We start from the raw sequence: 49,695 nt of genomic DNA on the forward strand, positions 1-49,695 counted from the left end.
CTACAAGGAAGCGACCAAGGATGGCCACCCGCAGCCGGGCCCGAACAACGGCCTGCCCGCGAACGACATCTCGTACCTGCACTACGACAAGGTCGAGACCGTCGGCACCTCCAACGAGGTTCCGGTGCTGGTCCTGCCGTCCGGCAAGAACATCGAGTTCCAGCTGGCCGCCGCGGACGTCATCCACTCGTTCTGGGTGCCGGAGTTCCTGTTCAAGCGCGACGTGATGCCGAACCCGAAGCAGAACAACTCGGACAACGTCTTCCAGATCACCAAGATCGAGAAGGAAGGCGCGTTCGTCGGCCGGTGCGCCGAAATGTGCGGCACCTTCCACTCGATGATGAACTTCGAGATCCGCGTGGTGTCCCCGGCGGACTTCCAGAAGTACATGGACGCGCGGGCCAAGGACCACAAGACCAACGCCGAGGCGCTGGCCGGCATCGGTCAGTCGCCGGTGGCGACCTCCACCAAGCCGTTCAACACCGACCGCAAGGCGCGCGGTAACGAACTCGCCGACGCCAAGTGAGGATGAACTGACATGAAGGTCGAAGCTCGCATCTTCGAACTGATCACGGTGTTCTTCGTGATCGTGGCCGTCGTGTACGGCTACTTCACCGGCCGCTCGCGCACCGGCGTCGAGTGGGCGGGTACCACCGCCATCGTGCTGTCGGCGGGCCTGGCCCTGATCGTGGCCACCTACTTCCGCTTCGTCGCCCGTCGTCTGGACCTGCGTCCCGAGGACTACGAAGAGGCGGAGATCGTCGACGGCGCCGGCGACCTGGGCTTCTTCTCGCCCGGCTCGTTCTGGCCCATCCTGCTGGCCGGTGCGGGCTCCATCGCCGCCCTCGGCTTCGCGTTCTTCCAGTTCTGGCTGATCGGCCTCGGCGTGATCTGCATCCTGGTCGCCGCCGGCGGCCTGGTGTTCGAGTACCACCTCGGCCCGGAAAAGCACTGACGTAAGTCACGAAGCGCCCCACTCGGAATCCGGGTGGGGCGCTTTGCTGTTCGCGTATGGGTTGGGAATGTGGCCGGGGGAGAATGGGTTTCGGGCTCGCGGGGGTGTGAGTCCGAGAGACTTTCGGTCGAGCTCAGATACCCAGGGCGTGCTTGAGACGCGTGGTCCGCGGGGACATGGAGGTCAGGCCCAGGAGGGCTCGGGGGAAACGGGGCTGGATTTGCGGCGGGCGGGTGCGGATGGCGGTTTCGATCCAGCGGGCGGCCTCGGCGGGGTCCAGGGAGGGGTTCTCGGGGAGGTAGGCGGGGGATCTGGAGTCGAGTGTGAAGGCGGGGTACCGGACCGTGGTGACGTGGATGCCGCGCGGGGAGAGTTCAGCCTCGGCGCATTGGCCGAAGGTGGTCCAGGCGGCCTGGGCGCTGGCGTAGGAGGCGAAATTGGGGGCGGCGCCGGTGTCGGCACTCCAGGGGCCGACATTCACCACGTGGCCGGAGCCGCCTGCCAGCATGGCGGGCAGCAGGCCGAGGGTCAGGCGCAGGGGGCCGAAGTAGTAGGCGGCCATCATGCGCTGGTAGTCGCGGAAGCGGTCCAGGGATTGCAGCACCGGTCGGCGGGTGGGGCGGCCGGTGTTGTTGACCAGGACGTCGACGGTGTCGAACTCGGTGAGTAGCCACTCGACCAGCTGATCCACATCGCCGAGGGCGGAGATGTCGCAGCGGAACCAGTGGGCGCGGCCCCCGGCCTCGATGATGGTGGCGCATTCCTCGACCAGCTGAGAGCCGTTGCGCGCCACCAGGATTACCTCGGCACCGTGAAGACCCAGTAGTCGCACGGTCTCTCGGCCGATCTCGGAGCAGGCGTCGGTGACGACGATTCGTTTGCCCTCGATGGGGCGTTCCCCCGCAAGGGATCCGGCGGTGCGGGGACGGCGGGCAGCACGGAATTCGATCATGGGACAGGCAACCTTCATCTGAGGATTGAGCATGAACCATGCACCGACACCCCGCCGACAGTGCCGATACCGCCGCCCCGCCCGGCTGCTAACCGATAGCTGGCAGTGCGGCGGAACACATTCTATTCGGTCGGGTCATAACGCCGGGCGCGTTCGGCGAGACAGATCTCGTCGATTGCGGACACGATGTCCCGCAACAGTTCCGAGGGCAGCGCCGCCGGCCGCAACCGGCAGGTGAAGGTGATGAAGCCGTGGTCCTCGTCGTCGAGTTCGCGCAGGTAACGGGACCGTACGCCATAGGTCATGGCCGAGATGACGGTGAAGCAGCCGGTGCGTTCGCGGTGCCCGGCGAACAGGTCGTGCAGGCCGTGGAAGACCCGGGCGTAGGAGGACAGGGGCGCGAAAACCGAGACGCGGTACGCCGGTCCGCGCTCGGAGGAGCTGATGACGGTGTCGGCCAGGTACTCGGCGTCGCGCAGGGTCAGCACCTTCGGAGCGAACATGAGCGCGCCGGCGGCGGCATTGCGGACCGGCATACCGGCGCGGCCGCCCGCGGATGCGGCGATGGCGCCCAGCGACTTTCGGGCGCGCGCGCCGACCTCGCGGCGGGCGCGCAGCGAGAGGTTGGGGGTGGTGGGGTGCAGGCTCGACCACTGGCCGAAGCGCACGGTGCCCAGCTGCACGGTGCCGGTACCGACCGGTCGGGCAACTTTCAGGGGCGCGGTGTCCACCCACCGGCCCACCTGCAGCATGGCGTCACCCGGCGACTGGATCTCGCGATAGGAGTGCTCCACCCAGGTGTCGAAGTCCAGGAACCGGTGCGCGTCGGTGGTGAGCCAGGTGCGGTCCTTGTCCACACTGGTGACCGCGAGCGTCAGCGCGGTGATGATCCCGGTGCGTCCGCCGCCGCCCAGGATCCGGCGGAACCGCTCCGCGTGATGGGTGCGCCCGCAGGTGCCGAATCGCCCGTCCTGATCGACGTATTCGAGCTCGGCCACATTGTCGCTGAACATGCCGAAGCGATGCGACGCCGCCGACAGCCCGCCCACCGCCGCAAATCCGCCCGCCGTGATGTCCCGATGGTCGCCGACCACGGGCAGCCCGAGCCCGTGGGCGCCCAGCGTCCGGTCGATGTCGTAGAGGCGCGCCCCCGCCTGCACCCGCACCGTCCTGGCATCGGCGTCCACCACCTGGACCCGGTTCATCTTCCGCATGCTCAGCACGCTGCCCTGATCGGGCAGCGCGAGCTCGTCCTCCGGCCGTTCCCCACCCCGGATGATCAGCGGTTTCGTCGAACGACGTGAATCCCGAACGGTCCGAACCACATCCGCGGTATCGCGGGGCAGAAATTCGTCGGGGTGGGTGGAGACGGGCGTGCTCATGGCGCTACAGCTAACCATAGTCACGCGCATTGTGCTCGTCCTTGGACGGGCGTCCTAGTGAGCACTGCGCGGACACGCCGTGAACAGCGCGTTTCAGGTTGTGGGACGCAGGTTCCCTGCGGGTTTGCGGGCAGCGTTTGTCGCCCCTCGCGCGTAGAGTCCGGGCCATGAGTTTCCTGGGCGGGGTGTTCGGTTCGCCACGAAATCGGTTCGGCAAGAAGGTCTTGGAACAGGTGCTCGGCTACGAGGCCGTGGAGACCGCGCACTTCGACACCGAGGCGTTCGAGATCGGGTACCGGTTGAAGAACGGGTACGTCGCCAAGATGAACCTGGGCACGCTGTACCGCCGGTTCGACGGGAAGATCACCGCCGGGCTGTTCCAGGCCGTCGACAACCTCATCCTGCCGCCGGAGGCGCCGCAGGGCTGGGAGCAGGTGGCGCCCAGGCTGCGACCGGTGCTGCGGCGGACCGGATACGGGTCCGGGGCGATACGGGTCGGCGAGCTGGAGGGGCGGGACCTGGTGCTCTCGCGTCCGGCGCTGCCGTTCCTGACCGAGATGGTGGTCATCGATCTGCCCAGCACCGTGCAATTCGTGACGAAGCAGGAACTGTCGAGCTGGGGCGTGGACGCCGAGCACGTCTACACCGTCGCGCACGCCAATCTCACCGAGCTGGCCATGAACACGCTGGAGGCCCTCGAACCGCCGCAGGGGATGCGGGTGATGGACTTCGTCGACGACGACGGCGAGAGCTATGTCGGTTCGCTGCCGCTGGTGGCCGGGTGGCTCGAGGGCGTGCGGGCCCGAACCGCCACGCGCCCACTGCTTTTCCTACCCGGGCACCTAGGGATGCTGGTGGTGCTGGGAGTGACGCCCACCGCCCTGCCGCAACTGCTGGCGCTGGCGGCGGAGCGGCTCGAGGGGGCGTTGCGACCGCTGTCGGCGGTCCCGTACACCGTCGACGACAACGGCGACGTGGTCCCCTTCGAGGTGGACGCGGACCATCCGGCCCACGGGCTCATCCGCCGCGCGCAGGCGCAGCTCGCGGTGGGGGCGTATCACGCGCAGACCGAGCGGTTGCGCGCCGAGGCGGAGCGCGAGGGCGCGATCATGGAACTGCTGCACGTGCGGGCGCCCGACGGCAGCGAGTACACCATGACCTCCTGGACCGACGGGTGCACGAATCTGCTGCCCGCCGCCGATTTCATCTGCTTCGTCACCGGCGACGGCGATGTCTTCCGCGTCGCCTGGGAGGACGTGTCCGGGCTGGTGGCACTGGAACTCGCCGCCGAGTACGACCCGCCGCGCTATCGCGTGCACGACCATCCGCCCGCCGAGGTCATGAACCGCCTGCGCACGCTCGCCAGCTGACTCTGTGCGCTGCGACCAAGTGAGTGCGGCGGCGCGCCGTCGGTGTGGCGCGCTATCCCCGCGATTCTGTCACCTCGGTCGGCTAGGGTCGCGGCGTGGACAGGGCGCAGCTGACAGCGGACATGGCCGACGGGGCGAGACCGGAGTTCCTCTTCTTCTGGGGGCACACCCGCACCCCCGGCCACGAGGTCGGCAAGTGGGTGCTCAGCCAGTGGTGGCCGGTCGAATTCAGCGTCGACGGCCAGAACTACGGCAGCGCAGAGCATTTCATGATGGCCGAGAAGGCCCGCCTGTTCGGCGACGAGGACATGCGCACCCGCATCCTGTCCAGCGACACCCCCGCCGACGCCAAGCGCATGGGGCGCGCCATCTCCGGCTTCGACCAGGACACCTGGGAAGCCCACCGCTTCGACATCGTGCTGCGCGCCAGCATCGCCAAATTCGGCCAGCACGAACAGCTCCGCGACTTCCTGCTCGCCACCACCGGCAAGGTGCTCGTCGAAGCCGCTCCCCGCGACACCATCTGGGGCATCGGCCTGGGCGCCGACAACCCCTCCGCCGCCGACCCGGCGTGCTGGCGCGGCGAGAACCTGCTGGGCTTCGCCCTCATGGACGCCCGGGACGCCCTGGCCCCGGCCCGCCAGTCCTGACCCGCCCGGCGGTGGGGGAGGATCGGGGGATGGACACGCTGCGGAGTCGTGAGGTGTACGCGAATCGGTGGATCACGCTGCGAGAGGACGTGGTTCGGCAGGCCGACGGGGAGGAGGCGGTGTACGCCTACATCCGGAAGGCGGACTTCGCGATCGTGATTCCGTGGGATGGCGAGCGATTCCACCTGGTCGAGCAGTATCGGTATCCGCTGGGGCGCAGGTGCTGGGAGTTCCCGGGCGGGGCGGTGGCGGGGGAGAGCGATCCGATCGCGGTGGCTCGGCAGGAGCTGCGGGAGGAGACGGGGTTGCGGGCGGGCCGGCTGACGGCGCTGGGGAAGGTGGCGCCCGCCCCGGCCACCAGCACGCACTACGGGACCGTGGTGCTGGCCACCGAGCTGACGGTGGGGCCGCACGAGCGGGAGCCCTCCGAGATGGACATGGAGTCCGCCTGGTTCACCCGCGACGAGGTGGAGGCCATGATCCTGGCGGGCGCGATCGTGGATGCCCAGAGTGTGGCCGCGTATTCCCTGCTGTTGCTGCACGAAAGGCGCGGCGGGCTGGGCTAGCCCCGGCCGGCATGCTCGATGAGGCCGGCGACGACCTCGGGGAAGTCGGCGGTGATCTGGGGGCCGATCTCGGGGCCGAGGGTGGCGGCGGCGGGGCCGGTGATCTCGGTTCGGTAGACCACGCGGGTGGCGCCGGAGGGCAGGGCGTCGAGGCGGTGCTGGGTCAGCACCTCGAAGCCCTCGCCCAGGAAGACGTCGCTCCAGAGTTCGCCGTCGACGATCTCCACGAAGCGCAGCTCCACGGTGTCACCGTCCGCCGAGGTCATGCGGAAGGTGGTGCCGGGCGCGAAAGGCCCGTCCAGCTCGAAGGTTTCGATGCCGGGATTCCACTCGGGCCAGCGGCTCGGGTCGGACCAGCTGCGCCACAGCGCTTCCCGGGGCACGGTGGTCTCGGCGCTGTGTTCGTACTCCCACATGATCTCGTCCTCGATCGAAGTTCAGTCGGATAGACGGTTTATCACATTCGAAACCTGAAGATCCGCTGAAGGTGAACCGCGATCCCCCTTGCGCCGTGCCGGGAATGGCGTTTAATCGGCGTCGCGGTCCACGCATCGAAGGGCCGGGGGATTGATCATGGATCGTATTGGTGCACACAACGATACGAAGAGTGATCGATATGCGCGGAAATCTCCGACCGGCACTGATGGTGGTCGCCCTGCTCACGGCTCCCCTGGCGACCGGCCTGGCCACCGCTCACGCAGCACCCCTGGTGAGCGCCCACGCTGTGCCCGCGGCGGGGGTCACCGCGGCCCGCCACCACGATGGCGACCAGGATCAGGACGGGAACGGTGATCAGGGCGGCTCCGGCGGTGGCCAAGGCGGATTCGGCGATCAGAACGGACCCCGCGACCAGGGTGACTGGTGGTTCGTCCACCACTGCATCCAGCAGCACGAGTGGTGGCAGCAGCGGTGCCGGCGCGACGGCCCCGACATGTGGCACCGCGGTGACCCGCAGCCGAACGGCAGCTGGTAGGCCTCACCATTCGATACGGCCGTACTCCTCCTGTCCCCAGATGTGACCCCAGAACGTCCCGGTCGGGCCGTCGGCGGGCAGCGTCGCGAGGTGGACGCTGGGCTCGGCGCCCTGTTCGGCGGTGCGGAAACCGCTGTTGGCGTTGAGATCTGTCGCGGTGTAGCCGGGATTGGCGGCGTTCACCTTGATGGGGGTGTCCTTCAGTTCGAGCGCGTACAGGACCGTCACCATGTTCACGGCGGTCTTGGACGAGGTGTACGGGATGGCCGAAACCATTTGCGACATGGGGCTGTTCGGATCGGTGCGCCCGGCCAGCGAGCCGACCTCGCTGGACACGTTGACGATCCGGGCCGCCTCGGCGCGCCGCAGCAGCGGCAGCAGGGCATTGGTGACGGCGACCAGTCCGAAGACATTGGTCTCGTACACATGCCGCAGGGTGGCGAGTGTGCCCGACGACGGCTTGCCGTCACCATCGAGGCCGCCGCTGATGGCGGCGTTGTTGACGAGGATGTCGAGCCGGCCGAAGTCCGCTTCGATCTGGGCGGCGGCCGCGGCGATGGACTGCTCATCGGCGACGTCGATCCGGATGAAGTGGGCGTCCGCGCCCTCGGCCCGCAGTTTGGCGGCGGCGGCCTGCCCGAGCTCGGGATCCCGCGCGCCGAGCAGGACGGTCATGCCGCGCCCGGCCAGCTGTCGTGCGGTCTCGTAGCCGATGCCCTTGTTGGCGCCGGTGATGAATGCTGCTTTGGTCATGTGAAAAGCATCGCCGCACTGGGGTTTCGGTGGGAGGCCCAAGTTGTACCAGGTTGGAGTGGTGGTCAATTGCTTGACTTCCTGTTTCCTTCGATGCATTTCACGCGGGGGCGTGTCCTGGCATCGGGGCGACCTCCTCCTGTTGCGACCTTGAAGGGTCGCAACAGGCCCGCCTCGCCCGATACACCGTTGGCCCAGGAGAAGGCGTCCGGCCTACATTTGCGCGCGATCTGACATGCGCCGTTGACATCGGCGTTGAGGATCTGGCCGGTGGCAAGGACTTTCACACGTCCCCGGCTGATCCGCCGTGCCGCGTAATCGGATTGTTTCCTCGGCTGCTCACCGGCGAGCACGCTGGTCTTGGATGTGTAGGAGTGGTGATCCGGTGGGCGCGACAGTAGTCCACGACCCTCTTGGAGGCGGTGTGCAGTTCGGCATTCACCACCGCGTTGCGGTGCCGCCACAGGGCCTTCAACCGCGCTGATTCGCGTTGTTGGCGGGTTCCTCCTTCCAGATCCGCCCCCGCCACTCGTGACCAATCCGGCGACTCCACCGGTTCGGTCACGGTCTTGACCCACACGATCTCCACGTCGAATTCCCTCTCCAACGGCTGAATTCGGACCTCTCTGATCCGGTCCCAGCCCACCGGTAGGGGGGCACAAATCCACCCGAATCCCGGCCGCGCCCAGCATCCCCCGCTTCGCCGGGCGTGCCCGCAGGGCGTCGCCGGCGAACCGCAACTGGTATCGAGACTGCCCGCGCAGATACTTCGGCGGCCGGGCCAGGCGACCCTTGGTCTTGCGCAGTGCGGCGAAACTGCGCCAGTCCGCGTCCAAACCCCGCGACACCTCACGGGCGACTTTGACGGGCAACGCCTTCCACTCCGCGGTGGTCTTGCGGTCCTTACGGTCGGTGTTCTCGTCGAACTCGAGGTCCGCGAAGAACATCTGACGCCGGTCGTAGTTGATCGCGTTACGCAACCGCCGCGCGGCCAACGCCATCCGATCCAGCTCCGGCCATGCCGGATGATCGACCCCCACCCGCACGGTGTGGACCCGATACTCGAGCATCCGAACCCCCTGTGCCGGGGACTGCTCGGTGGCAGTCACCGTCGTCGCGGCTTGGGCCGCTGCCCCGTACCGCCCCTCATCTGAGGTGGTCACCGAGATCGGCCCGAGTTTCGCTGTGTTACAGCAGTTCTGAAACGTGCACACGGATTACGGGGTGTGCGACTTCGAGTCGGTTGCGGATTAACTGCAAAGGGATCTCGTGACGGGTTGAGAGCACGAGGTGACGATAACGGTCATGTCGAACGTATGTTCTTTATTCACTGGACTCGCCCTGCTTGTCCGAATTGACCGTGTGGAGGTCGGCTCGCGGTGGGATGGTCCGGTGGCGGCCTCCAGGATCTCGTTCCCCCAAAATCGAGACGGCGGCCCACACTGGAGCCATGGCTGACAGGAGCGAACTCGCGGCTTTTCTGAAGGCTCGGCGTAATCGGCTGACACCCGGCGATGTCGGGCTGCCCAATGGGCTCAACCGCCGTGCCCTGGGATTGCGCCGTCAGGAGGTGGCGCAGCTGGCGGGGATTTCGGTGGATTACTACATCCGCATCGAGCAGGCTCGCGGTTCGAAGCCGTCGCGGCAGGTGCTGGCGGCGCTGGCCCGCGCGCTCATGCTCACCGTGGACGAGCGGGAATACCTGTTTCGGATGTCGGGGGAGTCGCCGCCGGTCACGGCTGGGCCGCACAAGACTGTGCCGCAGGCGGTCCGGTCCATCCTCGACAATCTGGCGGCCCCGGCGTATGTGGTGGACGCGACCTATGAGGTGCTCGCCTGGAACCGGGCTGCCACGCCGTTCGTCGGCGATCTCGACACCGTGCCCGAGCATGAGCGCAATATGATCCGCTGGATGTTCCGGGAGGCCGCCGACCATCCGCAGTGGGCCGACGCCGAGACCCGCGACTTCGCCCGCGCTCTGATCGCCGATCTGCGCGCGGCCTATGCCCGGTATCCGGGGCATCCGGCGCTGGCCGCGCTGGTCACCGAACTGCTGGGCACGTCGAAGCGGTTCGCGGACATGTGGGCCGCCCACGATGTGGAGGTGCGCCGGATCCACCGCAAGCGCATCCGTCATCCGGAGCTGGGGCCGCTGGACTTCCACTGCCAGGTGCTGCACATCTCCGACACCGATCAGCGGGTCATCGTCTACTGCGCGACGCCGCACACCCGGACCGCCGCCGTCTTCCAGTCGCTGGCCGCCGCCACCGACCGCTGAAGGTTTGCCAACATTCGTTGGCCAACAAGTGTTGACATGACTTCGACCGGGTCGTACCGTCTAAATCAACAGACGTTGGCCAACAAATGTTGGCAGAGCCTCAGGAGTCGTCATGAACACCGTCCCCGCCACCGCCTCGGTCGTCATCGTGGGTGCCGGTCCCGCCGGGCTGACCGCGGGCATCGCGCTCGCCGACGCGGGTGTGAACGTGGTGCTGCTCGACAGGCTGGCCGAGGGCGCCAACACCTCCCGCGCGGTCGTCGTGCACGCCCGCACCCTGGAGGTGCTCGAGCAGTTCGGTGTCACCGAGACCCTGCTCGAACGCGGAATCGTGGTGCCGCACTTCGTGATGCGCGACGGCGACCACGTGCTGGCCCGCATCTCGTTCGAGGGACTGCCCACCGCCTACCCCTACACCGTGATGATCGGTCAGGAATCGACCGAGGCAATCCTGCTGGCGCGCTTCGAGAAGGCGGGCGGGCAGGTGCACCGGCACACCGAGGTCACCGGCGTCGTCCAGGACGCCGACGGTGTCACCGTCTCCTTCACCGACGCCGACGGCGCCGCGAATTCCGTTCGCGCGGACTGGGTCATCGGTGCGGACGGCATGCACAGCCCGGTCCGCGAGGCCGCCGGGATCGGCTTCACCGGCGCTACCTACCCCGAGTCCTTCGTCCTCGCCGATGTCCGCATGACCTGGCCGGACCCGCGCGACGAGGTCTCGCTGCACCTGTCGCCCGAGGGTGTCACGGTCGTCGCGCCGCTGCCCGACCCGCAGCCCGACCGCTTCCGCATCGTCGCCACCGTGGCAGACGCTCCTGAACACCAGGATCTGGCCTATGTGCAGGCGCTGGTCGACGCCCGCCGGCCGGGCGCGCACGCGAAGATCGAGGAGATCGTCTGGAGCTCGCGCTTCCGCGTGCACCACCGGGTCGCCGACCACTACCGCGCCGGCCGCATCCTGCTCGCCGGGGACGCCGCGCACGTGCACAGCCCGGCGGGTGGCCAGGGTATGAACACCGGCATCCAGGACGCCGCCATGCTCGGCCGCCTGCTCGCCGCGGTGGTCGCGGGCGCCCCTGAGGCCACCCTCGACGAGTACGAGCAGACCCGTCGCCCGGTGGCGCTGGGCGTGGTCAGCTTCACCGATCGCATGACCCGCATGGCTACCTTGCGTCCGGTGCCCGCCCGGCTGGTCCGCAACCTCGTCATCAGCACCGCCGCCCGCATCCCGGCGTTCCGTCGCAACCTGGCCTACCAGCTCTCGGAACTGGCCAATCGCTGACTGCCGCAGCAAGATTCGGCGGCCCGCACCCTCGAGTGCGGGCCGCCTGCCGGGTGGGATTCGACGATTGCGCCGCGTCGATCAGTGGCCGTCGCAGTGATCAGTGGCCGTCCCGGGACGCGGATAACGGCTCAGCCGCGCAGCGACGTGGTGACGGTATCGGCCGCGGCGATGGTGGCGGTTGCCAGATCGTGCAGGCGGGCGGCGGGGAGATTGGTGTCGGGGCAGGAGACGATCGACGCGATGACCGAGCCGTCGGAGGCGAAGATCGGGGCGGCCACCGAGACGACCGCATTGTGGTCGCCGAGTTCGTCGGGGAGATAGTCGATGGTGATGAGGTCGGCGATCATGGCGCTGAGACGGTGCCGTAGCGGATCGGTGACAGGGGAATGGCGAAGTGCCCCGAGGGCTTCCAGCATGGGGGCGGACTCGTCGGCGAGGCGTTCGACGGAATAGCCGCGGGCGGCGATGACGTCGAGGACCGCGGTGAGGCGGGGGCGGTGGCGCGGGTCGGCGGCCTGCAGCCAGGTCTCCCGCTCGGATTCCGGTGCCCAGGCGATGAATTCGCGGCAGACCGGCGGCGCGAACGGCATGCGGCGGGCGGGGCGGATCCACGGTACCGACGGGGTGCCGAGCACCTCGGTGATGACGATGGCCTCCTGTTCCCGCTCGGCCAGGAAGATCGGGACGCCGTGCGCGGCTGCCAGCGCGTGCATGGGCTCCGCGGCCAGACGGCGCAACGGAAAGGCGGTGTCGGCCCGCCGCGCCACCGCCAGCAGTCCGAGACCGAGGCTGTAGTTCCCCTCGCTGTCGCGCACGGTCCAGCCGTCGCCGGTGAGCTGAGTGAGCACGGCGTGCGCGGTGGCCCGGGACATGCCGGTGGCGCGCACGATGCGGGCCAGCGAGAGGCGCTCGCCGGAATGCCGCGACAGCAGCTCGATCGCCTGCACGACCCGGTGGGTCGGCGGTGAGGCGGGCGCGGAACCTGCTCCGGCCGCCGTTCCCGGTTCGGAAGCCACAGGGGCGGTGGTGGATTCAGGCAACTCGATCCCTGCTGGTGTCGGTCCCGGCGCTGCGGGAGGTTCGCGCCCGATCGTATCGGCCGGGGTATCGGTCATCCGCACCGGAGTGGCCCGGATCCGGTGTGCCCGAGCTACTCCGATGCGCGGCGGCGACTACTCCGATGCGCGGCAATTCGGGCGCGGGTATTGACCGTCGCCCGGGTACCGACCTATCGTCGGTGTCACATTATCGAACAATAGCGTCGAATATTCGACACCGCAAGGTCGAATGACCGGACGGATCGGATGACGCGGCGAATGGGACGAGAGATGCGCACGGGATATGAGCTGTCGCACCTGAACGCCTTGGAGGCGGAATCGGTGCACATCATCCGGGAGGTGGCGGCCACCTTCGAGCGGCCGGTGCTGCTGTTCTCCGGTGGTAAGGACTCGGCGGTCATGCTGGAGCTGGCGCGGCGGGCGTTCTGGCCCGCGCCGCTGCCGTTCCCGTTGCTGCACATCGATACCGGGCGCAATTTCGACGAGGTCATCGACTTCCGGGATCGCACCGTGGCGCGGCTGGGCGCCCAGCTGCTGGTCGGCAGCGTGCAGGACGATATCGACGCGGGCCGGGTCACCGAACGGCCCGGTGAGACCCGAAACCGGCTGCAGACCACCACCCTGCTGCGCACCATTCGCGAGCACCGCTTCGACGCGGTATTCGGCGGGGCGCGCCGTGACGAGGAGAAGGCGCGCGCCAAGGAGCGGGTGTTCAGCTTCCGCGACGAGTACGGCGCGTGGGAACCGCGGGCCCAGCGCCCCGAGGTGTGGAACCTCTACAACGGCCGGCACCGCAAGGGCGAGCACATCCGGGTGTTCCCGCTGTCGAACTGGACCGAGCTCGACATCTGGGAGTACATCGACCAGGCCGAGGTGGAGTTGCCGTCGCTGTACTACGCGCATCGGCGCACCGTGGTGGCGCGCGACGGAATGCTGCTGGCGGACAACCGATTCCTGGAGTTCGGCCCGGAGGAGAAGCGCATCGAGGCCACCGTGCGCTTCCGGACCCTCGGCGATGCCGACTGCACCGGTTGCGTGGAATCCACCGCGGCCGACCCCGCCGAGGTGATCGCCGAAACCGCCGCCACCCGGCTGACCGAGCGCGGCGCCACCCGCGCCGACGACCGCATCTCGGAGTCCGGCATGGAAGATCGCAAGCGAGAGGGCTATTTCTGATGCGCCGCAACCTGTTACGACTGGCCACCGCGGGCAGCGTGGACGACGGTAAATCGACCCTCATCGGGCGGTTGCTGTTCGACTCCAAGAGCCTGTTCAGCGATCAGCTGGATGCCATCGAGCGCGCGAGCCTTTCGCGCGGCGGCGACGGGCCGGACCTGTCGCTGGTGACCGACGGCCTGCGCGCCGAGCGCGAGCAGGGCATCACCATCGATGTCGCGTACCGCTACTTCGCCACGCCGCGAAGGAAATTCATCATCGCCGACACCCCGGGGCACGTGCAGTACACCCGGAACATGGTGACCGGCGCGTCCACCGCCGACCTGGCGCTCATCCTCGTCGACGCGCGCAAGGGCGTCTCCGAGCAGACCCGCCGCCACGCCTTCCTGTCCTCGCTGCTGGGGGTCGGGCACCTGGTGCTGTGCGTGAACAAGATGGACCTGGTCGACTGGTCCGAGCAGCGGTTCGAGGAGATCCGGTCGGAATTCGCGGATTTCGCCACCAAGCTGGATGTCGGCGATCTGAGCTTCATCCCGGTGTCGGCGCTGCACGGCGACAATGTGGTGGATCCGTCCGCGCGCACGGCCGACTGGTACCCGGGCCCGCCGCTGCTGCGGCACCTGGAAGAGGTGCACGTGGCCTCCGACCGCAACCTCATCGACAACCGGCTGCCGGTGCAGTACGTCATCCGGCCGCACGGGGAGACCCAGCGCAGCTACGCGGGCACCGTCGCGGGCGGCATCTTCAAGCCGGGCGACGAGGTCGTGGTGCTGCCGTCGGGGCGGACCAGCCGGGTCAACCAGATCTGGGGGCCGGGCGGCGGGAAGGTCGACGAGGCCTTCACCGGTATGGCGGTGTCGCTGACCCTGGACGACGAAATCGATATCGGCCGTGGCGATATGCTCGCCCGGCCCGGCAACCAGCCGCACGCCGATCGTGAGCTCGACGCCATGGTGTGCTGGTTCTCCGACGACACCGAACTGCGGGCCGGCAACTCCTACGCCATCCGCACCGCCACCCAGACCTCCAAGGTCGAGGTGAGCGAACTGGACTACCGGCTGGACGTGAACACCCTGCACCGGCAGACGGACGCGGATCGGCTGGGGCTCAACGACATCGGACGCGTGACGATCAAGAGCCGGCAGTTGCTGCTGTTCGACCCGTACCGGGAGAACCGCGCCACCGGCAGCTTCATCCTCATCGACGAGACCACCGACCAGACGGTGGCCGCGGGCATGATCACCGGACGCTCCACGGGCGCACCGCGGGTCGGGCAGAAGGCCTCGAATGTGGTGTGGCACAGCTCCGCCGTGGAGCGCGGGCAGCGGCTCAGCACCGGCGCGACCGTGTGGCTGACCGGGCTGTCGGGCTCCGGGAAGTCCACCATCGCAGTCGAATTGGAGCGGCAGCTCATCGAATCCGGGCAGCCCGCCTACCTGCTCGACGGCGACAACCTGCGGCACGGGCTGAACAAGAACCTGGGCTTCACCGACGAGGACCGGCGGGAGAACATTCGCCGTGTCGCCGAGGTGGCGGCGTTGTTCGCGGATGCCGGCGTGGTCGCCATCGTCTCGCTCATCAGCCCGTTCCGTGCCGAACGGCGCGAGGCGCGCAAGCTGCACGACTCCAGGAATCTGTCGTTCCGGGAGATCTTCGTGGACACCCCGCTCGCGGAGTGCGAGCTGCGCGACTCGAAAGGCCTGTACAAGCGGGCCCGCGCCGGGGAGCTGCGCGAATTCACCGGCATCAGTTCGCCGTACGAGCGGCCGGAGTTCGCCGACCTGACCATCACCCCCTCGGCCGGGACGCCGGCCGAGATCGCCCATCGAATTCGAGAGATCCTAGGAATCGCTGATAGCTGATGACCGATATAGAAAAGGCCGAGCTGCCTCTCACCGAACCGTTCCTCGCGGCGGTCGCCGAGGCCGAGAAGCTCATCGCCGCCGCCGATTTCATCCGTGACCCGCACGATCTGGCGGAGGGCTACGACTACCTGCAGGGCAGCATTGCCGCCGTCCTGCAGCTGTCGCGGGCGCACGGCACCTCGCACCCGTACCTCGTGTCCGCTACCGGGCCCTACACCAAGATGGGCCTGGACAACCCGGACACGCTGTACTACAGCGCCAATATAGAGCCGAATGCGGAATACCTGCTCACCGGCGTGCGCGGCAGCACCGTCGACCTGAGTTTCCAGGTGCTCAAGGGCGATTACACCGCCACCGACGTGCCGAACGGTGACGACGCGTTCGACGACCGGCGGCTGCAGATCAATGAGGACGGCAGCTATCAGCTGCGCTTCGGCCCGCCCAAGGAGAATCCGGAGCCGAACTACTTCGTGCTCGGCGAGGGCGCGTCCATGCTGGCCGTGCGCGAGGTCTACGGCGACTGGAATGCCGAGCGCAAGGGCAGCATTCGCATCGAGCGGGTGGACACCATCGGGACCGCGCCGGTCGAGGCCGGGGTGGAACAGCTGCGCAAGCGGTACCGGGCGGCCGGTCGCATGCTGTTGACCCGGGTGCACACCTGGTTCAACTTCCCGAAGTGGTTCTACCTGAACCTGCCGGTCAATACGCTGACCGAACCTCGGCTCACGCCGGGCGGATTGAGCACGCAGTACTCCTCCGTCGGGCATTTCGAGCTGGAGGACGATCAGGCGCTCATCATCACCGTGCCGAAATCCGATGCGCCGTATCAGGGTTTCCAGCTGGGCAGCCGCTGGTACGTCTCGCTCGATTACGCCAACCACCAGACCTCGCTGAATCATCAGCAGGCGCAGGTAGATCCGGACGGGATGATCCGCATGGTGGTCTCCGCCCGGAACCCGGGGATCGCCAACTGGATCGAGACCACCGGCCGCAAGCTCGGCATTCTCCAGTTCCGCTGGCAGCGCGTGGATCGCGCGATCACGCCGGCGGACGGGCCGGCCATCGAGCTCGTTCCCTTGGACAAAGTGGCCGAACGGCTGCCCCATTACGAACACAATCGGATCGACGAGGCCGGATGGCGCGAGCGGATTGCCGCTCGCCAGCGCGCCTTCGCGGAAAGGATGCTGGGATGACCCGACTGAAGACGGGACTGCTGGCCGACAAGGTGGTCGTGGTCAGCGGCATCGGACCCGGTCTGGGCCGTTCCATCGCGCTGGAGGCCGCGGCGGCCGGGGCCAAGGTCGTGCTGGCGGCGCGCACCGAGTCGCGGCTGAAGGAGGTCGCCGACGAGATCGCGGCCGAGGGTGGCGCGGAAACGCTCTGCGTGCCCACCGATATCACCGATGAGGCCACGGTCCAGAACCTGGCGAAGCAGACCCTCGAGACCTTCGGCCGGGTCGACGCGCTGGTGAACAACGCCTTCAAGGTGCCGTCCATGAAGCCGCTGGCGCGCACCGACTTCGAGCAGATCCGCGAGAGCGTGGACCTGACCGTGCTCGGCAATCTCCGCATGACGCAGGCGTTCACCGACGGGCTGGCCGAGACCAAGGGCTCGGTCGTCATGGTCAACTCCATGGTGCTGCGGCATTCCGAACCCCGTTACGGCAGCTACAAGGTCGCCAAGGCGGCCCTGCTGGCCATGTCGCAGACCCTGGCGACCGAGCTGGGCGAGAAGGGGATTCGCGTCAACAGCGTGCTGCCCGGCTACATCTGGACCGACCAACTGAAGTGGTATTTCAGTGAGATCGCCAAGAAGTACGGCATCACCGAGGAACAGGTCTACCAGCAGACCGCGTCCAAGTCGGACCTGAAGCGGCTGCCGCTACCCGACGAGATCGCCCAGACCATCGTCTTCCTCATGTCGCCGTGGGCCAATGCCATCACCGGGCAGACCATCGACGTCAACTGCGGCGAATACCACGTCTGAGCAAGGAGTTTCACCACTATGAGCGGACGTACCAACGTCGGCACCGTCGAGGATCTGCACCACTCGGCGTCGAAAGTCAGCGGCCTCACCGACTTCGGGTCCGACGACTACCTGGAGGCGCTCGGCGTCCTGCTGGAGTCCTACCAGCGTGACGCCGGGCTCACCGAGCTCGGCTCCAAGATGAGCCGCTACTTCCTGCGCGGCGCGCTCGTCGCGCGTGCCCTGAGCGAAGCCTCCTGGCAGGCCAACCCGGCCTACACCGAAACCCAGGTCACCAGGCCGATTTTCGTGACCGGGCTGCCACGCACCGGCACCACCGCCCTGCACCGGCTGCTCGCCGCCGACCCGCAGCATCAGGCCCTGGAGATGTGGCTCGCCGACTTCCCGCAGCCGCGGCCGCCGCGGGAGACCTGGGCCGACAATCCGGTCTACCAGGCGGTCGACAAGGGGTTCGCCCAGCACCGGATCGAGAACCCGGAATTCATGGGCGTGCACTACATGACCGCCGCCGAGGTCGAGGAGTGCTGGCAGCTGCTGCGTCAGACGGTGAAATCCATCTCCTACGAGTCGCTGGCCTATCTGCCGAGCTACTCGCAGTGGCTGCGCAAGCAGGACTGGACGGATGCCTACACGCGGCACAAGGCGAACCTGCAGCTCATCGGCCTGGGTGACGACCGGCGCTGGGTGCTGAAGAACCCCAGCCACCTGTTCGCCCTCGACGCCCTGATGAAGGTGTACCCGGACGCGCTGATCATCCAGACCCACCGCGACCCGGTCACCATCGTCGGCTCCTCGTGCAGCCTGTCCGAGCAGGCCACCGCGGGCTGGTCCACCACCTTCGTCGGCGAGAAGATCGGTGAATCGCAGCTCGAACTGTGGTCCCGCGGCCTGCGCGAATTCAATACCGCGCGAGCCCGTTACAACCCGGACCAGTTCCTCGACATCGAATTCGACGAACTCCGCGCCGACCCCTTCGCCACGGTCGAGAAGATCTACTCGAAGTTCGGCCTGGACTACACGGATTCGGCCCGCACCGCCATGACCACCCTCGACCAGGAGAGCAAGTCCGGCGACCGCAAACCGGTCCACAAGTACTCCCTGGCCGACTACGGCCTCACCGAAGACCAGGTCCGAGCCGAATTCGAGCTCTGACCAACCCATCTCGGACGGCCGGGTGCACACCTCGCGCACCCGGCCGTCCGCGCTGTGACGGGTCTGTCGCCGCGGTCGATTCGACCGTGATCAACCTCTGCCTCTCACGTCGGGTGTGCGACCGGGGAGGTCACCGCGCTCAGTCCGGCGAACAGTACGGTCAAGCCGCGCTGCATGATCGCTTCGACCTCGGCGAAATCGGTCGACTCGGCCCTGACGATCCAGTGCGTGTAGGCCTGGCGGCTGGTCTGTACCACCAGTTGGGCGGGCAGTTCGCGCAGGAACGGATCGGTGCCGAGATCGATACGCGCGGCGAGGAATTCGGTGATGGGCTCGTAGAGCCATTCGCCCCACTCCAGCCATCGACGCCGGTATTCGGGCGTGTTGATCATCAGGGTCATGAAGGTCCGATCGAAGTCGAACGACTGCCGTTGATGGACCTCGGTGGTGAATGCGTGGGTCAGGACGTCGGCCGGATCGGTGTCGATGGGCGCCTTCGCGAGCACCTCGCGGACGAGCTGTTCACTGCGACGGAACAGGGGGAGCACCACATCCTCCTTCGTCGCGAAGTAGCGGTGGAAGGTGCGTGGCGCGATTCCGACCGTCTCGCAGATGCGTTCGACCGTCGCGGAGGTGTCGCCGTCGGCGACGAACAGAGTGTGGGCCGCGAGCGCGATGGTCAGGCGTAGGTCTTCGGCCCGCTTGTGGGCCAGCTTCGCCTTGGCCGGGTTGCTCACGACGAGTCCTCCTCATTGCTGGTCGCGCCTACCGTAACGCCGTACCGGCGGCCCCCGGGGCGACGGGCGGGAATCCGGAGAAACAGGTCGAGTGGTGCCTTTACCGGGCAATGTGGTCGTGCTCACGCTCTGTGTGTCATATTCTGCCACAAATGGCAGAATATGACATTGGTGTTCGAAGGTAGGTGGAACGTGGCAGCGACGACACGAACTCACGACGCCCCAGCGGCCATGATCGATCGGGTGGCATCACTGCTCGATGCCTTCGATGGGCCGAGATCGCTGACATTGGCGGAGATCGCGCAGCGGGCCGGGCTGCCACGGTCGTCGACGCATCGGATTCTGCGGCGTCTGGTGGAACTGGGCTGGGTGGAGCGTGAAGGTTTCGAGTACGGGCTCGGCTTGCGAATGTTCGAACTCGGTGCGCAGGTGGCCCCGCAGCGCCGGTTGCGCGAGACCGCCGCTCCGGTGCTGACCGCGCTACATCTACGCACGGGTTTGACCGCGCACCTGAGCATTCTGGCCGGCCCGGACGTGCTGCACCTCGAGCGATTGGGTCCACCGCCCGGGCCCGGAGCCGGATGGTCGGTCGGGGCACGCCAGGCCGCGGCCCTGACCGCGCCGGGGCGGGCGCTACTGGCCGGGCTCGACCCGCAGCGGTGGCCCGAACTGTCGTTCCGGCAGGCGCCGACCTGCTACAGCGTGTGCTCGTCGCGACAGCTGGCGCGGGAACTGGGCGCGGTTCACGATCGTGGCGGTGTCGCGGTCGACTCGCAGGGCTGTGTACTGGGGGTCACGGTCGTGGCCGCTGCCATCGGCGGGCTGTGCGAGAGCGCACCGGCCGCGGTATCGCTGTCGGGTCCGACCCGGTCGGTACCCATCGAAAACGCTACGGCCGCAGTGCGAAGCGCCGCGGTCGATATCCGGCGACGCCTGCTGGGGTTGCGGCCGAACGCCCGCACCGGGAAAGTCTCCGGTGCGGGCGTGCGCTCATGACACCGGCGCGGCGGCTGCGCTCATGACACCGGCGCGGCGGCTGCGCTCATGACACCGGCGCGGCGGCTGCGCGGGCCAGATTGGCTCGGACCTCGGCATGCCAGGCCTCGGCCGGGCGGGTGGTGTCGAGTTCGTATTCGAATCGATCGACCATCGCCGGTTCGATATCGGCCTGGTCGACGTAGAACTGCTGATACCAGCGGCGCAACTGATACACCGGGCCGTCTTCCTCACAGAGCAGCGGATTGTCGATGCGCGCCTTGCGTTTCCAGATCGCCACGTCCTGCTCGAAGCCGAGCTTGACCCAGTCGCCCATCGCACGGGCGCCGGCCATGGCTTCCTCGGCGTCGAGACCGGCGGGGATTTCGACCATGATGCCGTACTGCAGGACGAAGGAGTTCGCGTCGATCGGATAGTGGCAGTTGATCAAAACTGTTTTGTGGTCGCCGTTTTCATAGCGATAGAGCAGGTCGTCGATCATGAACGAGGGTCCGTAGTACGAGGCAACCGACTGTGTGCCGAGCAGCTTCGGCTCGCCGACCGGTCCCGGCAGATCCTCGCGCGCACCGCTGTCGAAGTACTGGGTCGCCACATGCCCCTCGAACACGTTGCGGAAGTAGGTGGGCAACGAGCCGTGCACGTAGAAGAAGTGCGCCATATCGACGATGTTGTCAACGATTTCACGGCAGTTGGTGCCGACGACGGTGGTGTACCAGTGCCAATCGGTCCACCCGTCGCTGCCGGCCGCCTCGATGCGGGGAATGGCGACCTCTGGTGGCGGCGGATTGCCCTCGGGGTCGTTCCACACGAACAGCATCCCGTCCTGCTGCAGCGTCTTCCACGCTCGGGTACGTGCCAGCGGCGGGACGCGGCGGCCGTAGGGAATCTGCTTGCAGCGGCCGTCCCCGCCCCAGCGCCAGTCGTGAAACGGGCACGCGATCTCGTCGCCTTTGACTTCGCCGTCGGACAGATCCCCGCCCATGTGCCGGCAGTAGGCGTCCAGCACCTTCAGCGTGCCGTCCGCCCCGGCGAAGACCACCAGCTTGGTCCCGAACGCCCGAATGGAATGCGGCTTGCCGTCGGCGAAATCGCGCACCAACCCCAGACAGTGCCAGCCTCGCGCGAAGCGGGCCGGTGCCGGTTCGGCTTCGACCCGGCGGAACTGGTCACGCATCGTTGTCATAGGTACCGTCCTCGCTCGGTGTGAATGCGGAACACCAACTCACGGCCCCGTCATCGGAGCCGATCCCGCACATTCCCGTTATAACGGTGGAAAAACCCATGCCGCGCAGACGATTTCACTGACTGGAAGAGTGGAGAAAACTCCTCCATGGGGTCTCGGTGACTGGAACGTGAAACGGTGGTCACCTCCGGGTTCGCCGCTTATCGTGCCGATCGCCAGGGAGCGAGGAGGAGTTCGCAAGCGCGGTGGACGTCGGCGAGGGCTTGGTCGATGGTCAGGCGGCCCGCGATGGTCCAGGTGAGAATGCCGTAGACGCACTGCTCCAGCAGACGTGCCAGGCGGTGGTCCTCGTCGGCCGGGTTCGTGATGCCCGCGGCGGCCAGGATGCGTTCGGGCATCACCTGATCCGTGACCAGAGCTGCCGCAGCGGAGGCCGTCTCGGGGGACGACGGATCGTGGGGCAGGGCGTGGCCTTCGGCGCGCACCGCGTTCATCGATACCATCATCGCCCGGGCCAGCAGGGGGTGGCGCAGCAGCTCGCCGATTGCACGGCTCAGGAACTCGGTCGCACCGGTGACCGGGTCGCCGGGAACCGCTGCGGGGTGCGGCAATTCGCGGACCGCCCCATCGAGGACCGCCGCGAACAGGTGGTTCTTGGACGGGTAGTACCGGTACAGCGTGCCCAGCGCGACCCCCGCGGACTGCGCGACCTCGCTCATCTGCACCCGCTCCAGGCCGTGCTCGGCGCCCAGTCGGGCGGCCGCGCGCAGGATCGCGCGCTGCCGCTCCAGTTGCCGGGCCGTCGAGACGCGGCCGGGGGCGCGGGAGTCCTGAATGCGCGGCATGAAATCACCTTCCGTCCGATAACTAGAATTCACTCTAGTTTTTCTGGGCAGAAGTTTGTAGAACTGGAAGGGACCGAGTTCGATCTCACAGGTGAGGAAGTAGCGATGAACGGTGTGGACCCGCAGCGTTATGGGCCGTGGGCGGTCATCACCGGGGGATCAGAAGGGGTCGGGCGGTCGTTCGCGTTGGAGCTCGCCGGGGCCGGGATCGCGCTGCTGCTGGTGGCGCGGCGGGTTGAACCGCTCGAGGCGACGGCCGCGGAATGCCGGGAGCTGGGGGTCGAGGTGCGCACGCTCGCAATCGATCTGACCGCCGCCTACGCGGTGGGCGAGATCGTCACCGCGGTTGCCGACGTGGAGGTCGGCCTGCTGGTTCTCAACGCCGGGGCCAATACCCACAGCGCGCCGTTCGTGGACGGGGATCTGGACGCGTTCGGGCAGGTCATCGATTTGAACATCACCGCGCCGCTCGGGCTGATCCACCACTTCGGGCGCGCCATGAAAACGCGTGGGCGAGGCGGGATTCTGATGGTCGGGTCACTGGCCGGGTATCTGGGCTCGCAGCATCACACCGTGTACGGCGGGGTCAAGGCGTTCGGGCGGATCTTCGCCGAGAGCCTGTGGCTGGAGCTCGGGGAGCACGGGGTGGATGTGCTCGAACTGGTGCTCGGCGTGACCCGGACACCGGCCATGGAACGCGTCGGACTCGACTTCACCGTGCCGGGGATGACGGTGTCCGAGCCCGATGACGTGGCGCGGGAAGGGCTTTCGCGGCTCGGGCACGGGCCAGTGCACATCATGTCCGGCAACGAGGCGGGAGCCGCCCAGCGCAATGACCCGGATCGGGCGGCCGCCGTGCTGCGCGCCGACAAGGGCATGCGGCGGCTCATGGGTCTGCCGGAACGGGCGGTGCGATGAGTATCCGGCTCGGTCTGTCCACGCCGATCGTGGTGCAGGTGCCCGGCGTCGCCTCGCCCTGGGAAGCCACCGCGGGCCCCGAGGATCTGACCCGGATCGCCATGGCCGCCGACGAACTCGGCTTCGACCACCTCACCTGCTCCGACCACGTCGGCGTGCCCGCGGCGGCCGCGGCGGTGCGCGGCGCGACCTATTGGGACCCGCTGGCCACACTGTCGTACCTGGCGGCGCGCACCACCCGGATCCGGCTCGCCACCTCGGTGCTCGTGCTGGGCTACCACCATCCGCTGGCGCTGGCCAAGAGCTACGGCACCCTCGACCGGCTCAGTGGCGGCCGGGTGGTGCTCGGGGTCGGAGTGGGCTCTCTCGCAGAGGAATTCGCCCTGCTCGGCGCGGCCTGGGAGGACCGGGGCGCGCGGGCCGATGCGGCACTGACCCGATTGCGCCGGGCCTGGGGTCGCCGCGATGCCGAAGGCTTCGTGCTGGAACCGCACGCCACCGCCACCACCGTGCCGATCTGGGTGGGCGGCCGCACTCGCCGATCGCTGCGCCGCGCGGTGTCGCTGGGCACCGGCTGGGTGCCGTTCGGCCTGCACGCCGACCAGATCGCGGACCTGGTCGCCACGGTGGCCGTGCCCGAGGGTTTCGATGTGGTGCTCTCGCCCGGCGTGCCGCTGGATCCGCAAGGGAACGCCGAGGATTCCCTGCGCCGGCTGGCAGCGCTGCGGGCGGCCGGGGCGACCCACCTCACCTGCACGGTCCGGGCCACCGATGCCGCCCACTACTGCGATCAGCTCGCCGCGCTGCGCGATCTGGTCGACCGTCATCTCCTGTAGCAGAAGGATTTCCATGATCGAAGAGCGTCTCGCCGTGCTCGAGGACCGGTTGCGCCGGGTCGAGGACGAGCTGGCCATCACCCGTCTGATCGCCTCCTACGGCCCGCTGGTCGATGCCGGGGCCGCCGAGGCGGTCGCCGAATTGTGGACCGAGGACGGCGAATACGACGTCGAGGGCTGGCACATGCGCGATCGCGGGCAGGTCCGCGACATGGTCGAATCGCAGGCGCACCAATCGCTCATCGCCGCCGGATCGGCGCACTTCCTGGGCCCGGTGTCGGTCACCGTGGACGGGGACACCGCGGCGGCGGTGTGCGAGTCGCTGCTGGTCCGGCGGCGGGACGGCGGATTCTTCGTGTGGCGGGCCGGGGCGAATCACTTCCGCCTGGTCCGCACTTCCGAGGGCTGGCGGATCGCGCAGCGGATCACCCGGGCTCTGGATGGTTCCGAGACCGCCCGAAAGCTGCTCATTGCCCCCTGGACCAGCGGAGATGTCGTTTCCGAATGGAAATGAGGGTCCCCTAACGACGGCGCCGATTCTTCCAGCTATGGTTAGCATCACCTAACGCCGCACCTGGGCGTTTTGCTGGAAGGACCTGAAATGAACGGACGCTCGAGCGGCATGCCGCCGGTGCGCAAGACCCTGCTGCGCGTGTCGGCACTGGGCGCAGCGCTGGTGGTCGCGGCGGCATGCAGCAATACGAAGTCGAACAACGACGACGTGAAGGCGCTCGACGGAAACCATTACGCCCAGGTCAATATCGCTTCCAACAAGGCGGACGACAAGGCGCAGTTCACCTTCCCGAACTTCATCAACGCCTGGGGCATCGCGGACCGTCCCAAGGGCGCCGGCGGGCACTTCTGGGTCGGCGCGGGCGGCTACTCCTTCCAGTTCGTCGGTGACGCCACCAAGGCGGCGGATGCCAAGTACCAGAAGATGTTCCAGGACCCGCTGAAGCTGGTCACCATCCCGGGCGCGGACTCCATCCCGGACGACGACGGCGACGACAGCGAAGGCAAGACCACCGGCGTCGTCTTCAACCCGGCCCCCATCACCTCCGACATCTTCGCGGTGAAGGACCAGCCGGTCAGCTACGACGGCAAGGACGAGAAGCTCACCGGCTCCGCGCGATTCATCTTCGCCACCGACTCCGGCAAGATCTCCGGCTGGACCGAGCAGGGCGCGGGCGGCGCCATCGTGCGCCACGACGGCCCGGCGGTGCTCGAATACGACGGCACCGCGGCGGGCATGAAGTTCAAGGGCATCGCCCTGGACCCGTCCGGCGCCAAGCTGCTGGCCGCCGACTTCGGCAAGGACCCGCAGGTCCGCACCTTCGACAAGGACTGGAAGCTGGTGCCCACCACCGGTTTCGCCAACCCCTTCGCCACCGGTGACGCCATCGACCCGGCCGACGCGGCCAAGGGCAAGAAGGTGAAGGTCGGCGACCCGGCCCCCTTCAATGTCGCCACCATCGGCGACCGCGTCTTCGTCACCTACGCCGTCACCCAGTCCGAGGGCGGCGACCCGAACAAGCTGAAGGCCGGCGAAGAGGACAAGCTCGACAAGGACCAGGAGAAGAACGCCGGCAACAAGGCCAAGAAGGGCCAGGTCGCCGAATTCGACAAGAACGGCAAGCTGGTTCGCACCCTCGACGCGGACGGTCGCCTCAACGCGCCGTGGGCCGTCACCATCGCCCCGCAGGGCTTCGGCCCGCTGTCGGGCAAGCTGCTGGTCGGCAACTTCGGCGGCGCGGGCCACATCCTGGCCCTCGACGACCAGTCCGGCAAGTTCGTCGACTACCTGCGCGACGCCGACGGCAAGCCCGCCGAGATCGAGGGCCTCTGGGGCCTCATGTTCGGCAACGGTGAGAGCCTCGGCGACGCCGACGCCCTCTACTTCACCGCGGGCCCCAACGACGAGAAGGACGGCCTCTTCGGCAGCCTCCGCCTGAAGTAGCCCGCGAAAGCCCTGGGCCCCGAGTCGATTCCGGCTCGGGGCTCACGCTTTTTCCGGGTCCGGCTCGTCGCCGGGGTCAGCTCGCGCCGACGCCGAGAGCGGTGAGCAGGACCAGCACCACGGTGACGACGGCGAAGACGCCGTGCCCGCCCACGACGATGACGGGGAAGTGGCGTTCGGCCGGTTCGGACTGCGGGACACCGGCTGCCTGGCCCCGATAGACCGGCAGCCAGCGCAGCAGCATGAAGAAGCCGAGCAGTGCCACCGGAATCAGCAGCGCGAAGGCGACCCAGGCAACAGCCTTGGTGCTGACCACCAGGTAGATGATCCACAGCACCAGCCCGGCCACGGCCAGCAGGAAGTGGCCGAAGATGACGGGTGGGGGCAGATGGCTGGAACTCGGGGGATCAGGCTCGGCCTGCTGCGGATCAGCCGTCACGACAACCTCCCAACCAGGCTTGAATTCAGGAAATAATTCTTGGCGTAATTACCCGGCCGGGTCAAGGAACACACGCTGGAGTGGTACCAAATACTTTTCGGCCATCACGATGGGCGCTATCGTGGTCACGTGACCAGTGCTTCTGCTATCGGTGCCGTCGCTGTCCTCGATGACGACCTCCGGCGCGGCATGTACTGGTACATCCGCCGCGCCCGCCGCCCCGTCACCCGCGACGAGGCCGCCGCCGAGGTCGGCATCTCCCGCAAACTCGCCGCCTTCCACCTGGACAAGCTCGTCGACGCGGGCCTGCTGCGCGCCCGCTACGAGGCGGTCGGCGCCCCCCGTCGTGTCGGCCGTACCCCCAAGGTCTACGAACCCGCCGAAACCGATGTGCGCGTGAGCATTCCGGAACGCCGCTACGAGGTTCTGGCCGAAATCCTGATGAGCGCGGTCCTCACCGAAGGCTCGGACGAGACCGCCCGGGACGTCGCCGTCCGCGTCGCCACCGAGCGCGGCACCGCCCTCGGCGCCGCCGAACGCGACCTCCGCAAACCCGGCCGCCTCGGCCCCGAACGCGCCCTCACCCTCCTCCAAGCCCTCCTGTCCGATCAGGGCTTCGAACCCGGCCGCCCGACCCCGTCCTGCATCCGCCTGCACAACTGCCCCTTCCACCCCCTCGCCGCCTCCGCCCCCGAACTCGTCTGCACCCTCAACCACGCCTACCTGTCAGGCATCCTCGACGGCCTGGGTGCGAACACCGTCGAAGCCGTCCTGGCTCCGGCCCCCGGTGAATGCTGCGTCGAACTGCGCCCGGCAGCCGACGGCCGCGACCGCCCGGATCACCCTTCGCCCGCCCCGGGCTCATCGGCAGCTTTCGCCTGAGGGAGATTGGCTATTCCATGGTCTTCCCGATCAGGAACAGTGTGAGGACGATGCCCATCACCACGACCAGTCCGTAGTGGCCGGCCGAACGGCCGTAGTCATAGGTGGAGGCGGCGACGACGATCGTCATGATCAGGAAAAGAAAGCGCTTCACCGCAGACTCCCACAGGCTCGTTCCCAACCGTACGAGCGGTGGATTCGGTTGTGCCACAGCGTAATGGGTGAAGGGCAGCGCAGTGGCAGCGGCCCGGCCGATGAATACGAGACGGTCGCCCCGTCCTACGGGTAACCGCGCGGCCCACCCCAACCCATTCGCAAGGAGCACACCGATGCGCAAGATCACCGCAGGACTGTTCATCTCCCTCGACGGCATCGTCGCCGACCCGCAGGACTGGCACTTCCCCTACTACAACGACGAGATGGGCGAGGCCGTCTCGGCCCTGGTGGCCACCGCCGACACCCTGCTGTTCGGCCGCGTCACCTACGACTCGTTCGCCGGCGCGTGGCCCGAACGCGAGGCCGCCGGAGCCGAGGACGCGGGCTTCGCGAAGGCGCTCGGCGATCTGCGCAAGATTGTGTTCTCCCATCGTGAACTCGACTTCACCTGGCGCAATTCCGAACAACCCCAAGGTGATCTGGTGGCGACCGCGGCCGCCCTCAAGGCCGAACCGGGCGGCGACATCTCGCTCAGCGGCTCGACCTCGATCGTGCGCCAGCTGCTGGCGGCCGCGCTCATCGACGAGCTGCACCTGTTCGTGCACCCCATCGCCCTGCGCAGCGACGGCCTGCGGCTCTTCGACGAGGGCACTCCCATCCCACTGCGGCTGCTGTCGGCCACGCCGTTCAAAACCGGTGTGCTGCACCTGATCTACGGGCCCGCCGACGCTCCCGAGGAGGCCGGTTACGAGGACGCGCGAGCGCACCTCGCCTGAGCACCCGCGCGGTGTCGAACCAGCGAGTAGGGCCGAGATATGCCAGCATCGGCCGCATGGCGATCTCTGTGGAGTCTGTTGCGCATATCCGGCTCACCGTGGGTGACATCGGGCGGTCGAGAGCCTTCTACGATGCGGTCTTCGGGTGGCCGGTGGCGCTGGAGATCGCGGCCGATGCGGACGACGAAACACGGCAGCGGCTGAGCTTCCTGCACGGTGGGGTGATCTACCGGATGGCGCAGGGGCTGATCGGTCTGCGGCCGGTCGGAACCGATCGGTTCGACGAGGACCGTGTCGGTCTCGACCATCTCGCCTTCCCGGTCGGTTCACTGGCCGAATTGGAGGCTGCCGCGGCGCATCTCGATGCCTGCGGGGTCGCGCACGAGGACATCAAGGACATCGGCTTCAGCTACATCCTGGAGTTCCGGGACCCGGACAACATCGCACTGGAGTTGATAGCGCCGAAGTAGGTGCGGGGGCCGGGGCTAGTTCATGGCCTTGCCGACGAAGAACATGGTCAGGACTGCACCGAGGGCTATTGCCGCGCCGTAGTGGCCGGGGGAGCGGGCATAGCCGTAGGTGGATGCGGCGAGGATGATCGCGGCGGCGAGGAATAGTAGGCGCTTCGCTTTGGGCTCCACAGGCTGGAATTCAACCGTACGAGGGGGTGGATTCCGGGGTGCCACGGCGGCGGGGGTCGAGGGCGGGAGCGGGTCCGCCGACGGCGGGCCCGCTCCTTGTCGGGCAGCGGCGCTCCGACCGGTTACTTGCCGAAGGATCCACCGGCCGAGCCGCTGGCGACCAGGCAGAGCGGATTGTTGACCATGAGCATTTGCGCCGAGCCCGAGGACGAACCGGTGATGCCGGAGTCGATGGCGGGTGTGTTCGGCGGTGTAGCGGCGGGATCACCGGAACCGCCGAGTCGTACCGAGCGGCCGTCGGAGTTCGGATCCGCCGGTGCACCCAGCAGGTCCAGCACCGTCGGGGTGATGTCGGCCAGGGTGTAGCCGTTGTTCTGCGCACCCGCGGCGAAGTCCGGCCCGCGCGCGATCATGAAACTCGCTGTCTCGTAGGCGCTCTGACCACCGTGGCCGCCCTCGGGCTTGTGTCCGTGGTCCGTGGTCACCAGGATCGTCCAGCGCTCGCCGGCGTGCGTACGGGCGCGATCGTCGACCGCCTTGGTGATCTTGCCGACCAGCGCGTCCACCCGGCCGATGGCATCCCGGTACGCCTGCGGCCAGATGCCGCGCAGGGTGTGGCCGACGATATCGACCTGATCGAGGTGGGTGAACACGAAATCCGTGCCGTCGTCGGTGATGGCGGACACCACCTGCGCCGCGGCATTCGAATCCGCGGTCGTCTCACAGACTCCCGCGCCGGTCGGATCGACCTGCGTCACGGACACCCTGTCCGCCGCGGGATTTCCGGTCCGGGCGATCATGCCGATCTTGTCCCAGGTACCCAGTGACGCGGTGGCCAGGCTCGACTTCGCGCGCTCCAGCTGCGTGAACACCGTCGGATACTGCGCGAAAGGCGCAGGGGTGCAGGTGGAGTCATTGTCCTTGATGCCGTGCTTGGTATCCCACACCCCGGTCAGGGCCGTCGCCCAGGAGACGCACGACATGGTGGTGTGCGGGGCGATGGAGGTCCGCGCCAGGGTGCCCTGGGCCGCGAGCAGGCCCAGGTTCGGGGCATTGGCCGCCTGCACCTCGCTCCACAGCGTGCCGTCGATGCCGATCACCACGACCTTGTTCACCACGGGTGCGGCCGTTGCCGGGGTGGCCGTGGCCAGCGGGAGCGCGGCCAGCGCGGCGGCGGCCACCATTGCACGAGTACGAGACATGCGCGGCAACCTAGCCGGGGTCCGGCACTTCCGCAGCAAATTCGGACAATTGACCAGAACTCTCCCGCTGAGTGAAACGTCGGCGGGACGCATCCCCTAGCCGGAGCGGGGATTCGAGCGGGTCTGCCGCCGGCGGGCCCGCTCCTTCTCGATGGCGTCGAAGCGCAGCTGCAGGCCGTCGGTGAAGGCCGACAGTGCCAATTCGAAACTCTCCGAATCGATCTCGTCGGCCTTGGCGCGCAGCAGATGCGCCTGCTCCAGATGCGGGTAGCGGTCGCGATAGACCTGGACGTCGTCGACGAAACCACGGGAGAACGAGCCCATGGTGGCGCCCATGACCAGGTAGCGGGTGGCCGCGCCGATCATGGTGGCGTCGCGCGGGGGCCAGCCCGCGGAGACCAGGCCGCCGTGGACGGCGTCGGCGGCGCGCAGGTTCTCGTCGCGGGTGCCAGGTCCGGCGGCCAGGTAGGCGACGAAGTTGGGGTGCCGGACCAGGGCGTCGCGGTAGGAGTGGGCCCATGAGGTGAGGCCGGCTCGCCAGCCCTGGTCGAAGGCCGACACATCGACCCGCGCCATGAGACCGCCCGCTATGTCGTCGAGGACGGCGTCCTTGGTGGGGTAGTGGGTGTAGAGGGAGGCAGCCTGCACACCGAGTTCGGCGGCGAGCTTGCGCATGGACAGCTCGGCGAGCCCGTCGCGGTCGATCAGGGTCAGGGCCGCGTCGCGAATCCGTTCGCGGCTCAGCAGCGGCACCTTCGGCCTGGCCATCCGGCTCACCTCCTTCGGTGGAAGACCCCAGCGATCCCCCGGCGGACGTCGAATTTATCATTCGGTCCTTGATTAACCGAACACTGTTAGGATAACTTCGGGGTCATAAACCTAACAACGTTTGGTTAGGAGCTATCGCAACCATGGACTTCGAACTCGGCGAGTCGCAGCGCGAACTGCGCGAGCTGGCCCGGGCCTGGGTGGACAAAGAGGTCGTTCCGCACGCGGCCGCCTGGGATCGGGCCGAGGCGGTCGATACCGCGATCGTCGGCAAGCTCGGTGAGATGGGCTTCCTCGGTATCGAGATCCCGGAGGAGTACGGCGGCTCCGGCGGTACGGCCCTGGACTACTGCGTCCTGCTCGAGGAACTCGGCCGCGGCGACAGCTCGGTGCGCGGCATCGTGTCCGTTTCGCTCGGCCTGGTGGCCAAGTCGATCAAGACCTACGGCACCGAGACCCAGAAGCGGGAGTGGCTGCCGCGCCTGTGCGCCGGGCAGTCACTGGGCTGCTTCGGCCTCACCGAACCCGGCGCCGGCTCCGACGCGGGCAGCCTCACCACCAAAGCCGTTGCCGACGGCGACGATTGGCTGCTGTCGGGCACCAAGATGTTCATCACCAACGGCACCTGGGCCGATGTCGCCATCATCTTCGCTCGCACCGGCGGCCCCGGTCCCAAGGGCGTGACCGCGTTCCTGGTGCCCACCGACGCCCCCGGCTTCGGGCGCACCGAGATCAAGGGCAAGCTCGGCCTGCGCGGCCAGGCCACCGCCGAACTCGTTCTCGACCAGGTCCGGGTGTCCGATGCCAACCGGCTCGGCGAGCTCGGCCAGGGCTTCAAGATCGCCATGGCCGCCCTGGACAAGGGCCGCATGGGTGTGGCCGCCGGGTGTGTCGGCGTCGCGCGCGGCTGCCTGGAGGCCGCCGTCAAATACGCTCGGGAGCGCGAGCAGTTCGGCAAGCCGATCGCCTCCTATCAGCTGGTCCAGGAACTCATCTCCGATATCGCCGTCGATGTCGAGGCGGCGCGGCTGCTCACCTGGCGGGTCGCCGACCTGGTCGGGAAGGGCAAGCCGTTCGGCACCGAGGCCTCGGTCGCCAAGCTGTTCGCCAGCGAGGCCGCGGTGAAGGCCGCCAACAATGCCATCCAGGTGTTCGGCGGATATGGCTACATCGACGAGTACCCCGTGTCGAAGTACCTGCGCGACGCCCGCGTGCTCACCCTCTACGAGGGCACCAGCCAGATCCAGAAACTGCTCATCGGACGCGCCCTCACCGGCGTGAACGCCTTCCTCTGAACGTCATTCACAGACAGGGAGATTCAGTCATGTCGAAAGTCGCAGTCGTGACCGGTGGGGCCCGCGGAATCGGCGCGGGCACCGCGGCCCGCCTGGCCGCCGACGGCTTCGCCGTCGCCATCGTCGATCTCGACGAGGCCGCCTGCAAGGACGCCGTGGACGCCATTGCCGCCCAGGGCGGCACGGCCATCGCGGTGGGCTGCAATGTCACCGACGAGGCGCAGGTCGCCGCCGCGTTCGAACGCATTGCCGCGGAACTGGGTTCGGTCGACGTGCTGGTCAACAATGCCGGCGTGCTGCGCGACAACCTGCTGTTCAAGATGTCCGTGGACGACTGGGACATCGTCATGTCCGTGCACCTGAAGGGCACGTTCCTGTGCTCGCGGGAGGCGCAGAAGTACATGGTGAAGCAGAAGTCCGGCAAGATCGTCAACACCTCCAGCGTGTCCGCGCTGGGCAGCCGCGGCCAGGCCAACTACTCGGCCGCCAAGATGGGCATCCAGGGCCTGACCCGCACGCTCGCCATGGAATTGGGCCCGTTCGGCATCAACGTGAATGCCGTCGCGCCGGGCTTCATCGTCACCGAGATGACCGATGCCACCGCCGCCCGCGTGGGCGTGTCGCCGGAGGAGTTCCGCGCCGAGGCCGCCAAGATCACCCCGCTGCGCCGGGTCGGCGAGCCCGCCGACATCGCGAACGTGGTGTCCTTCCTGGTCTCCGACAACGCCTCGTTCGTCACGGGCCAGACCATTTACGTCGACGGCGGCCGCCGCCTCTAGTTCGGAGAGATCTTCCCCATGCAGAGAACAGTTTTCGACAAGGACCACGACGCCTTCCGCGAGACCGTGCGCGCGTTCATCGAGGCCGAGGTCGTGCCCGTCTACGAGGAGTGGTACGCCGCCGGCATCGCGCCCCGCGACTTCTATTACAAGCTGGGCGAACTCGGCGTATTCGGCATCGAGGTGCCCGAGGAGTACGGCGGCGCGGGCATCGAGTCGTTCAAGTTCCAGGCCATCCTCATGGAGGAATGCGCCCGCGCCGCGGTGTCCTTCGGCGGCTCGGGCGTGCACGTCGGACTGTGCCTGCCCTACATCAAGAACCTCGCCACCGTGGAGCAGAAGCAGCGCTGGCTGCCCGGCTTCGTCACCGGCGAGATCATGTTCGCCATCGCCATGACCGAGCCCGGCACCGGCTCCGACCTGGCCGGAATGCGCACCACCGCAAAGCTTTCCGCGGACGGCACGCACTACGTGCTGAACGGGTCCAAGACCTTCATCACCGGCGGCGTGCTCGCCGACCGCGTCATCGTCTGCGCCCGCACCGCCCCGCCCAGCGACACCGATCGCCGCCACGGCATCTCGCTGTTCGTGGTGGACACCAAGTCCCCGGGTTACAGCGTCGGACGCAAGCTGGACAAGCTGGGCCTCAAGGTCTCCGACACCGCCGAGCTCAACTTCACCGACGTCAAGGTGCCGGTCGAGGACCTGCTCGGCGAGGAGCACAAGGGATTCTCCTACCTGGGCCAAAACCTCCCGCAGGAGCGGCTGTCCATCGCGGTCGGCGCGTACGCGCAGGCCAAGGCCGCGATCCGCTTCGCCAAGGAATACACCCGGCAGCGCAACGTCTTCGGTCAGCCGGTCGCCAGCTTCCAGAACACCAAGTTCGAACTCGCCGCTTGTCAGGCCGAGGTGGACGCCGCCGAGGCCGTGGTAGATCGCGGCCTCGAGGCCCTCGACGAGGGCACCCTGACCCCGGCGGATGCCGCCTCCGCCAAGCTCTTCTGCACCGAGGTCGCCCACCGCGTCATCGACCGCTGCCTGCAGCTGCACGGCGGCTACGGCTTCATCAACGAGTACCCGGTCGCCCGCCTCTACGCCGACAACCGCGTGAACCGCATTTACGGCGGCACCAGCGAAGTCATGAAGATGATCATCGCCAAGGACATGGGTCTCTGACCAACCGATCGAACCGAGGTCTCAATGAACGCGACTCTCTCCCTGGCCGGCATCCTCGCCGAACCGGCGTGGCGGCGACCCGACCACATCGCCCTGATCGAGGGCGACCAGCGCATCACCTTCCGCGACCTGTGGCGGCAGGCCCGCGAACAGGCCGGGGCGCTCATCGAACTCGGGGTGCGGCCGGGTGACCGGGTCGCGCTCATGGGACCCAATACCGCTGATTTCCCGCGCGCGTACTTCGCCATCCTGGCCGCGGGTGCGACCGTGGTGCCGGTGCACCTGCTGCTCACCGCGGACGAGGCGGAATACGTGCTGCGCGACAGCGGGGCCAAGGTCATGATCTGCCATCCGATGGTGGAGGCCGTCGGCAAGGAGGCGGCCGGCCGGGTCGGCATCGACTGCCTGAGCCCGAAAGAGCTTTCCGGCGAGGCGATTCCGGCGTATGTGGCGCGCAGCCCGCTCGACACCGCGGTGGTGTTCTACACCAGCGGCACCACCGGCCGCCCCAAGGGCGCGGAACTCAGCCACCTCAATATGGTCATGTGCGCGACGGTGAACGCCTTCGACGCCAACGAGGTCGAGCGCGAGGACATCGCCCTGGGTGCGCTGCCGCTGTTCCACGTGTTCGGGCAGACCGTCTCCATGAACTCGCACTGGCGGCTCGGCGCGACCCTGGTGCTCATGCCGAGATTCGATGCGGCACAGGCGCTCGAGCTCATGGTGAAGGAGAACGTCAACACCTTCCATGGTGTGCCGACCATGTACCACGGGCTGCTCGAAGCGGCCGGGGGCGCGGCGGAACTGCCGCAGCTGCGGTTGTGCATCAGCGGCGGCGCGGCCATGCCGCCGGTCATCATCGAGGAGTTCGAGAAGGTCTTCGGCTCGCACATCCTCGAGGGCTACGGCCTGTCCGAAACCTCGCCCACCGCAACGGTGAACCAGCCGCTACTTGGCCCGCAGATCGGCACCGTCGGCCACCCGGTGTGGGGCGTCGACGTCGAGATCGCCGCCGCCGAGGTGCGCGACCGCATCGAACTCCTGCCGACCGGCACCATCGGTGAGGTCGTGGTGCGTGGCCACAATGTGTTCAGCGGCTACACCGGCAATCCCGAGGCCACCGCGGAGGTCATGGTGGAAGGCTGGTTCCGCACCGGCGACCTGGGCGTCAAGGACGAGCAGGGCTACCTGCGCATCGTGGACCGGATCAAGGAGATGATCATTCGCGGCGGGTTCAACGTGTACCCGACCGAGGTGGAGGCCGCGCTGCTGCGGCACCCGAACATCGCGCAGGTGGCGATCATCGGTGTGCCGGACGAGAACTACGGCGAGGAGATCCTCGCGGTCGTCGTGCCGTCCGGACCGCTCACCGCCGAGGACGTCATCGACTATGCGAAAGAGCATGTGGCGCGGTACAAGTACCCGCGCCGCGTCGAGTTCGTCACCGAACTGCCCATGGGGCCCACCCACAAGATCCTCAAGCGCGAACTGAAGCAGCGCTACGCCTAGCGGGAGGAACACCGCGGCTCAACAAGGTTTGGTTCATCAATCCGGTGCCGGTGGACAGCCGCATCCGCGGGCGCTTCACCCTCGACGCCGTGACCGACATCCCCGGCGGCGTGCAGGCCGTGCGGACGGTCACCGTCGAGATCGAGGGGCAGGACAAGCCCGCCTGCGTCGCGGAGAGCATTGCCCGCTACCTTGCCTGAGGCGCGCAGACCAGGGCCCGCCGATCGAATCGATCGGCGGGCCCTGGCTTTTCGCGGACCGGCGGTGTTCCGCGGGCTAGCCGCGTGGTCCGAACGGCACCGCCGACAGCGGGGCGGCGTCCGGCGTCATGGTCGCCACCACCGAGATGCCGGCCGCCTGGAAATTCATCAGCGCCCGGGCGATGTGGTTCGCCGAGGTGATCAGGATCGCCGCGTGCGCGCCGATGGCATCCATCAGCTGCGCCGAGAATGCCGCGTTCTGGACCGTCGAATTCGCCTTGGTCTCGGTATGTATGCGAGTGCGGTCGATGCCGCGCTCGACCAGCCAGTCCGCCATGGCGTCCGCCTCGGTCACCCCGTTCTGCGGATTGCCGCCGGTCACGATGACCGGGGCCTGCGGCGAGAGCAGGGCCGAGACGTAGCCGGCGTAGAGCCGGGCCATGAGCTCCGGGCGCATCGAGCCGTCGGGCTGCAGACCGTAACCGAGCACCACGATCGCGGTGTCCGGGGTGAACAGCGCGGGCAGGTTCACGCCCGGCAGGTCCATGCCGGGGATATTGAAGGTCTGCAACGCGTTGATGGTCGCCAGCATGTTCTGGGAGAGCTCGGCGATGGAATCGATCTGCACCGGCTGCGGCGGCGCGTCGGCGTGGGCCGGGGCGGCGGCCGTCGCCAGTGCGATGACGGTCGCGCCGGGCAGCAGGGCCTGGATGGCCTTGGTGCGGAACTGATTCGATGTTCTGCGGTGATGGCGGCCGGGCCGGACGCGCCCCAGCTGGGGGCGGACTCCTTGCCACTGACCACTGGGTGAGATTCTCCGATGTCTGCCTGCGTCGAGCATCGCAACCCCCTAGGTAGCCGGGATGTGACTACCGGTCGGTTCACAATCGTCCGAATCATGATCGCGCCGGATCCACTTCCATGGAGGCGATTTCGCGAAATCAAGATTCACATCGTCGCGAGACAGTGTCCGAACAGCGGAAATATCAAGCCGGACCGGCATTGTCGTGAGGTCGGCGCGACCGGTCGGACCGCTCCAGATGGTGTGACCGGCATCACATCGAACCCGATGTCACACCCGCGTGGGCCGCGTCGTCAACCTGACGAAGCCAACGAACGACACAGAGAAAAGAGAGAACAATGACCCGCTTCGCCCTGTACGAGAACGAAGTCGCCGCCAAGTTCAACAAGCGCCTCGTCACCGCCGCCCGCGTCGTCGACGAGTCCAGCCTGCCCAAGGCCACCCAGGAACTGGTCAAGATCCGCGCCTCGCAGATCAACGGCTGCGGCATGTGCCTGGACATGCACACCAAGGACGCCGCCCACGCCGGTGAGACCGCGGTCCGCCTGGCCATGGTCGCCGCCTGGAAGGAATCCACCGTCTTCACCGAGCCCGAGCGCGCGGCCCTCGCCCTCACCGACGAGGGCACCCGCCTCGCCGACGGCGGCGGCATCTCCGAGGACATCTGGGCCCTGGTGCGCAAGAACTACGACGACGACCAGATCGGCGCGCTGATCTCCCTCATCGCCACCATCAACGCCTGGAACCGCCTGAACGTCATCTCCGGCCAGCTGGGCGGCCAGTACGTCCCCGGCCAGTGGTGACCACCTGCCCGCGCCCCAATCAGCTTGGGGCGCAAGGGTAGACATTTCTCGAGTGGCACACCACCGAGGGGAATCGGTCGAATCCCCGCGGCGGTGTGCCACTCGGCGTTCGGGCCGCGCAACCGACCCCGCGATTCGGCTGCCGGGCCCGAGCTTCCAGGACGGTCGGCCAACCCGCCTGCCCGTCCGGCCGATCGAGCCTGCCCGGCTCGGATTCTCGATACGGTGCAACTGCCCGGCTCTCGTTCCGGTCCGCGTTCCCGGGTGGAGTGTCGGCCCGGAAGCGCCGCGGTCCGGTCGATTCCGGTCCCGCCCCTCGAACGTCGAGACCGGGCGGCTAATCGTCGTGGCGGATCAGCGGCCAGTCGATCGCGACTCGGCCCGCGGTCGTCACGTAGGTGGTGAAGACGTTCAGCGCGACGTGGGCGATGATCTCCACCAGGAGGTCCGGGGCCAGGCCGGCGTCCTGGGCGGTGCGCAGATCGGCGTCGGTGACGGTGCCGTTGTGGACCAGCAGGGCGTGCGCGAAGGCCAGGGCCGCTTCGGCTTCCGGGTCCGCGGACGCGGCCTGCCGGGCGCGGATCGTCTCCTCCTCGGGCAGCCCGGTGACCTTGGCACCGCGGTAGGTGTGGGCCGACAGCTCGTAGTCACTGCGATTGTGCTGGGCCACCAGCAGCGCGAGGCGCTCGCGGGTGGCGGGCGGAATCCGGCCGTGCCGCAGGGCATCCGAGAGATCCAGATAGCCGCGCAGGGCCGAGGGACTGTTGGCCATGGCCTTGGTCAGGTTCGCGGTGATGCCGAAGGCTTGCTGCGCCTCGGTGAAGAGGGCGGCGGTGGCGGCGGGCGCATCCTCCGGCTCCAGTAGCGGCAATCCTGACATCGTTCGAGAATCGGCCGCCGCGTTGATAGATTCGCTGTACATCGGCGATGTGCCGAACGAACAGCGGCTCATGGTGGATGTGCGGGTGACAGTAGGACTGACGGTGCTCGGACCGGTCGGTGTGACGGTGGACGAGCGGACCGTGCCCGGACTCGCGCCCCGACACCGCGCGGTGCTGGCGCACCTGTTGCTGAACGCCCGCACCGTGGCCACCGTCGACCAGCTCACCGACGCGCTGTGGGGGCCCACCCCGCCCGACACCGCGCGCTCCCAGATCCATCACGCCATCACCGCCGTCCGCAAGGTGCTGCGCACCGCGGGCATCGCCGACCTCCTGCACACCCGCGCCAACGGCTACCTCATCCAGCCCGCGCCCGGCCAGTTCGACCTCGATGTCTTCATCGCCGAAACCGCCACGGCCACCCGCGAATCCGCCACCGACCCGGCCGCGGCCACCGCCCGCCTGCGTGCCGCCCTGCGGCTCTGGCGCGGTCAGCCCCTCGCCGACATCAAGGCCGATTACGCCCCCGACGCCCGCGCCCGCCTCGAGGACCGCCGCCTGCGCGCCGTCGAACAGCTCGCCGAACTCGACCTCGCCCTGGGCCGCCACGACGATCTCATCGACGAACTCCCTGACCACCTCGCCGTGAACCCCTTGCGTGAGAAGCTGACCGCCCACCTCGTGCTCGCCCTGCATCGCGCCGGTCGCCAGCCCGATGCCCTCACCGCCGCCCGCGTCTTCCGCAGCCGCCTCGCCGACGATCAGGGCCTCGACCCCAGCCCCGCTTTCGCCGACCTCGAACAGGCCATCCTCCGTCGCGACCCCGCCCTCGACTACCGCCCGGACCAGCCGGGGTCGTCCGGTGCGCACCCGGTCGTCGGACATCGCGCGAATGATGCTGCCGCGCAGCAGCATTCGGAGGCTCTGGATCTCGGTGCGAGCCGCATCGGCGTGGACGCCGCCCGATTCGAAGCGACGTCGCGCCCAGTAGCGGACAGGATCGATCCGGCTGCCGATCCCGCAGCGAGCGCATTGCCCGCCGCCGGGCAGGTGGTCAACTTCCTGCCGTACGACGTCCCCGATTTCACCGGACGGGCCGGGGATATCGAGCGGCTGCGGGGCTGGCTCACCGGGGAGGTCGCCGGGGTGGCGGTCATCGACGGCATGGCGGGGGTCGGGAAGACCGCGCTCGCAGTGCATTTGGCGCACGCGGTGGCGGGGCGGTTTCCGGACGGGCAATTGTTCATCGACCTGCAGGGTCATACGCCGGGGCGGGAGCCGCTGGATATCGGGATCGCGCTGGGGGCCTTGCTGCGTCAGCTGGGCGTGTCCGACGACGCCATTCCGTCGGGGGAGGCGGAACGGGCGGCGCTGTGGCGGGCCAGAGTGCGGGACCGGCGGGTGATCGTGGTGCTCGACAATGCGGTCGACACCGCTCAGGTGCGGCCGCTGCTGGCCGGAGGCGGGGCGCACCGGGTGATCGTGACCAGCCGACGACGGCTGCTGGATCTGGATGGCGCGCAATCGCTGTCGATGGAGCTGCTGGCGGCGGCCGATGCCGTCGAACTGTTCCGGGCCATTGTTGGGGAGCGGGCGGACGCGGAACCGCTGGCGGCGCTGGATGTGCTGCAGCTGTGCGGATTCCTGCCGCTGGCCATCCGCATCGCGGCCGCGCGGCTCGCGCACCGGCCCCAGTGGACCGTTGAATACCTGGCCGGGCGGCTGCGGGATCAACGGCGGCGGCTCACCGAGCTGGCCACACCGGAACGCGGGGTGGCCTCGGCCTTCGCGCTGTCCTATCAGCAGCTGGAACCCGCTGAGCAGCGCATGTTCCGGCTGCTCGGGCTCAACCCCGCGCGCGATATCGAACCGCACGCCGCCGCGGCCCTCACCGGCCTCACCGTCGCCGAGGCCGAGCACCACCTCGAGCGCCTCCTCGACGCGCACGTCCTGACCCAGCTGCGTCCCGGCCGCTACACCATGCACGACCTGGTCCGTCAGCACGCACGCACCACCGCGGCGAACGAGGAATCCACCGAAACCCGCTCCGCCGCAGTCGAATCCCTCTACCGCTACTACCAGGACACCGCCGCTCGGGCCGTCCGACTACTCTTCCCCGACGGCTCCCACGCCGCACCGGAGTTCACCAGAGCTTCGGAATCCACTGCGGCTTCCCAATCGACCGGAGCATCGGAGTTCGCCAGAGCAGCGGACTTCACCGGTGCATCCGAGTTCGCACCGGCGCGGGAGTCCGTCGGGGCGCTGGATTCGGCTGGGGCGCAGTCGTTCGATAGATCGTCGCTGACCTTCGAGGAAGCGGCGCAGGCCATCGAGTGGCTCGATGCGGAGCGCATCAACCTGGTGGCCATCTGCATTGCGCCGGAGGAGGCCGCGCGGCCCGGTTACACGGCGCGGCTGGCACGCAGTCTGCACGCCTACCTGGATGGGAACGGGCACTACGGTGCCGCGCGCACCATGCACACGCAGGCGTTGCGGAGCAGCCGCCGCGATGGGGACCTGGCCGCGCAGTCCCGGGCGTGCAGCGACCTGGCTTGGATCGCCTGGCGATTCGGGCGGCTGGACGAGGCGCACGACTACGGTGAGCAGGCCCTCGACGCGGCCCGCGCAGCCGGGGACGGTCGGGCGGAGGCCCGGGCCCATTACGTATTCGGGTATGTCTTCTGGCAGCGCGACATCGAGCGGGCCGGGGAGCACTATCGGCAGGGGCTGGCCCTGTTCCGCGAATTCGGCGACCGTGCTGGTGAGGCGGCCTGCCTCACCAGCCTCGGCACCGTCAGCGAGCGCCTGGAGCGCTACCCCGAAGCCCGTGAGCGGCTCGGCGAAGCCCTGCGCCTCTACCGCGAATTGGGCTCCCGCACAGGGGAAATCGTCGTACTCAACAACCTCGGCCCGGTGCATCTCGGCGAGGACCGCCCCGACGAGGCGCGCTGCCGGCACCGCCGCGCCCTCGACCTGTGCCGGGAACTCCGCTTCCGCAGTGAGGAGGCCGAGGCCCTCAACGGTCTCGGCGAGATCGCCCTCGCGCTGGACGATCCCGCCGCCGCGGTCACCGACTTCACCGCCGCGGTCACGGTCTGCCGCGATCTCGGCGACCGCGCCGAGGAGGCCCGCGCCCTGCTCGGCCTGGCCCAGTCCCACCGCGCGCTCGGGCAGACTCCCGCCGCCCGCGACCATTCCGCCAGGGCACTGGCCCTTTTCGAGGAACTCGAGGTCCCCGAGGCCGACGACGCCCGCGCCCTCCTCGCCGAGCTCGGCTGACCCGCCGCGGAAATTCGGTACCGCTTTCCGCGACGTGTCATTACTGTCATCGTCGCCACCGACGCCCTGGCGCGCAGGTCGTGGGGTGGTCCAGCCGGTGTGGAGGAGTCCGGAGTCCTCGCTTCCCCGTCAAGGAAGAAACCGCGGGTTCGAATCCCGCCACTGGTGCAGGTGATGTCAGCCGGATGCGGTTCGTCAGCCCTCGAAGGCTCGGTCAATCCTCGAAGGCGGCGCGGTTGGCCGCACACCATTCGGCGAAGGTGCGCGGCGCGCGGCCGAGCAGTGCGGCGACGGTGTCGGTGCGCGCGCCCACAGTGTCGGCGCGCATGAGGGCGAAGCCCGCCACGATCGCCGCGGCCAGCGGCGGGGGAGCGCCGTTCGGGAAGCGGGCCGCCACCGCCTCCTCCGGCGTCGCGGCCTCACGAATCTTGATGTCGCGGTCCAGGATTCGGGCGAGGATCGCGACCTGTTCACCGACGGTCAGGCTCTCCGGCCCGGTGAGGTGATAGGCAGCCCCGATATGGCCGGGCTCGGTGAGGCAGTGGGCCGCCACCGCGGCGATATCGGCGGGATCGATCGGGGCGAAGCGGCCCGGACCGGAGGGGTCGAGGATCGGGTCGCCCGCCCGCAACGCCGGAATCCACTCCAGGGCATTGGACATGTACCCGCCCGGACGCAGGATCGTGCACGGAATTCCGCTGGCGCGCACCAGATTCTCGCGCTCGTGGTGCCAGCCGCCCATGGCGGGCAGTGGTTCGACCAGCACGTGGGCGGAGGAAATCATGACGATCCGCCTCACCCCCGCCCTGGCGGCGGCGTGCAGCAGGTTGCGGGTGTGGTCCAGCCCGATGCCAGGGACCAGCAGGAACAGGCCGGTGACTCCGGTCATGGCCCGGTCCAGGCTCGCCGGATCGTCGAGGTCGCCCAGGCAGGTCGCGGCACGTGCGGGCAGGGTCGACGCCCGTGCCGGATCACGCACCAGGGCGCGGAAATCGAGGTTGTTGGCGTCGAGGATGCGGGTGAGTTCGCGGCCGATGTTCCCGGTCGCTCCGGTCAGCAGTAGCATGACATCTCCAGATCGTTAGCCGTCTACCGAAAAACGTTAGACGGCTAACGATCGACGGTCAATACCCGCACCCGATCGGAGGCAGCATGTCTTCCCCAGGCTCAGCCGACTTCCTGGACCTGCACGGCCGCACCTCGAAAGCCTTGCGCGCCTTGGCCGATCGCGATATGCGCCGCCTCGGCCTGCATCTCGGCCAGAATCACGTGCTGGCCGTGCTGTGGGAACAGGACGGCCGCACACCGGGGGAGATGGCGGCCGCGCTCAACGTCACCACGCCGACCGTCGTCAAGATGGCCACCCGCATGGCCGCCGCCGGCCTGCTCACCCGCCGCCGCGACGACAAGGACAACCGCCTGGTCCGGCTCTGGCTCACCGACCGCGGCCGCGACCTCCGCGACCCCGTCGAAGCCGACCGGAAGACCCTGTCCGACAAGGTGACCGCCGACCTCACCGACGCCGAGCGCCGCCACCTGATGTCGGCGCTGGAAAAAATCCACCGCGCCGCCACCGACCTCCTCGGCGAACCGCTCGACCACACCGACTCGATCCCGGACTGACCCGGACCCATACCGTTCGATCCCGGACCGGCGCTGCCGTCCCGGCCATCACCTAGAGTTGGGCTCATGATTACCGCGATCGTGTTGATCTCCGCCGAACCGGATCGGATTCCGGAGACCGCGCAGGAACTGGCCGACATCAAGGGGGTGGCCGAGGTCTATTCGTGCGCGGGGGATGTGGACCTGATCGCCGTGGTCCGGGTGCGCGACCACGAGGAGATCGCCGACGTGGTCACCGGCCGGATCAACAAGACACCGGGCGTGCTGCGCACGGCCACCCACATCGCGTTCAAGTCCTACTCGCGCGCGGACGTGGAGGCCGGCTTCTCGATCGGCGAATAGCCGCCCGGGTCAGCGGGTCTGCACGGACGCGCCCAGCGCGGTACCGCTGTGACCGGGCTCGATGGTGTGCGTGACGCCGCCCTTGCAACCGGGGAACAGGTACACCTGGGCGCGCAGGGCGGTTTCATTGTCGACACTGAGCCGGCGCGGCACACTGCGGATGGTCACGCAGTCGCCCGGAATGCCGTAGCTGCGGCCGTCCACACTGAGGGTGCCGGGATCGGCGGTCTCGTCATGAGCCCAGTGAGCGGCGCTCACCGGAATGCCGATGCCCAGGAACACGGCCACCAGGCCGGGTAGCACCACTCCGTATCGCATGTCGAAACTGTAACGCCGCCTCGGGGACCCGAAGGGCAAACACACAGCTGGGTGACCCGAACTCTCAGGACACTCGGAGGAACTCTTCCATGAGAGGGCAGGAACCATGTTCGTGAAGGTGTGCGGGCTCACCACCGAGGAACAGATCGACTGGGCCGTCGAGCTCGGCTACTCGGCCATCGGCGTGGTCGGCACGGCCAAGAGCAAGCGGTATGTCGAGCCCGCCCGGGCGCGCGAGCTGGCGGCGTACGCGCGCGGCCGGATCCGCTCGTTCGTGGTGGCGTTCGACCGGACCGAGGTCGCCGAGGTGATCGGCGACTTCGACGTCATTCAGCTCTACAACTGGACCGACCTGCCGAATCTGGCCTACTGCTCGGCCGTCGCACCCACCCCGGAACAGGTCTGCGAATACTTCTTCTACGACGCCAGCACCGGATCGGGCGTCTTCGCCGAATTCCCGGACTGGCTGGAGCAGGTGCCCGGACAGGTGGTGCTGGCCGGTGGTCTCAGCCCCGACAATGTCGCCGAGGTGATCACGACCCATCGGCCGTTCGGCGTCGACGTCTCCAGCTCGGTCGAAACCGCCTCTGGCATCAAGAGTTTCGATGCCATGAGCCGTTTCAAACAGGCCGTGGACTCCGTGGCCGAACCAGGGGCCTGAAGCCCCCCGGGGTCAGTTCGCGCCGAGCCCGTTGGAGACGGTGACCCAGCGATCCAGCAGGGCCGAGGCCGCACCCGAATCCACGGTCTCGGCCACCCGCTTCAATGCCGCGGCGAGCTTGGTGTGCAGATCGTCGTCCACCTCCGCGGCGGACAGCTCGAACGCCACCAGCGCCGCCGCCGAATTCAGCAGCACCGCGTCCCGCACCGGGCCCGGGTCGCCGGCGAACATGGCGCGCGCGATCTCCGCGTTCATCGTCGCGTCACCGCCGCGCAGCGCCGACGGATCCACCCGCTCGATGCCGAGTTTGGTTGGGTCGATGGTGGTTTCGTGCAACCGGCCGCCCGATACCACCCACACATCGGTGGTATCGGCGGTGGTGATCTCGTCCAGGCCGTCGTTGCCGCGGACCACCAGCGCCGAGGCGCCGCGTTCGGCGAACACACCCGCGATGACCGCCACCAGATCCGGGAAAGCGCAGCCGATCAGGCCCGCGCTGGGCTGGGCCGGATTGGTCAGCGGGCCCAGGATATTGAAGACCGTCGGAATCCCGATCTCACCGCGCGCCTGGCTCGCGAACCGCAGCGAAGGATGGAACACCGGCGCGAAGCAGAACCCGATGCCGGTCTGCCGCACGCACTCGGCCACCGATTCCGGCCCGAGCGCGATCTTCACGCCCAGTGCCTCCAGCACATCCGCGCCGCCGCTCTTGGACGAGGCCGCCCGGTTGCCGTGCTTGATCACCGGAATCCCACTGGCCGCCACCACGATCGAGGACATGGTGGAGATGTTCACGCTGCCCGAGCGGTCGCCGCCGGTGCCGACGATATCCACCGCCGCGCCCTCGAACGGCACCCGCTTCGCGTGCGAGAGCATGCCGGTGGCCAGGCCGCTCAGCTCGGTCGGGGTCGGGCCCTTCATCTTCAGGGCCACGCCGAAGGCCGCGATCTGCGCGGAGGTAGCGTTGTCGGAGAAGATCTCGTTCATCGCCCACGCGGCCTCATCCGAGGACAGATCGTTGCCGTCGGTGAGGATGCCGAGAATTTCTCTCCAGCTGCGCGCGCTCATTGCCTTCTCTTCCCGTTGCCGGTCCACGCCGGACACCAGTGTTGTTGGGGCAAGCCTAGTGTGCGGGGCTAGTTCTTTCCGCCAGGACCGGCGGCGGGCTGCAGGGCGTCCCAGCCGAGGACATGGCCGTCGTAGCGATGGGCGATTCCCGTCATGCGGGAACGCTCCTGGGAGCAGTGCAGGGCGTCGAGCACCTGCACGCGCTGCAACACCAGGTTCGCCGGGTCGGCCGCGTCCACCGAGGCCGTGTCATAGCCGATCTGCGCGGCAATGACTTGCACCTCACCGACCCGGTCGGCGGGAACCCGGAGGTGATGCCGAAGGACTACTGGATCGTCCGATGTCCACTGCAGAGCCTTGCCCAGGGCCGCCGAACAGGCTTCGGCATCATCGAAACTCGATGCCACCACCACCAGATCGGGCCGCGTCGGGTCCAGTTCCGTTGTCCCGCCGCGTCCGGCTATCCGCCGCCACCACGATTTCACGCTCATACATCCCTCTCCACAGGGCTCAGCTTCCTCTTACCTGCGCAATCTAGGCTCATCCGGGACACGCCGAGAGCCCGGCGAGACGAGCCCTCGCCCTGGGCTTTCCGACACGTACGACAAAGTTTCATACCCGCCTACGCCTGTCGTACTACGACCAGTCATACTTACCGGCGTGACGACCGCAGTAGGGACCCCAGGATCGGCCATTACCCAGCGTGTGCATTCGCTGAACCGGCCCAACATGGTCAGCGTCGGTACCATCATCTGGCTGTCGAGCGAGCTGATGTTCTTCGCCGGCTTGTTCGCCATGTACTTCGTTGCTCGCGCGCAGGCGCACGGAAACTGGCCGCCGGAGCCGACCGAGCTGAACATGAAGCTCGCCGTGCCGGTGACCGCGGTGCTGATCGCCTCCTCCTTCACATGCCAGATGGGCGTGTTCGCGGCGGAGAAGGGTGACGTCTTCGGCCTGCGCCGCTGGTACCTGCTGACCTTCCTGATGGGTGCGTTCTTCGTCGGTGGCCAGGCCACCGAGTACCACGCCCTGTACTCGGAGGGCACCTCGATCTCCAGCAGCGTGTACGGCTCGGTGTTCTTCATCACCACGGGCTTCCACGGTCTGCACGTCATCGGCGGTCTCATCGCGTTCGTGTTCCTGCTGATCCGCACCAAGCTCAGCAAGTTCACCCCGGCGCAGGCCACGGCGGCGATCGTCGTCTCCTACTACTGGCACTTCGTCGACATCGTCTGGATCGGCCTCTTCGCCACGATCTACTTCGTCCGCTAGCACCGGACGTGCCGAGGCCCAGCCCGCGTCGGCAACCCAAAAACTTGTACAAGTCGGTTCCGTCTACTCCAAAGGGACACAGATGAGTTCATCTCCCCCGTCAGCGCCAGATCCCGAGGGGATCGGCCAGGCCACCAAGATCCGCAAGCAGCGCCGGATGCGCCGGAAGCTGGCCGGCGGTCTGGTCCTCCTGATGGGCCTCGTCGGAGCCGGCTTCGCGGCGTCGGCCCTGACCCCGCAGGCTCAGGTCGCCACCGCGAAAGAGGACCAGTCCGCGCTGATCCGCGAGGGCAAGCAGATCTACGACACCTCCTGCGTCACCTGCCACGGTGCCAACCTGCAGGGTGTCCAGGATCGCGGCCCCAGCCTGATCGGCGTCGGTGAGGCCGCGGTCTACTTCCAGGTTTCCACCGGTCGTATGCCCGCCGCCCGCAACGAGGCGCAGATCCAGCGCAAGCCCCCGAAGTTCGACGCGCACCAGACCGACGCGCTCGGCGCGTACGTCCAGTCCCAGGGCGGCGGTCCGACCGTGCTGCGCGACGGCAACGGCGAGATCGCGCAGGAGTCCATCGTCGAGGACCGCGACCTCGGCCGCGGCGGCGAGCTGTTCCGCATGAACTGCGCCTCCTGCCACAACTTCACCGGCAAGGGTGGCGCGCTGTCGTCCGGCAAGTTCGCGCCGCCGCTGGAAGAGGCCACTGAGCAGCAGCTCTACCTGGCCATGCTGACCGGCCCGCAGAACATGCCCCGGTTCTCCGACCGGCAGCTGACGCCGGACGAGAAGAAGGACATCGTCGCCTACATCAAGGACCGCATGGAGACCCCGTCCGAGGGCGGCTACGGCCTCGGCGGCTTCGGTCCCGCGACCGAGGGCCTGGCCATCTGGGTCGTCGGCATCGTGGTCCTGGTCGGCTCCGCGATGTGGATCGGTTCCCGGTCATGAGTGAACAGGAGCGAAACAGCATGGGGGACAACCCCACCGAACCCACCGATGAGCAGCTCGACGCCATGTCCCGGGACGAGCTGGTCAAGCTCGGCACCGAGCTGGACGGCGTCGACGTCGCCTACCGTGCCCCGCGCTGGCCGGTCCCGGGTACCCGGGCCGAGAAGCGCGCCGAGCGCCGGGTGGCGCTCTGGTTCGGCATCTCCGCGCTCGCGGGTGCCGCGCTGATCGGTGTCTTCCTGTTCTGGCCCTGGGAGTACAAGGGCCGTCACCAGGACGGCAACGGCATGTACACGCTGACCACCCCGCTCTACGGCCTCACCCTCGGCATCGCCGTGCTGGCCGTCGGCGTCGCGGTGGTGCTGATCCGCAAGCACTTCATCCCCGCCGAGATCTCCATCCAGGACCGCCACGACGGCGCGTCCAAGGAGGTCGACCGCCGGACCCTGGTCGCGCAGCTGCAGGACGCCGCCGAGACCTCGACCCTGGGCCGCCGCAAGCTCATCACCCGCACCGCGGGCCTGGGTGTGGGCGTCATGGGCGTCGGCGCGCTGCTCGTCTTCGTCGGCGGCATGATCAAGAACCCGTGGGCCAAGCGCGACAAGTCGCCGCTGTGGGTCTCGGGCTGGACCCCGGACTACCCGGGCGAGACCATCTATCTGCGTCGCGACACCGGCCGCCCCGAGGACATCGTCCTGGTCAAGCCGGAGGATCTGGACGCCGGTGCCATGGAGACCGTCTTCCCCTGGAAGGAATCCTGGCGCGGTGACGAGCACAAGACGCTGGAATCGCTGCGCGGTATCCGCAACGCGGTCATGCTGATTCGCTTGCGCACCCACGATGCCGAGCACGCCATCAAGCGCAAGGGCCAGGAGAGCTTCAACTTCGGCGACTACTTCGCCTACTCGAAGATCTGCACCCACCTCGGCTGCCCCACCTCGCTGTTCGAGCAGCAGACCAACCGGATCCTGTGCCCCTGCCACCAGTCGCAGTTCTCCGCGACCGAATGGGGTAAGCCGGTATTCGGTCCCGCGGCGCGTGCGCTGCCGCAGCTGCCGATCACCGTCAACGCCGATGGCTACCTGGTCGCCCAGCACGACTTCATCGAGCCCCTCGGCCCGGCCTACTGGGAGCGTCGTTCATGAGCCCTAGCAAAGTGGCCGTCCAGGCCAACGAGATGGACGAGCGCTACCGCCTCGCGGCGTTCGCCAAGCGATCGATCAACAAGGTCTTCCCGACCCACTGGTCGTTCCTGCTCGGTGAGATCGCGCTGTACGCGTTCATCATCCTGCTGCTGTCGGGTATCTACCTGACGCTGTACTTCGACCCGTCCATGTCGGAGACCGTCTACCAGGGCGCCTACCAGCCCCTGCGCGGTGTCACCATGTCGCGGGCCTACGAGACCGCGCTGAACATCTCCTTCGAGGTGCGCGGCGGTCTGTTCGTGCGCCAGGTGCACCACTGGGCGGCGCTGCTGTTCGCGTCGTCGATCATCATCCACCTGTTCCGCATCTTCTTCACCGGCGCTTTCCGCAAGCCGCGTGAGGCCAACTGGGTGATCGGCTCGCTGCTGCTCATCCTGGCCATGTTCGAGGGCTTCTTCGGCTACTCGATCCCGGACGACCTGCTCTCCGGCACCGGTCTGCGCGCCGCCTTCGGTGGTATCACCATGGGCATCCCGGTCATCGGTACCTGGATGCACTGGCTGATCTTCGGCGGTGACTTCCCGGGCACCATCATCATTCCGCGTCTGTACATCGCGCACGTGCTGCTGCTGCCGGGCATCATCCTGGCGCTCATCGCCGCGCACGTCGCGCTGGTGTGGTACCAGAAGCACACCCAGTTCCCCGGACCGGGCCGCACCGAGAAGAACGTCGTCGGCGCCCGCATCATCCCGGTGTTCGCCGCCGACCAGGGCGCGTTCTTCGCCTTCACCCTGGGCGTCGTCGCCATCATGGGTGGCGTCTTCCAGATCAACCCGATCTGGAACCTGGGTCCCTACA

At 68.1% G+C, this 49,695-nt stretch carries 55 protein-coding genes and 1 tRNA gene (1 of these 56 only partly in view); 36 read left to right on the forward strand and 20 right to left on the reverse strand.

Features of this window, described 5'->3' with window-relative positions; genetic code table 11:
• Together ACFXHE_RS38055 and ACFXHE_RS38060 are read left to right on the forward strand one after the other, a co-directional pair.
• Positions 1–526, forward strand: partial view of a cytochrome c oxidase subunit II gene (locus ACFXHE_RS38055; protein ID WP_379389643.1) — the 3' end only. The gene continues 593 nt to the left of window position 1, outside the view; only the last 526 of its 1,119 coding nucleotides appear in the window; its start codon lies off the left edge, out of view; it ends in the stop codon at positions 524–526.
• 12 nt (positions 527–538) lie between these two features.
• On the forward strand, positions 539–955 hold the full coding sequence (locus ACFXHE_RS38060; protein ID WP_354847810.1) for a cytochrome c oxidase subunit 4: 417 nt from the start codon (positions 539–541) through the stop codon (positions 953–955).
• A gap of 133 nt (positions 956–1,088) precedes the next feature.
• Here the strand turns inward: ACFXHE_RS38060 and ACFXHE_RS38065 are convergent, their stop codons facing one another.
• Entirely contained in the window at positions 1,089–1,907 is an 819-nt protein-coding gene (locus tag ACFXHE_RS38065) for an SDR family NAD(P)-dependent oxidoreductase (RefSeq protein ID WP_379389645.1), read from the reverse strand.
• 122 nt (positions 1,908–2,029) lie between these two features.
• Entirely contained in the window at positions 2,030–3,289 is a 1,260-nt protein-coding gene (locus ACFXHE_RS38070) for an FAD-dependent oxidoreductase (RefSeq protein ID WP_379389647.1), read from the reverse strand.
• Positions 3,290–3,456: 167 nt separating this feature from the next.
• On the opposite strand from ACFXHE_RS38070, the gene ACFXHE_RS38075 reads away from it, so the two are divergent.
• The 3 genes from ACFXHE_RS38075 (at position 3,457) to ACFXHE_RS38085 (ending at position 5,875) form a co-directional block, all read left to right on the forward strand.
• Entirely contained in the window at positions 3,457–4,659 is a 1,203-nt protein-coding gene (locus tag ACFXHE_RS38075; protein ID WP_379389649.1) for a hypothetical protein, read from the forward strand.
• A 95-nt stretch (positions 4,660–4,754) separates the two neighbouring features.
• Positions 4,755–5,309 (forward strand): NADAR family protein, encoded by a 555-nt coding sequence (locus ACFXHE_RS38080; protein WP_379389651.1) that lies wholly within the window; start codon positions 4,755–4,757, stop codon positions 5,307–5,309.
• 29 nt (positions 5,310–5,338) lie between these two features.
• Positions 5,339–5,875, forward strand: coding sequence for an NUDIX domain-containing protein (locus ACFXHE_RS38085; RefSeq protein ID WP_379389653.1), 537 nt, complete (start codon positions 5,339–5,341; stop codon positions 5,873–5,875).
• Here ACFXHE_RS38085 and ACFXHE_RS38090 read toward each other — a convergent pair.
• The gene (locus ACFXHE_RS38090) at positions 5,872–6,291 is read right to left on the reverse strand and encodes an SRPBCC family protein (protein ID WP_379389655.1); all 420 of its coding nucleotides are present in this window, start codon (positions 6,289–6,291) and stop codon (positions 5,872–5,874) included. The two genes, ACFXHE_RS38085 and ACFXHE_RS38090, sit on opposite strands and share 4 nt — an antisense overlap.
• 200 nt (positions 6,292–6,491) lie before the next feature.
• On the opposite strand from ACFXHE_RS38090, the gene ACFXHE_RS38095 reads away from it, so the two are divergent.
• Positions 6,492–6,848, forward strand: coding sequence for a hypothetical protein (locus tag ACFXHE_RS38095; RefSeq protein WP_379389657.1), 357 nt, complete (start codon positions 6,492–6,494; stop codon positions 6,846–6,848).
• Between the two features lie 3 nt (positions 6,849–6,851).
• On the opposite strand, the gene ACFXHE_RS38100 is transcribed toward ACFXHE_RS38095, so the two are convergent.
• Both ACFXHE_RS38100 and ACFXHE_RS38105 read right to left on the reverse strand, forming a co-directional pair.
• Complete coding sequence (locus tag ACFXHE_RS38100; protein WP_379389659.1) at positions 6,852–7,601, reverse strand: SDR family oxidoreductase; 750 nt, start codon at positions 7,599–7,601, stop codon at positions 6,852–6,854.
• A 65-nt stretch (positions 7,602–7,666) separates the two neighbouring features.
• Positions 7,667–8,671, reverse strand: coding sequence for a hypothetical protein (locus ACFXHE_RS38105; RefSeq protein WP_379389661.1), 1,005 nt, complete (start codon positions 8,669–8,671; stop codon positions 7,667–7,669).
• A 380-nt stretch (positions 8,672–9,051) separates the two neighbouring features.
• On the opposite strand from ACFXHE_RS38105, the gene ACFXHE_RS38110 reads away from it, so the two are divergent.
• Positions 9,052–9,879, forward strand: a complete 828-nt coding sequence (locus ACFXHE_RS38110; protein WP_379389663.1) for a helix-turn-helix domain-containing protein — start codon at positions 9,052–9,054, stop codon at positions 9,877–9,879.
• Positions 9,880–9,991: 112 nt separating this feature from the next.
• Positions 9,992–11,164, forward strand: coding sequence for an FAD-dependent monooxygenase (locus ACFXHE_RS38115; RefSeq protein WP_379389665.1), 1,173 nt, complete (start codon positions 9,992–9,994; stop codon positions 11,162–11,164).
• A 131-nt stretch (positions 11,165–11,295) separates the two neighbouring features.
• On the opposite strand, the gene ACFXHE_RS38120 is transcribed toward ACFXHE_RS38115, so the two are convergent.
• Positions 11,296–12,183: a helix-turn-helix domain-containing protein gene (locus ACFXHE_RS38120; RefSeq protein ID WP_379389667.1), complete on the reverse strand. Its 888-nt coding sequence runs from the start codon at positions 12,181–12,183 to the stop codon at positions 11,296–11,298.
• A 312-nt stretch (positions 12,184–12,495) separates the two neighbouring features.
• On the opposite strand from ACFXHE_RS38120, the gene cysD reads away from it, so the two are divergent.
• From cysD to ACFXHE_RS38145, 5 genes are read left to right on the forward strand one after another with little or no spacing between them, the layout of a single operon-like run.
• Positions 12,496–13,401, forward strand: a complete 906-nt coding sequence (gene cysD, locus ACFXHE_RS38125; protein ID WP_379389669.1) for a sulfate adenylyltransferase subunit CysD — start codon at positions 12,496–12,498, stop codon at positions 13,399–13,401.
• Positions 13,401–15,263: an adenylyl-sulfate kinase gene (cysC, locus tag ACFXHE_RS38130; protein WP_379389671.1), complete on the forward strand. Its 1,863-nt coding sequence runs from the start codon at positions 13,401–13,403 to the stop codon at positions 15,261–15,263. Before cysD ends, cysC begins: the two co-directional genes overlap by 1 nt.
• Positions 15,263–16,459: a hypothetical protein gene (locus ACFXHE_RS38135; RefSeq protein ID WP_379389673.1), complete on the forward strand. Its 1,197-nt coding sequence runs from the start codon at positions 15,263–15,265 to the stop codon at positions 16,457–16,459. The genes cysC and ACFXHE_RS38135 overlap by 1 nt, the downstream gene beginning before the upstream one ends.
• Entirely contained in the window at positions 16,456–17,253 is a 798-nt protein-coding gene (locus tag ACFXHE_RS38140; protein WP_379389674.1) for an SDR family oxidoreductase, read from the forward strand. The genes ACFXHE_RS38135 and ACFXHE_RS38140 overlap by 4 nt, the downstream gene beginning before the upstream one ends.
• A gap of 18 nt (positions 17,254–17,271) precedes the next feature.
• A complete protein-coding gene (locus ACFXHE_RS38145) occupies positions 17,272–18,405 on the forward strand; it encodes a sulfotransferase family protein (RefSeq protein ID WP_379389676.1) in 1,134 nt (377 codons plus the stop codon).
• 104 nt (positions 18,406–18,509) lie between these two features.
• On the opposite strand, the gene ACFXHE_RS38150 is transcribed toward ACFXHE_RS38145, so the two are convergent.
• Positions 18,510–19,142, reverse strand: coding sequence for a TetR family transcriptional regulator (locus tag ACFXHE_RS38150; RefSeq protein WP_379389678.1), 633 nt, complete (start codon positions 19,140–19,142; stop codon positions 18,510–18,512).
• 192 nt (positions 19,143–19,334) lie between these two features.
• Between ACFXHE_RS38150 and ACFXHE_RS38155 the strand changes: the two genes are divergently transcribed.
• Positions 19,335–20,138 carry an IclR family transcriptional regulator gene (locus tag ACFXHE_RS38155; RefSeq protein ID WP_379389680.1) on the forward strand — a complete coding sequence of 268 codons (804 nt, stop codon included), beginning with the start codon at positions 19,335–19,337 and terminating at the stop codon, positions 20,136–20,138.
• A gap of 46 nt (positions 20,139–20,184) precedes the next feature.
• Here ACFXHE_RS38155 and ACFXHE_RS38160 read toward each other — a convergent pair whose 3' ends face one another.
• Both ACFXHE_RS38160 and ACFXHE_RS38165 read right to left on the reverse strand, forming a co-directional pair.
• Positions 20,185–21,321: a Rieske 2Fe-2S domain-containing protein gene (locus ACFXHE_RS38160; RefSeq protein ID WP_379389682.1), complete on the reverse strand. Its 1,137-nt coding sequence runs from the start codon at positions 21,319–21,321 to the stop codon at positions 20,185–20,187.
• A gap of 200 nt (positions 21,322–21,521) precedes the next feature.
• Positions 21,522–22,166 carry a TetR family transcriptional regulator gene (locus ACFXHE_RS38165; protein WP_354843187.1) on the reverse strand — a complete coding sequence of 215 codons (645 nt, stop codon included), beginning with the start codon at positions 22,164–22,166 and terminating at the stop codon, positions 21,522–21,524.
• 105 nt (positions 22,167–22,271) lie between these two features.
• On the opposite strand from ACFXHE_RS38165, the gene ACFXHE_RS38170 reads away from it, so the two are divergent.
• The 4 genes from ACFXHE_RS38170 to ACFXHE_RS38185 all read left to right on the forward strand — a co-directional run bounded on the left by ACFXHE_RS38170 (position 22,272) and on the right by ACFXHE_RS38185 (position 25,877).
• A complete protein-coding gene (locus ACFXHE_RS38170; RefSeq protein WP_379389684.1) occupies positions 22,272–23,084 on the forward strand; it encodes an SDR family NAD(P)-dependent oxidoreductase in 813 nt (270 codons plus the stop codon).
• 2 nt (positions 23,085–23,086) lie between these two features.
• On the forward strand, positions 23,087–23,920 hold the full coding sequence (locus ACFXHE_RS38175; protein ID WP_379389740.1) for a TIGR03619 family F420-dependent LLM class oxidoreductase: 834 nt from the start codon (positions 23,087–23,089) through the stop codon (positions 23,918–23,920).
• Between the two features lie 13 nt (positions 23,921–23,933).
• Positions 23,934–24,434 (forward strand): nuclear transport factor 2 family protein, encoded by a 501-nt coding sequence (locus tag ACFXHE_RS38180; RefSeq protein WP_379389686.1) that lies wholly within the window; start codon positions 23,934–23,936, stop codon positions 24,432–24,434.
• Positions 24,435–24,521: 87 nt separating this feature from the next.
• Positions 24,522–25,877, forward strand: coding sequence for a TIGR03118 family protein (locus tag ACFXHE_RS38185; protein WP_379389688.1), 1,356 nt, complete (start codon positions 24,522–24,524; stop codon positions 25,875–25,877).
• Positions 25,878–25,953: 76 nt separating this feature from the next.
• Here ACFXHE_RS38185 and ACFXHE_RS38190 read toward each other — a convergent pair whose 3' ends face one another.
• Positions 25,954–26,316, reverse strand: coding sequence for a hypothetical protein (locus ACFXHE_RS38190; protein WP_379389690.1), 363 nt, complete (start codon positions 26,314–26,316; stop codon positions 25,954–25,956).
• Positions 26,317–26,445: 129 nt separating this feature from the next.
• Between ACFXHE_RS38190 and ACFXHE_RS38195 the strand changes: the two genes are divergently transcribed.
• The gene (locus tag ACFXHE_RS38195; RefSeq protein WP_379389692.1) at positions 26,446–27,198 is read left to right on the forward strand and encodes a helix-turn-helix transcriptional regulator; all 753 of its coding nucleotides are present in this window, start codon (positions 26,446–26,448) and stop codon (positions 27,196–27,198) included.
• A gap of 10 nt (positions 27,199–27,208) precedes the next feature.
• Here the strand turns inward: ACFXHE_RS38195 and ACFXHE_RS38200 are convergent, their stop codons facing one another.
• Complete coding sequence (locus ACFXHE_RS38200; protein ID WP_379389694.1) at positions 27,209–27,352, reverse strand: hypothetical protein; 144 nt, start codon at positions 27,350–27,352, stop codon at positions 27,209–27,211.
• 175 nt (positions 27,353–27,527) lie between these two features.
• Here ACFXHE_RS38200 and ACFXHE_RS38205 point away from each other — a divergent pair, with 175 nt between their 5' ends.
• The gene (locus tag ACFXHE_RS38205; RefSeq protein WP_379389696.1) at positions 27,528–28,130 is read left to right on the forward strand and encodes a dihydrofolate reductase family protein; all 603 of its coding nucleotides are present in this window, start codon (positions 27,528–27,530) and stop codon (positions 28,128–28,130) included.
• A gap of 56 nt (positions 28,131–28,186) precedes the next feature.
• Positions 28,187–28,600: a VOC family protein gene (locus tag ACFXHE_RS38210; protein ID WP_379389698.1), complete on the forward strand. Its 414-nt coding sequence runs from the start codon at positions 28,187–28,189 to the stop codon at positions 28,598–28,600.
• Positions 28,601–28,615: 15 nt separating this feature from the next.
• Here ACFXHE_RS38210 and ACFXHE_RS38215 read toward each other — a convergent pair whose 3' ends face one another.
• The 3 genes from ACFXHE_RS38215 to ACFXHE_RS38225 form a co-directional block, all read right to left on the reverse strand.
• Positions 28,616–28,771, reverse strand: a complete 156-nt coding sequence (locus tag ACFXHE_RS38215) for a hypothetical protein (protein ID WP_379389700.1) — start codon at positions 28,769–28,771, stop codon at positions 28,616–28,618.
• 122 nt (positions 28,772–28,893) lie between these two features.
• Complete coding sequence (locus ACFXHE_RS38220; protein WP_379389702.1) at positions 28,894–29,973, reverse strand: alkaline phosphatase family protein; 1,080 nt, start codon at positions 29,971–29,973, stop codon at positions 28,894–28,896.
• A 96-nt stretch (positions 29,974–30,069) separates the two neighbouring features.
• Positions 30,070–30,741 (reverse strand): TetR family transcriptional regulator, encoded by a 672-nt coding sequence (locus tag ACFXHE_RS38225; protein ID WP_364616331.1) that lies wholly within the window; start codon positions 30,739–30,741, stop codon positions 30,070–30,072.
• A 143-nt stretch (positions 30,742–30,884) separates the two neighbouring features.
• Here ACFXHE_RS38225 and ACFXHE_RS38230 point away from each other — a divergent pair, with 143 nt between their 5' ends.
• Genes ACFXHE_RS38230 through ACFXHE_RS38250 form a run of 5 tightly spaced genes read left to right on the forward strand, consistent with a single transcriptional unit; the run spans position 30,885 to position 35,700 of the window.
• The gene (locus ACFXHE_RS38230) at positions 30,885–32,036 is read left to right on the forward strand and encodes an acyl-CoA dehydrogenase family protein (RefSeq protein ID WP_379389704.1); all 1,152 of its coding nucleotides are present in this window, start codon (positions 30,885–30,887) and stop codon (positions 32,034–32,036) included.
• Between the two features lie 29 nt (positions 32,037–32,065).
• Positions 32,066–32,815: a 3-oxoacyl-ACP reductase FabG gene (gene fabG / locus ACFXHE_RS38235; protein WP_379389706.1), complete on the forward strand. Its 750-nt coding sequence runs from the start codon at positions 32,066–32,068 to the stop codon at positions 32,813–32,815.
• An 18-nt stretch (positions 32,816–32,833) separates the two neighbouring features.
• Complete coding sequence (locus ACFXHE_RS38240) at positions 32,834–33,991, forward strand: acyl-CoA dehydrogenase family protein (protein WP_379389708.1); 1,158 nt, start codon at positions 32,834–32,836, stop codon at positions 33,989–33,991.
• 24 nt (positions 33,992–34,015) lie between these two features.
• On the forward strand, positions 34,016–35,500 hold the full coding sequence (locus ACFXHE_RS38245; protein ID WP_379389710.1) for a long-chain fatty acid--CoA ligase: 1,485 nt from the start codon (positions 34,016–34,018) through the stop codon (positions 35,498–35,500).
• Between the two features lie 44 nt (positions 35,501–35,544).
• A complete protein-coding gene (locus tag ACFXHE_RS38250) occupies positions 35,545–35,700 on the forward strand; it encodes a hypothetical protein (protein WP_379389712.1) in 156 nt (51 codons plus the stop codon).
• Between the two features lie 76 nt (positions 35,701–35,776).
• Here ACFXHE_RS38250 and ACFXHE_RS38255 read toward each other — a convergent pair whose 3' ends face one another.
• Positions 35,777–36,541 carry a YdcF family protein gene (locus tag ACFXHE_RS38255; RefSeq protein WP_379389714.1) on the reverse strand — a complete coding sequence of 255 codons (765 nt, stop codon included), beginning with the start codon at positions 36,539–36,541 and terminating at the stop codon, positions 35,777–35,779.
• Between the two features lie 299 nt (positions 36,542–36,840).
• On the opposite strand from ACFXHE_RS38255, the gene ACFXHE_RS38260 reads away from it, so the two are divergent.
• Positions 36,841–37,305, forward strand: coding sequence for a carboxymuconolactone decarboxylase family protein (locus ACFXHE_RS38260; protein WP_379389715.1), 465 nt, complete (start codon positions 36,841–36,843; stop codon positions 37,303–37,305).
• 337 nt (positions 37,306–37,642) lie between these two features.
• On the opposite strand, the gene ACFXHE_RS38265 is transcribed toward ACFXHE_RS38260, so the two are convergent.
• Positions 37,643–38,185, reverse strand: coding sequence for a carboxymuconolactone decarboxylase family protein (locus ACFXHE_RS38265; protein ID WP_379389717.1), 543 nt, complete (start codon positions 38,183–38,185; stop codon positions 37,643–37,645).
• A 49-nt stretch (positions 38,186–38,234) separates the two neighbouring features.
• Here ACFXHE_RS38265 and ACFXHE_RS38270 point away from each other — a divergent pair, with 49 nt between their 5' ends.
• Positions 38,235–41,465: a BTAD domain-containing putative transcriptional regulator gene (locus ACFXHE_RS38270; RefSeq protein WP_379389719.1), complete on the forward strand. Its 3,231-nt coding sequence runs from the start codon at positions 38,235–38,237 to the stop codon at positions 41,463–41,465.
• 93 nt (positions 41,466–41,558) lie between these two features.
• Positions 41,559–41,633 (forward strand) — tRNA-Asp (locus ACFXHE_RS38275).
• Between the two features lie 46 nt (positions 41,634–41,679).
• On the opposite strand, the gene ACFXHE_RS38280 is transcribed toward ACFXHE_RS38275, so the two are convergent.
• Positions 41,680–42,531 (reverse strand): NAD(P)H-binding protein, encoded by an 852-nt coding sequence (locus ACFXHE_RS38280; protein WP_379389721.1) that lies wholly within the window; start codon positions 42,529–42,531, stop codon positions 41,680–41,682.
• An 86-nt stretch (positions 42,532–42,617) separates the two neighbouring features.
• On the opposite strand from ACFXHE_RS38280, the gene ACFXHE_RS38285 reads away from it, so the two are divergent.
• Together ACFXHE_RS38285 and ACFXHE_RS38290 are read left to right on the forward strand one after the other, a co-directional pair.
• A complete protein-coding gene (locus tag ACFXHE_RS38285; protein WP_379389723.1) occupies positions 42,618–43,088 on the forward strand; it encodes a MarR family winged helix-turn-helix transcriptional regulator in 471 nt (156 codons plus the stop codon).
• A 66-nt stretch (positions 43,089–43,154) separates the two neighbouring features.
• A complete protein-coding gene (locus tag ACFXHE_RS38290; RefSeq protein ID WP_040856541.1) occupies positions 43,155–43,430 on the forward strand; it encodes an Lrp/AsnC family transcriptional regulator in 276 nt (91 codons plus the stop codon).
• 9 nt (positions 43,431–43,439) lie between these two features.
• Here the strand turns inward: ACFXHE_RS38290 and ACFXHE_RS38295 are convergent, their stop codons facing one another.
• Positions 43,440–43,748, reverse strand: coding sequence for a hypothetical protein (locus tag ACFXHE_RS38295; protein ID WP_379389725.1), 309 nt, complete (start codon positions 43,746–43,748; stop codon positions 43,440–43,442).
• A gap of 106 nt (positions 43,749–43,854) precedes the next feature.
• Here ACFXHE_RS38295 and ACFXHE_RS38300 point away from each other — a divergent pair, with 106 nt between their 5' ends.
• Entirely contained in the window at positions 43,855–44,409 is a 555-nt protein-coding gene (locus ACFXHE_RS38300) for a hypothetical protein (RefSeq protein WP_379389727.1), read from the forward strand.
• Between the two features lie 12 nt (positions 44,410–44,421).
• On the opposite strand, the gene trpD is transcribed toward ACFXHE_RS38300, so the two are convergent.
• A complete protein-coding gene (trpD, locus tag ACFXHE_RS38305) occupies positions 44,422–45,477 on the reverse strand; it encodes an anthranilate phosphoribosyltransferase (RefSeq protein WP_379389729.1) in 1,056 nt (351 codons plus the stop codon).
• 68 nt (positions 45,478–45,545) lie between these two features.
• Positions 45,546–45,968: a hypothetical protein gene (locus ACFXHE_RS38310; protein WP_379389731.1), complete on the reverse strand. Its 423-nt coding sequence runs from the start codon at positions 45,966–45,968 to the stop codon at positions 45,546–45,548.
• A gap of 169 nt (positions 45,969–46,137) precedes the next feature.
• On the opposite strand from ACFXHE_RS38310, the gene ACFXHE_RS38315 reads away from it, so the two are divergent.
• The 4 genes from ACFXHE_RS38315 to ACFXHE_RS38330 form a co-directional block, all read left to right on the forward strand.
• Positions 46,138–46,749 carry a heme-copper oxidase subunit III gene (locus tag ACFXHE_RS38315; RefSeq protein ID WP_083868641.1) on the forward strand — a complete coding sequence of 204 codons (612 nt, stop codon included), beginning with the start codon at positions 46,138–46,140 and terminating at the stop codon, positions 46,747–46,749.
• Positions 46,750–46,831: 82 nt separating this feature from the next.
• Positions 46,832–47,692: a c-type cytochrome gene (locus tag ACFXHE_RS38320; RefSeq protein ID WP_379389733.1), complete on the forward strand. Its 861-nt coding sequence runs from the start codon at positions 46,832–46,834 to the stop codon at positions 47,690–47,692.
• Positions 47,689–48,837 (forward strand): ubiquinol-cytochrome c reductase iron-sulfur subunit, encoded by a 1,149-nt coding sequence (locus tag ACFXHE_RS38325; protein WP_364616283.1) that lies wholly within the window; start codon positions 47,689–47,691, stop codon positions 48,835–48,837. The genes ACFXHE_RS38320 and ACFXHE_RS38325 overlap by 4 nt, the downstream gene beginning before the upstream one ends.
• Positions 48,834–49,695, forward strand: an 862-nt coding sequence (locus ACFXHE_RS38330) for a cytochrome bc complex cytochrome b subunit (protein ID WP_379389735.1), incomplete at its 3' end; no start/stop codon positions are given. The genes ACFXHE_RS38325 and ACFXHE_RS38330, both read left to right, overlap by 4 nt.

Source organism: Nocardia sp. NPDC059229 (assembly GCF_042754165.1).
Classification (GTDB): Bacteria; Actinomycetota; Actinomycetes; order Mycobacteriales; family Mycobacteriaceae; genus Nocardia.

What these genes read in the sequence shown, in the direction of transcription:
- ACFXHE_RS38230 (WP_379389704.1), top strand. Translation starts at nt 30,885, where the DNA reads ATGGACTTCGAACTCGGCGAGTCGCAGCGCGAACTGCGCGAGCTGGCC.
- ACFXHE_RS38145 (WP_379389676.1), top strand. Translation starts at nt 17,272, where the DNA reads ATGAGCGGACGTACCAACGTCGGCACCGTCGAGGATCTGCACCACTCG.
- ACFXHE_RS38240 (WP_379389708.1), top strand. Translation starts at nt 32,834, where the DNA reads ATGCAGAGAACAGTTTTCGACAAGGACCACGACGCCTTCCGCGAGACC.
- ACFXHE_RS38115 (WP_379389665.1), top strand. Translation starts at nt 9,992, where the DNA reads ATGAACACCGTCCCCGCCACCGCCTCGGTCGTCATCGTGGGTGCCGGT.
- ACFXHE_RS38185 (WP_379389688.1), top strand. Translation starts at nt 24,522, where the DNA reads ATGAACGGACGCTCGAGCGGCATGCCGCCGGTGCGCAAGACCCTGCTG.
- ACFXHE_RS38140 (WP_379389674.1), top strand. Translation starts at nt 16,456, where the DNA reads ATGACCCGACTGAAGACGGGACTGCTGGCCGACAAGGTGGTCGTGGTC.
- ACFXHE_RS38220 (WP_379389702.1), bottom strand. Translation starts at nt 29,973, where the DNA reads ATGTCTCGTACTCGTGCAATGGTGGCCGCCGCCGCGCTGGCCGCGCTC.
- ACFXHE_RS38170 (WP_379389684.1), top strand. Translation starts at nt 22,272, where the DNA reads ATGAACGGTGTGGACCCGCAGCGTTATGGGCCGTGGGCGGTCATCACC.
- ACFXHE_RS38210 (WP_379389698.1), top strand. Translation starts at nt 28,187, where the DNA reads ATGGCGATCTCTGTGGAGTCTGTTGCGCATATCCGGCTCACCGTGGGT.
- ACFXHE_RS38060 (WP_354847810.1), top strand. Translation starts at nt 539, where the DNA reads ATGAAGGTCGAAGCTCGCATCTTCGAACTGATCACGGTGTTCTTCGTG.
- cysC (WP_379389671.1), top strand. Translation starts at nt 13,401, where the DNA reads ATGCGCCGCAACCTGTTACGACTGGCCACCGCGGGCAGCGTGGACGAC.
- ACFXHE_RS38300 (WP_379389727.1), top strand. Translation starts at nt 43,855, where the DNA reads ATGTTCGTGAAGGTGTGCGGGCTCACCACCGAGGAACAGATCGACTGG.
- ACFXHE_RS38265 (WP_379389717.1), bottom strand. Translation starts at nt 38,185, where the DNA reads ATGTCAGGATTGCCGCTACTGGAGCCGGAGGATGCGCCCGCCGCCACC.
- ACFXHE_RS38285 (WP_379389723.1), top strand. Translation starts at nt 42,618, where the DNA reads ATGTCTTCCCCAGGCTCAGCCGACTTCCTGGACCTGCACGGCCGCACC.
- ACFXHE_RS38105 (WP_379389661.1), bottom strand. Translation starts at nt 8,671, where the DNA reads ATGCTCGAGTATCGGGTCCACACCGTGCGGGTGGGGGTCGATCATCCG.
- ACFXHE_RS38260 (WP_379389715.1), top strand. Translation starts at nt 36,841, where the DNA reads ATGACCCGCTTCGCCCTGTACGAGAACGAAGTCGCCGCCAAGTTCAAC.
- ACFXHE_RS38165 (WP_354843187.1), bottom strand. Translation starts at nt 22,166, where the DNA reads ATGCCGCGCATTCAGGACTCCCGCGCCCCCGGCCGCGTCTCGACGGCC.
- ACFXHE_RS38245 (WP_379389710.1), top strand. Translation starts at nt 34,016, where the DNA reads ATGAACGCGACTCTCTCCCTGGCCGGCATCCTCGCCGAACCGGCGTGG.
- trpD (WP_379389729.1), bottom strand. Translation starts at nt 45,477, where the DNA reads ATGAGCGCGCGCAGCTGGAGAGAAATTCTCGGCATCCTCACCGACGGC.
- ACFXHE_RS38100 (WP_379389659.1), bottom strand. Translation starts at nt 7,601, where the DNA reads ATGACCAAAGCAGCATTCATCACCGGCGCCAACAAGGGCATCGGCTAC.
- ACFXHE_RS38065 (WP_379389645.1), bottom strand. Translation starts at nt 1,907, where the DNA reads ATGATCGAATTCCGTGCTGCCCGCCGTCCCCGCACCGCCGGATCCCTT.
- ACFXHE_RS38160 (WP_379389682.1), bottom strand. Translation starts at nt 21,321, where the DNA reads ATGACAACGATGCGTGACCAGTTCCGCCGGGTCGAAGCCGAACCGGCA.
- ACFXHE_RS38225 (WP_364616331.1), bottom strand. Translation starts at nt 30,741, where the DNA reads ATGGCCAGGCCGAAGGTGCCGCTGCTGAGCCGCGAACGGATTCGCGAC.
- ACFXHE_RS38290 (WP_040856541.1), top strand. Translation starts at nt 43,155, where the DNA reads ATGATTACCGCGATCGTGTTGATCTCCGCCGAACCGGATCGGATTCCG.
- ACFXHE_RS38180 (WP_379389686.1), top strand. Translation starts at nt 23,934, where the DNA reads ATGATCGAAGAGCGTCTCGCCGTGCTCGAGGACCGGTTGCGCCGGGTC.
- ACFXHE_RS38205 (WP_379389696.1), top strand. Translation starts at nt 27,528, where the DNA reads ATGCGCAAGATCACCGCAGGACTGTTCATCTCCCTCGACGGCATCGTC.
- ACFXHE_RS38295 (WP_379389725.1), bottom strand. Translation starts at nt 43,748, where the DNA reads ATGCGATACGGAGTGGTGCTACCCGGCCTGGTGGCCGTGTTCCTGGGC.
- ACFXHE_RS38310 (WP_379389731.1), bottom strand. Translation starts at nt 45,968, where the DNA reads ATGAGCGTGAAATCGTGGTGGCGGCGGATAGCCGGACGCGGCGGGACA.
- ACFXHE_RS38085 (WP_379389653.1), top strand. Translation starts at nt 5,339, where the DNA reads ATGGACACGCTGCGGAGTCGTGAGGTGTACGCGAATCGGTGGATCACG.
- ACFXHE_RS38110 (WP_379389663.1), top strand. Translation starts at nt 9,052, where the DNA reads ATGGCTGACAGGAGCGAACTCGCGGCTTTTCTGAAGGCTCGGCGTAAT.
- ACFXHE_RS38135 (WP_379389673.1), top strand. Translation starts at nt 15,263, where the DNA reads ATGACCGATATAGAAAAGGCCGAGCTGCCTCTCACCGAACCGTTCCTC.
- cysD (WP_379389669.1), top strand. Translation starts at nt 12,496, where the DNA reads ATGCGCACGGGATATGAGCTGTCGCACCTGAACGCCTTGGAGGCGGAA.
- ACFXHE_RS38325 (WP_364616283.1), top strand. Translation starts at nt 47,689, where the DNA reads ATGAGTGAACAGGAGCGAAACAGCATGGGGGACAACCCCACCGAACCC.
- fabG (WP_379389706.1), top strand. Translation starts at nt 32,066, where the DNA reads ATGTCGAAAGTCGCAGTCGTGACCGGTGGGGCCCGCGGAATCGGCGCG.
- ACFXHE_RS38090 (WP_379389655.1), bottom strand. Translation starts at nt 6,291, where the DNA reads ATGTGGGAGTACGAACACAGCGCCGAGACCACCGTGCCCCGGGAAGCG.
- ACFXHE_RS38280 (WP_379389721.1), bottom strand. Translation starts at nt 42,531, where the DNA reads ATGCTACTGCTGACCGGAGCGACCGGGAACATCGGCCGCGAACTCACC.
- ACFXHE_RS38095 (WP_379389657.1), top strand. Translation starts at nt 6,492, where the DNA reads ATGCGCGGAAATCTCCGACCGGCACTGATGGTGGTCGCCCTGCTCACG.
- ACFXHE_RS38075 (WP_379389649.1), top strand. Translation starts at nt 3,457, where the DNA reads ATGAGTTTCCTGGGCGGGGTGTTCGGTTCGCCACGAAATCGGTTCGGC.
- ACFXHE_RS38255 (WP_379389714.1), bottom strand. Translation starts at nt 36,541, where the DNA reads ATGCTCGACGCAGGCAGACATCGGAGAATCTCACCCAGTGGTCAGTGG.
- ACFXHE_RS38320 (WP_379389733.1), top strand. Translation starts at nt 46,832, where the DNA reads ATGAGTTCATCTCCCCCGTCAGCGCCAGATCCCGAGGGGATCGGCCAG.
- ACFXHE_RS38070 (WP_379389647.1), bottom strand. Translation starts at nt 3,289, where the DNA reads ATGAGCACGCCCGTCTCCACCCACCCCGACGAATTTCTGCCCCGCGAT.